Below are 57,671 nucleotides of genomic sequence, written 5' to 3'. Positions count from 1 at the left end.
ACAAGATCCGTGATCATGATGTTCTCGGTACGTTCTTTCGCACTGCTGTTCAGTTCCTCGCGGAGCTGCTCATCGGATGTTTTACTCTTTCCTCTCGGACGGGTGCCCTTCATGGGTTCGGAAGCGAGCAGTGTTCCTTTTTTTTCAAAATAAAGCTCAGGGCTTGCGCTGAACACATAACGGTCACCCGATTTTAAAAAGGTGGAATAGGGCGCTTCGGAAAGCGCATAGATTCTTGAAAACAGCACTGCTGGATCCACCTCCGCAGTGTCGGCCTCGAAACGTATGCAGAAATTGGTTTCATAAATGTCACCTCTGTGTATATGCTTTTGCAGGGAATGGAAGCAGCGGAAATAGTCTTCTTTGCTGTGGCTGCAACGGATACTGGGAGCTTTTCCGCGAAAGGGGAGGGTTGCCTCGTCCGGACGCAAGCGCTCTGTGAATTCCGGTGTGAAAAATTCGTACTCCGGCCAGCCGAAACGGTCGGGCGCACTGGTTTGTAGTTTTTCAATCTGGTTTTTATACTCATAACTCACATAACCGAAATGCCAGAGGCCCTTCTGCTCTGGCAGTTGGAGCCGGCGGCCCGGGCCGGCCAGAGAGGATCGCACTCCCATGAACAGCAGGGGGGCATCGTTTTTTACCCGGAAAGGAAAAATGCCGGCAAAGTGCTCCCGGCTTCTTGCTGAAATAAATTCGCTGAAACTTAGCATATTATCTGTTTCAAAGATAGAATTTTGAGCATCAACCTTGTCCGAATTCTGTTGAAAATCAGACAACTTTCCGAATGGAAAATACGTTAAATTAGTGGGAGGTTTTTTTAGTATGAAACATCTGTTCTTAGTTGCGGTTTCGCTCTTTTTTCTGTTTCCCGTTCACGCGCAGGAGGTGGTAACACACCTGCCGGGAAAGGCAATGAACTACAGCTCCTTTAGTGCCAACCGGACCTATTCTCCCGGCCTGATCACACAGCAAGGCGGGAAAGTGATGCAGCATCCGGAATTGGGTGTGTTACCTTTCAACGCCGCTTGCCAGGATTGTTATGAACAACTGGATATGCGTACCGCAGATGAGCGGCATTACAAGGATATACATAATCCTTCCATTTTTTATATCGAAAAATCAGCTCGCCCCAGCTCCTTTCTGAAAGATGGTTTCCTGATCAGCATTGATCCCCGGATGAAACCCGGGAACATCATTGGTCTTTTTAGTGCACCCGCTCAGCCCTTCCCGGTTACCGCGGATGTGAATAACGGATTCACAACAATCAAAAACGGTCAGATGGATCTGCAGTTCAACAGACTGACCCTCCGGAAAATTTACTCCAATGGTTCATTCACAGACGAGCCAATGAACTGGCTGCAGTACACCGCCGGAGACAACGGATTTTATATCACCAACGCTTTCCATGGAGTGGATGTTATTTTACGCTTCGTGGAGGCGGGCGTGAAAAGTGAATTTATCCTGCATTCACCTTTTCCCGGTGTGAAGGAAATCAGGATCATGGATGCCTTATCGGCCAATCAGGTTTTTCAGCTGGTGCCTGCTGACGGTTCTTCTTTTCCTTCTGAAAGTCCGGTGGAAGTCAGAAATGAAAGTAATCAGGCAGTCTATACATATGAAAAAGTTACGGTCTGGGATCAGTCAGGCCTCCGGGAACATTTCTGGACAGGTAAAATGAATACCGGCATCAATGGTAAGCTGGAAATGATCATTGATTCTGTTATTCTTTCAAACCCTTCGCTCGTTTATCCGCTCACAATTGATCCCCTGGTGAATGCGGGTCCTTTTGCGTTCGCAGGCACTTTACAGGGTTCATTGCTCACCCCGGCTTTCTGTTCTACCTCCATGACCATTTCCTTTCCCGGCGGATCACAGCCCTGGGATTTTTCATCAAGCTGGGATACGCGTCAGAATGCCTGTTGTTCGGGACCATCCTGCTGGAATGGAGATGCCCGGGTTAATATTTCTTCATCCTGCGGTGGTCGCACCCCGGTAGCACCTTCCTGGTGGGCCTGCCCTGCCTGTAACACCCCCGGCAACTGGATCCCTACCATACCGTTCAGTTCATCGGGCTGCCAGAGTGTGGCGCAATGTTATCCGGCTTCCTGCCTTGCACAGAACATGACATTTACGTTTAATCACCTGCGTGTTTATTGTGCTGATGCCGGTGGATGTAACTGCACATGGGCTACCAATAATTGCAGCCGGCTGCAGAGCTGGTCCGTTACCGTTCAGGGAAGAACGCTGGAGCAAAGCGCCGCTCCTTCTTCAAGTAACGGCACTACTATTTGCCTGGGTACCGGTACCCAGTTAACGGCCAGCGGAAGTTATGGTGTACCCGGTTATACTTATCTCTGGGCTCCGGGCGGACAAACCACACAATCCATCTGGGTTTCACCATTGGTTACAACTACCTATACCTGCACCATTACGGATGCTTGTGGTGTTACGGCCTCTAACCAGGTAACCATTACCGTGAATACAGCAAACACACTTCCAATTCCCAACATTTATTCTTTCATGAATCCGCCCAGCGGAAATCCCTGCCCGGTGGTGGTTACCTTCTGCAGTAATGAAGCCACGGGATATAACTACGGCGGAGGTGCGGAAACCTGGCAGTGGTCGTTTCCGGGAGGTATCCAGTTAACGGGGGGAGCCACCAGCGGAAGTTCAAACGGTCCGCAATACGGAGGAGCAGGTGCGGATGCTACCTGCGTGGCAAATGCCAGCGGTGTGGGCAGTGCCTATACTGTTCAATACAATACTGCCGGAAGTTACTGGGCCTCCTTCACCATTTTCAAAGGAGGAAGCTGCGCGGTGCGCAACATCCCTATCGTTATCTGTGGAACTACACCTGTAGAGTTATTGTACTTTAATGCCTTTTACCGGAACGGAGTGGTGGAGCTGCAGTGGGAAACAGCTTCTGAAACGGAGAATGACTATTTTACAGTAGAGCGTTCGGTGGACGGCGAAACATATTTCATGATCGGCATTCTGGATGGCGCAGGTACCAGCAGTCAGCCGCATTATTACAGCATGGTAGACGATGCACCTCCTTCGGGTGTGGTGTATTATCGGCTCAGGCAAACGGACTTTGATAAAACGGAATCCTATTCCGAAGTGCGGTCGGTACTCGTGAAAGATGCAGCCCCGCAGGAGTTAACACTTATCCCCAACCCGGCATCGGGGCAGGTGCAGGTATGGTTTTATTCTGACAAGGAGGCCCTGTTCGGACTTCGTATCCTGGATGTAAGCGGAAGAGAGGTTTATTCTTCTTCCATGGAAGTAAGGGAGGGAGGAAATAATGCCCTGATCTCTCTTGAACAGCTGATGCCCGGACCCTACATGGTGGAAGTTTCGTGCAACGGGAAATCCTGGAGAAAAATTCTGATCGTTCGCTGATCACCGGAATATTTCCAGCCGGTGCGAATCCAGTTTTATAAAAATAAAGAGTAAAATGGTGAATCCCCAAAGGGAGGAGCCCCCGTAGCTCATAAAGGGCAGCGGAATCCCGATTACGGGAGCAAGCCCCACCGTCATTCCCACGTTCACCAGTATATGTATAAAGAAGATGCAGGCCACACCATATCCGTAAATACGCGAAAAGGTGGAGCGCTGCCTTTCGGCAACAAGAATGATTCGCAGAATGAGTGCCAGGTATACGGAAAGTAAGAAGAGGGAACCCAGAAATCCCCATTCCTCTCCAACGGTGCAAAAAATAAAATCTGTGCTCTGTTCCGGCACGTAGTTGTATTTTGTCTGTGTTCCTTCGAGGTATCCTTTACCCGTGAATCCGCCGGAACCAATGGCTACCAGGCTCTGATATACGTTATAATATTCATCCTTTTTGCTTTTGGAATCACGCTCTTTTCCGAGAAAAACATTGATGCGTTTTTTCTGGTAGTCGTGAAGTTTTGAGAATCCGTAATCCACGCCGAAGATTACGGTAGAACAGGCGGCCAGTGCCACGCATGTAAGAATGAGATTCCGTTTTGTTTTTTTCAGAATCAGGTAGAGCACTACGCAAATGGAAAAAATAATCCAGAAGAGTATGAATTTGCTGAACAGCAGTGAAAGAATGGCGAGAAGAGCAAAGAGGAAGCCTCCCAGCAGGAAATTGCCCGAAAGTCCTTCCCGGTACAGCACAAAAATAAACGACATATAAACCAGCGCTGTTCCGGTCTCGTTCTGAAGCAGGATAATAGCGGTGGGCACAAGAATGATGGCGGCGGAGATGAGTTTGGTCCGGAGATCGTTCATTCGGATATTCATTCCGCTCAGGTACTTCGCCAGGGCCAGTGCGGTGGCGAATTTGGCAAATTCGGCGGGCTGAAAACCGAAGTCGCCGAACCGGAACCACGAACGGCTTCCTTTAATTTCCGTGCCGAGAAAATACACGGAAATGAGAAAGAGAAGCAACACACCGAAAATAAAAAAAGCAAACCTGGAAAAGAAGTCCGGTTCCACAATCATGATCGCCAGGGCCAGCGCAAGACCCGTGAAGATGAAGATCATCTGTTTCCCGTATTCTTTGGAAACATTGGTAATGCCGGGAGAGCTTTCGTCGAACACGGCCGCATAAATGTTCAGCCAGCCGATCATCACCAGAAAAAGATACATGCCAACAAGGATCCAGTCTGTACCCTGGAGCAGATTTTTCCTCTCCCTCATTTCACTACTTTCTTAGGAAGCACAATGCCTTCTATCATGCGCTTTTCCATATCAGGCCGTGTGATCTTTCCGGTAAGGTATTTTTCAATGAGCAGGCTGGTGATAGGTACAGCCCACTCGGCGCCGAATCCGCCATTCTCAATATATACAGCGATGGCGATTTTCGGATTGTCCTTCGGGGCAAAGGCAATGTAAATGGAGTGGTCATCACCGTGCGGGTTCTGGGCGGTTCCTGTTTTCCCGCAATAGAGGATTCCGGGAATTTTTCCGCCGCGTCCGGTTCCCGATTCCACCACCAGGTGCATGGCATCTACCACTACCTGAAAATGTTTCGGGTCAATGGTGGTGTACACTTTTTCTTTGAACCGCGGAGGCATGCTGTATCCCTCAATTTTTTTGGCGATATGCGGGATATAATAATAGCCCCTGTTGGCGATAATGGCGCAGTAGTTGGCCATCTGCATGGGTGTAATGCCTACCTCGCCCTGACCAATGCCAAGGGAATAAACAGAGGCGGCTTTCCAGCGGCCCTTTCCGTGATAACGGTCGTAGTATTCTACAGAGGGAATATTCCCCCGTAGTTCGTGCGGCAGATCTGTTTTCAGTTTCATTCCGAAACCAAAGCTGTTCACGTGCTTTTTCCAGTTCAGGTAGCCTTCTACCGTTGTGGGATATTTGTTCACGATATTGATGAACAACCGGCAGTAAAAAGGATTGCAGGAATACTGAATCGACTGGCTCAGATCGGCCGGGGAGGGGTGAGGGTGGCAATGAATAGATTTGGACCCTACGGAAAAACTGCAGGGATACCGTGTTTCGGGTGTGATTACGTGTTCCTGCTGTCCGATCAGCGCCCCTACAATTTTAAAGGTGGATCCGGGCGGATAAGAGGCCATCAGCGCCCGGTTGTAAAGGGGTTTAAGGGAATCTTTTTCGAGAACCGGGAAGTTGGCTGCCCTGGAAATTCCAACGAGCAGGTTGGGATCGTAGGACGGGGAGGAGGCAAGTACCAGTATTTCTCCTGTAGACGGTTCAATGGCAACCACACTTCCTATTTTATTTCTCAGGAGGTCTTCGGCATATTGCTGTAAATCCAGATCAAGTGTGGTGTACATATCCTTTCCGGCAATTGCCGCAGTGTCCAGCGCACCGTTCATGTAACGGCCTTTTTCACGGTTGTGAACATCCACCATCACAATGCGGGTGCCACGCACTCCCCGGAGCTGCTGCTCGTATGATTTTTCGATACCGCTGATGCCCAGGTAGTCACCCATCCGGTAGTAGGCACTGGTATCACATACTTCCCGCGGAGCTTCCCCTACATAGCCCAGAAGATGCGCGGCCACGCTGAGCGGATATTTACGAAGTGTACGCTGCTGAAAGAAAAAGCCGGGAAACATGTAAAGTTTTTCCTGAATGCTCGAAGACTGTTCCACCGACATTTCTTTTTCAAAGATGGATGCCCTGCGTTTGCCTTCCTTATACGCTTTTTTCATTTTAGCGCGAAAATCTTCCGGCGTGATATTCAGTACACGGCACAGTTCCAGTGTATCCAGGTTCTTCACCTGATTAGGAATCACCATCAGGTCAAACGCACTTTGGTTATAAACCAACCGCTTACCGCTGCGGTCGAAAATATTCCCCCGGGCAGGATAGTCCGTCATGTACCGGAAGGCCTGGTTGGATGCGGTGATCTTGTACTCGTCGTTGATGATCTGAATGTAAAACAGCCTTCCGATAAAAATGAGAAAAACGGCAATGATGATACCGCCTACTACCAGCCTCCGGTCGGAAAAAGGATTGTTCAGACTCATCGTTCGCGCGATCGGGTGGATAAAAACTGTGTGAACAGGATCAGGGCCACCGTAAAGACAGAGCTGAGCAGGGCACGGAAAAGTGTGAGAAAGAAACTGCTCAGCCGGAAACTTTCAGCGTAAAACAGGAAAATATGATGAGTCAGTGTGAACACGAGTGCAAAAACGGTGAACCAGCGCACACCCATGGTCTTCAGGTCTGCGGTAAACACATTGGAATACCCGTCGCGTGGTTCCATGTACTTCAACAGGAATTTGCGGGTGAATGCGGCAAATACACAAGCGGCGGTGTGCATGCCGGGGGTGTGCCCGAAAAGATCAATCGTGAGCCCGAGTACAAATCCCAGGATCAGTACCAGCCACCCGGCAGTTTCTACAGGTAGCAGGATCAGGAAAAGTATATAGAGGTACGGATTGATATATCCGGAGAGCTCGATATTATCCAGCAACAGCACCTGCAGGATAACGAGTGCTGCGAAGCGAAAAATAATTCCTGTGATTTCACTGATCATCCTGAGAGATTTTTTCCAGATGATCCTGTTCTTCCTTGAACAGGTAATTCACCACATAGACGTAGGTCAGCTTCCGGAAATCTACCGATAGTTTAACTTCTACTTCGTAAAATGTGTTGCCGCTGACTTCGGAAATGCCGGAGATCATTCCCACCATGGTGCCTTCTGCGAAAATGGAGGAACTGCTGGAAGTAGTGATCGTATCTCCGACCCGCAGGGAAAGGTGGCGGGGAATATTCGGAAGCAGGGCTTTTTCCGGATGGGTGCCTTCCCAGTGAAGAATGCCCGGCTCTCTGTATTTTTTTACCATGGAGGGAATGAGCACTTTGGTGTGAAGTACCATCATAACGGAGCTGAAATGATCCGAAACATCTTTCACGATGCCCACCACACCCTGTCCGCATACCACTCCCATTCCCTTTTTTACACCGTGCGCACTTCCCCGGTTGATAGTGAGGTAATTGTTCTGACGGTGCGTGGTAATGTTCACCACTTTTGCCGGTACATAGAGATAGCGCTGATGGTAAACTGTATCTTTCACGGTATCTCTCGGACCGGCAATACCGAAGTGGGAGGAGCGCAGTTCATTGCGCAGTACAGAATTTTCAAGTACCAGCTTGTCATTGATGTCTTTCAGACGGAAATATTCCGTGATATCCGAAAATTTCCGGTATACATTTCCCGACATGCTGTTGGTGGAATTGATAAAGCTGCTGCGATGAAAACTGTTTCCCTGAATGAGCAGGATAAAGGCGATGAGTTCAAGCAGAATGAACAGAAAGAAGTAGTGATACTTCGAAATAAAAAGCAGAAGGTTGCGCATGCCCGGATACCGCTATGAAATTAGGGCGTTCGCCCCGTTACTTACCGGATGAGGAAGGGGAACTTGTCAACATTCTTGAGTGCAATACCCGTTCCCCTGGCCACCGCCCGCAGCGGGTCCTCGGCAACATGTACAGGAAGCTTGGTTTTAAGGGAGATGCGCTTGTCGAGTCCGCGCAGCAATGAACCTCCGCCCGCCAGGTAAATGCCGGTTCTGTAAATATCTGCGGAAAGTTCCGGAGGAGTCATTTCCAGTGCGTTGAGTATTGCTTCCTCAATCTTGGAGATGGACTTATCAAGGGCGTGTGCGATCTCCTGATAGGAAACATAGATCTCCTTGGGAATGCCGGTCATCAGATCGCGCCCGTGAACAGGGTAGTCGGGTGGAGGATTTTCAATCTCGGTAAGCGCAGCTCCTACCTCGATCTTTATTTTTTCTGCCGTTCGTTCTCCGATCAGAATATTGTGCTGGCGCCGCATGTATTCTTCAATACTTCCCGTGAATTCATCGCCGGCAATCCGGATGGATTTATCACAGACAATACCTCCCAGCGCAATTACCGCAATCTCGGAAGTTCCTCCTCCAATGTCAATAATCATATTGCCCATGGGCTCTTCCACGTCAATGCCAATACCTATGGCCGCCGCCATGGGTTCGTGAATAAGATATACCTCCTTCGCCCCCGCATGCTCCGCCGAGTCGCGTACCGCTCTTTTTTCTACCTCCGTGATTCCGGAAGGGATACAGATTACCATACGCAGCGAGGGCTGGAAAAGCCGGCGGCCGGGATTGATCATCTTGATCATCATCCGGATCATGTGCTCCGCAGCGTCGAAGTCGGCAATCACACCGTCCTTCAGCGGACGAATGGTTTTTATGTTCTCGTGTGTTTTTCCGTGCATCTGCTGTGCCTGCTTACCCACCGCAATAACTTTGCCTGTCATCCGGTCAACCGCCACAATGGAAGGCTCATCTACCACCACTTTGTCATTGTGGATGATGATGGTGTTCGCCGTTCCCAGGTCAATGGCGATCTCTTGAGTAAGAAAATTAAAAAGTCCCATGCAGTGCGAAATTTTAATGTTTGAAGTGGCGGATTCCCGTCATAACCATGGCCATACCGTTACGGTCGCAGTATTCCACTGAATCTTTGTCTTTAATGCTTCCCCCCGGCTGAACTACCGCCGTGATACCTGCTTTATGTGCGATCTCCACACAATCCGGAAAAGGAAAAAAGGCATCGGAGGCCATTACGGCTCCCTCCAGCGGAAATCCGAAACTGCCCGCCTTCACAATGGCCTGCCGCAGCGCGTCTACTCTTGAAGTCTGACCGGTGCCGCTGGCTAACAAGGTCTTATCCCGCACCAGCACAATGGTGTTCGACTTGGTATGCTTCACCACCTTGTTGGCAAATACAAGATCTTCCGATTCCCGCTGACCGGGTTTTTTTTGAGTTGCCGGTTTCATGTCTGAAGCCATTTCCACTGAAAGATCTTTGTCCTGCTCTACCACGCCGTTCAGCAAGGTGCGGAAAGAACGCACGGGAAGTGCTACAGGTTTTTGTACGAGAACGATGCGGTTTGGTTTCTGTTTTAACAGATTCAGTGCCTCTGCATCATAGGAAGGGGCAATTATTACTTCAAAGAATAAGGAATGTATGGAGGCGGCCGTGGCAGCGTCTACCGGGGTATTGGTGATAAGAATTCCGCCGAAAGCTGAGACAGGATCGGCGGCCAGCGCGGCATCCCAGGCATCCTTCAGCCTCGGGCGGGATGCAATCCCGCAGGCATTGTTGTGTTTGAGAATGGCAAAGGTGGGTTCACTGAAATCGGCCATCAGGTGCACCGCAGCGTCTATATCAAGCAGATTGTTATACGATAATTCCTTGCCGCCGAGCTTGTCGAAAATCGCTTCAAGATCTCCGAAGAAGGTTCCTCGCTGATGCGGATTTTCACCGTAGCGCAACGTATGGGCTTTGCGTATACTCTGCTTGAAGGCCGGAGCATTATCTCCGCCAAACCAGTTGAAGATCGCCGAATCGTAATGCGATGTGGTGTTGAATGCTTCCACCGCGAATCGCCTGCGGTCTTCGAGAGATGACATGCCCTTGCCGTTCTCCAGAAGTTCCGCCAGTGCGGGATATTGTTCCCTGGATGAAACGATGATCACGTCGCGGAAATTTTTTGCGCCCGCACGAATCAGTGAAATTCCTCCAATGTCAATCTTCTCTATGATGTCCTGTTCTCCTGCACCGGATGCTACCGTGGCTTCGAAGGGGTAAAGATCAACGATGACCAGATCAATTTCCGGTATCTCATACTGATCCAGCTGCATCACGTCGGATTCCAGCTCCCTCCGGCTAAGAATTCCGCCAAAAACTTTCGGATGAAGGGTTTTTACTCTTCCTCCAAGAATGGAAGGATAAGAGGTTAGCGATTCTACCGCCGTCACGGGCAGGTTCATCTTCTCAATGAATTCCTGCGTTCCTCCGGTGCTGAAGAGCTGCACGCCCAGTGAATGAAGTTTTTTTACTATCACATCCAGCCCGTCCTTGTAGTAAACGGAAACCAATGCATTTTTTATCTTTCTCGGCACGTTCATGGAAAACTTAAGCGATAAAATTACGCACATATCTTGCTTGAAATGAGGCTGTTAATAAATTGTTCATTAAGTAAGCCCGACCCTTCCCATTCATCACATTTCACTCCTGCTCCCGTGTGGTTTTGGTAATTTTATCGCGATGCTATGGCTGAATATTTTCAGGGAGAGTCTGCTCTTCGCCATCACGGCGCTGCGGGTGAATAAGCTTCGAACCATGCTTTCCCTGCTGGGAATCACCATCGGCATTTTTGCCATCATTTCTGTGTTTACGGTTGTGGATTCACTCGAAAAAAACCTGCGGGATGGGATCAAGTCGCTGGGTGACAACGTAGTATTCGTGGAAAAATGGCCCTGGGCCTTCGGACCAAATTATCCGTGGTGGAAATACCTGAACCGCCCCGTTCCCAATGTTACCGACATGGAAAACCTTATGGAACGTTCCAGAAAGGCGGAGGCGGTGGCTTTTACCCTTTATGCCCGCACCAATGTAAAGGCCGGCAGCAGCACCATTGAGAACGCGGATATTGTGATTGTCTCCCACGATTATTACCGGGTACAGGCACTCGATATCGGGCAGGGCCGGTATTTTGCGGAGTCTGAGTCCGAGTCGGGCCGGCCGGTATGTATTATCGGTGATAATGTAGCCAGGGCCCTTTTCCCGAATAAGGATCCGCTTGCTGAAACGGTTCGCGTAAGAGGTTCCAGGCTGAAGATCATCGGGGTATTCGAACGAAAGGGAGAGAGCCTGTTGGGGAATAATGTGGACAATCAGGTGCTGGTTCCTATCAATTTTGCCCGTAACCTGGTGGACCTGCGCAGCGATAATTTTGATCCGCGCATCATGGTCAAAGCCCTGCCCGGAATTTCCAATGATGAACTTAAGGATGAGCTTACGGGTATTATGCGCTCGCTCCACAAACTGAAACCCCTCGCGGAAGATGATTTCGCACTGAACGAAACCAGTTTGATCTCTAATCAGTTCGATGAGATATTTGATGTGGTGGGAACGGCCGGATGGATCATCGGTGCATTCGCCATCCTGGTAGGCGGTTTCGGAATCGCCAATATCATGTTCGTGTCCGTAAAAGAACGTACCAACCAGATCGGGGTACAGAAATCCCTGGGCGCAAGAAATTCTTTTATTCTCTCTCAGTTCCTTTTTGAATCCGTATTGTTATGCCTGCTCGGCGGACTCGTAGGGTTGTTCTTTGTGTTTCTGATTACCGGGGCGGTGTCTTCTCTCATGGAAATGGACATATCCCTGTCGCGGGCGAATGTTATTCTTGGACTTACCATTTCCGTGATTATCGGTATTGTTTCCGGATTTGTTCCTGCGTATTCGGCTTCTCAGCTGGATCCGGTAGAAGCCATTCGTTCCAACTGATATGAAAACTATTATCCGCCGCCCAGTGATCCTTTCGATACTGTGTATCGTGGGATACATCTGGGTGGTGCTGACCATTCCGGCACTTTTTTCTCCGGATACGAAACGGCTCGGGGAATGGTATCCTGCGCTCTTTGGTGCGGTGGTAGCCTTTCAGTTCATTGCATTCATCGGCATCTGGCACATGAAACGCTGGGGGGTGGAGTTGTTCCTTGTTAATTTCTTTTTCAAAACCATTCTGCATTTTCTCACCGGCATGGCGGGTGACGGCGGAGTAATGGCCGGCATAGTACTCACTGTATTTTTTACGCTGCCGCTGCTGAAATTCTACCCTCGAATGGATCGTAACCTGTGACTATCTTCCCAGCTGCTCCATCGCAGTGATGGCCTCCTCCACGTTGCGTATGGGATCAAAGATCAGCATGAGCTTTCCCTGCCCTTCTTTCATCCGTACTCCTTTCGGATGAATTTTCATATGTTCGAGTATCTTCCGGAATGTTTCGGAAGAATAAAACGGAGATTCCTGTTTGCTGATGAAGTAGCCGGTCATCCGCTTGTTTTTCAGAAACAGCTTTTCAAATCCCGACTCCTGTGCGAGTCTCCGCAGCTTCACCGCGCGGATGAGCTCCGCTGTTTGAACGGGTAGTGTACCGAAACGGTCCTTGAGTCCACGGCTGAAATGCTCCAGCTCTTCGTCGGTTTTACAGTTGTCCAGTTCTTTATACAGGTAAATCCTTTCACTGATGTGATCTACATATGCATCCGGAATCAACAGCTCCAGATCTGTATCCAGCTGACAGTCTTTCACGAAAGAAACCGGAGCAGATGACGGTAATGGCGCAGCGGCGGAAGTACCTTCAGATTTTAATTCTTCCATGGCCTCCTCCAGAATCTTCATGTACGTTTCATATCCGATATCCGTGATGAAACCGCTTTGTTCTGCTCCCAGCAGGTCTCCTGCACCACGGATATCCAGATCACGCATGGCAATGTTAAAACCGCTGCCGAGATCCGAGAATTGTTCGATTGCTTTCAGTCGCTTCCGGGCTTCGTCGGTTAGCGTGGAGAAGGGCGGAGTAAGCAGGTAGCAAAAGGCTTTTTTGTTGCTGCGTCCCACCCGGCCCCGCATCTGGTGTAAATCGCTCAGCCCGAACAGGTGGGCATCATTGATAATGATGGTGTTCGCGTTAGGAATATCCAGCCCGCTCTCAATAATTGTTGTACTGAGAAGCACATCGTATTGCCCTTCTATGAAATTTACCATCACTTCTTCCAGTTCTTTGCCGTCCATCTGTCCGTGCCCAATGGCGATTTTAAGGGAGGGAAGAAGTTTATGAAGCATGCCCGCCAGCTCCCTGAGATTTCCCACTCTGTTGTGAACAAAGAAGACCTGTCCGCCTCGTTCCACCTCGTAACGGATGGCATCGCGGATAATTTCTTCGTTATAAAGCTGGACCTCGGTTTGGATGGGATACCGGTTGGGAGGGGGAGTGTGAATGATGCTGAGGTCGCGGGCACCCAGCATAGAGAACTGCAAGGTGCGCGGAATGGGAGTGGCTGTGAGTGTGAGCGTATCCACATTGTGACGCAACGTTTTGAGTTTATCCTTTGCGGCTACGCCGAATTTCTGCTCTTCATCAATCACCAGTAATCCCAGGTCTTTAAATTTTACTTCCTTTCCGATCAGTTTATGTGTTCCGATGAGAATATCCGTTTTCTTTTCAGCAAGGTCGCGGAGTACCTGTTTCTGTTCTCCTGCACTGCGGAAGCGGCTTAGGTAATCTACCTTTACAGGAAAAGCGGCCAGCCTTTCGCTGAACGTTTTGAAATGCTGAAGGGCCAGAATGGTGGTGGGAACAAGAATGGCCACCTGCTTTCCGTCGTTCACCGCCTTGAAGGCGGCCCGCACGGCTATCTCTGTTTTACCGAATCCTACGTCACCGCATACCAGCCGGTCCATAGGCCATTCTGCTTCCATGTCCTTCTTTACATCCCGGGTGGCCTTGTACTGGTCAGGCGTGTCTTCATAGATGAAAGAGGCCTCCAGTTCATTTTGCAGGTAATTGTCAGGGGCGAAAGCAAAGCCTTTTTCCGCTTTACGCCGTGCATAGAGTTTGATTAGGTCGAAGGCAATCTCTTTTACTTTTTTCTTCGTTTTATTCTTGAGGTTGCTCCACGCCTGAGATCCCAGTTTATCGAGCCGGGGAACCGCTCCGTCTTTACCTGCATATTTGGAAATGCGATGCAGGGCATGGATGCTGATGTTGAGCACATCATGATCCTTGTATACAATGCGTATGGTTTCCTGCTCTTTCCCGTTTACCATCACTTTTTCCAGACCGCCGAACCGGCCAATGCCGTGATCAATGTGCACAATGTAGTCGCCCGGGTTAAGTCCCTTCAGTTCTTTCAGCGTAAGGGCTTCATTTTTTTTATAGGAGTTGTTCCGGATGCGGAAGCGGTGGTAACGATCGAATAGCTGGTGATCAGTATAGACTGCTCTGCGGAGATCTTCATCAATAAATCCTTCGTGAACTGAAAGCAACACCGGTGTAAAAAGATGGGAGGAGAGCTGGCCGAGCTGATCTTTCCCGGGTGCGCTTATTTTTTTCTTTTTGGCCAGGAGATCATCGAAAATGGCGTAAAGCCGTTCTACCTGGCGGGCTGCATCCGCGCAGATGATATTCTGAAAACCTCCGCGGAGATTTTTTTCCAGATTCTCCTGGAGCAAATCGAAGTTTTTTGCGAACGATGGCTGGGGCCGCTGAACGAAGGAAATAGTATGAGTCGGTTTTTCGCCCGTTATCCCTGTCCGGAATCCGGCAAGGGCTTCCCATTCTTTGCGGATGGTGTCCGGATCGCAGTACAGATCTTCCGGCTTGAATTTCTTCAGCAGAGGTCCTGCTTCGGGATAACATGCCATCGCCTGCTCGAATTGCTTCTTGATCAGGTCCAGGCAAAGTGTTTGGTCTTTAACATAGAAAAGGGCGCCGGTGCCAAGAAATTCGCGGAACGATTGCCGTGTCTCCCGGCCTTCAACGGCGGAAATATTCGGAATAATGGACGCTTCCTGCAGCTCTTTCCGGCTGAGCTGATCTACCGGATCAAAATATCGGAGCGATTCTGCTTCATCGCCGAAGAATTCTACCCGGAGCGGTAGATCTGAGCTGAAGGACCAGATGTCGGTGATGCCTCCCCGCAGGGAGTAGGTGCCCGGTTCTGTGACATAATCCACCCGCTGAAAGCCGTATTCATTCAGCGCCTGTGATACAAATTCTACACTAAGCTTTTCTCCTTTCTTAATCGTAAGTGTGTTTCTGGAAAGTTCCTGCCGGCGAATCACCTTTTCTGCGAGGCCTTCCGGAGTGGTTACCACCAGAACGGGCTGCGCTGAATGGCTGATCTTTTCGAGTACTTCTGCGCGGTGGATTACGTTGGCATTCGCAGTTTCTTCAATTTCGTAGGGCTTCCGGAATGAAGGTGGAAACCAGAAAACCGTGCTTCCAAGGTTCGCAAGATCATTCATAAAATAAGCGGCTTCTTCTCGGTCGGGAATCACCACTATCAGGGTTCTCCGGAGGTGGGGAAAAAGACTGTGCACCAGAAAGGCAGGGGAGGAGCCGGTAAGTCCTTTTAGCCCGATTTTGAAAAAAGAATCCCCTGCTGCCTTAAGGATTTCGGCAGTTTTCGGATGGGATCCGAACAATTCCTTCACCGCGGAAAGGTCCATCAGCACATGGCAAAAATACAAAACCCCGGCATACTGCCGGGGTCTAAATGGAATGAACCTGCATTCAGAATTTGAACCCGATCGTTAGCAGGTAATTGCTGCTCCGGGAAGTGTTGGTTACGGGCTTTACCAGCTTCGGATCATAGAAATAATAATCCTCACTCATCTCACTCAGCACGTAGGCAAAATCAAGGAAGGTGTTCTTTTCGCGGATACCGAATCCAAAAGAATAGGAGGTGCGTACCCCGTCATTTACGCCTTCGCGGTAAGGACTTTCGCTCATAATGTATCCTGCACGCAGGCTCAGGGGAGCCAGCTTGAATTCTGCACCAACCCGTAGCTGTCCGGCTTCTTTGTACTTATTGCTGATGGCATTGTTCGCAGCGGTGAATTCGTAACCCGGAGCCGACAAACGGGCAGTGGAATAATCGGCATATTCGTAATCTACATTCAGCGCGGCAAATTTCTTAATAACTATTCCCACACTCGCCACCATACGCGCCGGGGTTACAAGATGGTAGTCGAAAGCACCCTGCGGCGATTCGGAATTGAATGAACCGGTGGTGAACTGTGAGGTTATTTCTGTGGTATAATCATCCGACAGCTCTATCAGGCTGGGTGTATGAAAGGAGCCGCCAATGCGGAGAAAATCGGTGGGTTTGAAAATCAGTCCCAGCTTGAAGTTAAAACCCTGTCCTTCGCTGTGCAGGTACTGCGAAACGGTGTACGATTTCAGGTTAAAGGTGGTGTCGTTGGTAACCGACTCGGTGAACTCTGAGTGTTCAGTATAGCTTACGAACGGGAGATTCAGAGAAGCACCGATATACAGCTTATTAGCGTAATTACCCGCCAGGGCGAAGGTCATCTCGCCCTGATGGCCACGGGTGGTTATCTGTTTGGTCTGTTTCTGACCATAGGTGGGAATCACAGAGTAATAATTTCCGGCATTGAGCGTATCCAGCAACCAGGTGTTCCAGGCGAGCTGTGCCCCGAAAGGATCAAGGGTATTGGCATCGGAAAAGCCCTGCGCGGAATTCAGGTATACATCCAGCAGCGAAGAAGAGTCAGAAACCCCGCTCATCGTCATCCGGCTGTGAAAGTTGTTAAGACGGGTATAACCGAAAGCAAATCCTACCCCCTTCCATTCTTGTTCGTCGCCTGATTCGGCATGGGCAAACACAATCCCGAAATTGGAAAAGTTAAAATTGCTTTTGAAATCCGATGACTCCGTGGAATTATAAGTGCTGGTGGTGGTATTGGAGAAGAAAGAAGGAGTAAATGTCAGTTCCGGCTTTCTGTAAATGCCTAAACCGGCAGGGTTTACTACCACGGCGGAAAAGTCACCGCCTAAACCGCCAAAAGAACTTCCCATCCCGGCAAACCGGGCCGTTCCGCCCATGTAGTTGAGTTGAGAATAGCGCAGCGCGTCTATTTCGTTCTGTGCCACCATCGCGCAGGGAAGGGAGGCAATGAATATTGCGAGAATTTTTTTCATGGCTTTTGTGTCAGGATGAGTAATTATCTTCTTCCGCCTTTGGAACTACCGCCGGAGGAACGCCCGCCACCGGAATTTCCGCCGCCTTTGGAATGTCCGCCGCCGGAGCTGCCGCCATTATAAGAATGACCTCCGCCGTTGCCCTTGCTCTTGGGAGCAGAGTTTCCTCCACCGTTATTCTTTGGAGCTGAATTCTTCGGCGGATCATATGATTTCGGGGGATTACTCTTGGGAGAGTCATTGCCCTTGGGAGGCCCGTAACTCTTGGGTGGCTGGTTGGGCTGCGGCGCATTGTTCTTCGGCGGATCGTAACTCTTCGGCGGGTTGGTGGTTGGCTGTTCACCCGTAGGAGCCGGAGAGGTATTCGCCGGAGGATTGTACGATTTTGGAGGAGGATTGTTCACTCCTTTATCTTTCGGAGCAGGCAGATTGTTGCCGTTGGGATTGTAACTCGGATCCGAAGGAACATTTCCGTTATGATTTAACGACTGAGCTTTCGGCTTTGTGGTGGTATTGTCGGGCGTGGTCGGATTCTTGCCCACCGTGGTCTTGGGGGAAGGATTAACCTGATCGCTTACACCGTCGCCTTTGGTGTGACCATTGTTGTTTGGTCCGCCCTGATTCACGGCATATTGGTACTTCTGTCCCAAAGAAGCGTAGGGCGATCCGTTGGAAGATGGCGTGTTTCTTGGCCCATAATAGAAGTTCCCGTCATCCTGGCTGTTATAATAGTTCCCGTTATAATATCCGTCCCAGTAGCCATCCCAGTAACCATTATTGTAACCGTTCCAGTAGCCTCCACCCCAATAACCACAATGGTGATGATGATGATACCATGGGTCGTACCATCCCCAGTAATAGGACGGATAATAAGAATAGTAATAGTAGGACGGCCCCCACCAGGGATAACCCAGGTAGATACTCATGCCCCAGTGATAGGGATTGCTACTGTACCAGTATGAATTCGTGTAATACGAATCGTAATAAGCATAACCATAATATGGGTCATAATACCGGCGGAAATGGCTGGAATAATAATAATCGTACTGATCGTCTTCGTAATAGTAATCAGTTTTCTCCCCGTTATTATTTTCCGGATCTACCACCTTCTGTTCCGGCTGAGGAGCAGGTGCGTCTCCATCAGGAGGCGGAGGAGGTGTTTCCGGTGCCGGTGGCGGAGGTACGGGATCCTTTGTGGAATAGTAAATGTCGTCGGAAGCAGAGGAGGTGCCAAACTTGCCGGAGGTGCAGGAGGTGCCCATGATGGCCGCCACTGCAATGAAATAAAATACTTTTTTCATGACCTGGTTTTAGGTTGAGTCAGAAAGAACTTTTATTGATAACTTCGTTGGACTCCGGGCAGTGGATTCCGGAAATAAAGGTACAAATACCATACCAAAGAGAAAAGTATGAGCAAGGAAGTAACAAGCAGGGAGTCAGACTATTCCGCATGGTATAACGATTTAGTGGTTAAGGCGGATCTGGCAGAACATAGTGCGGTAAGGGGCTGCATGGTGATCAAACCCTATGGTTATGCCATCTGGGAACGCATGCAGGCGGAACTGGATAAAATGTTCAAGGCCACAGGCCATGTGAATGCCTATTTCCCGCTTTTTATCCCCAAATCCTTTTTCTCTAAGGAGGCGTCGCATGTGGAGGGATTCGCCAAAGAGTGTGCAGTAGTGACGCATTATCGCTTAAAGAACGAGAATGGGGAAATTGTAGTGGATAAAGATGCAAAGCTGGAGGAGGAACTGATTGTACGGCCTACCTCTGAAACCATTATATGGAATACCTACCGCGGCTGGATCCAAAGTTACAGGGATCTCCCGATACTGGTAAACCAATGGGCTAACGTGGTTCGCTGGGAAATGAGAACGCGCTTGTTTCTTCGGACGGCCGAGTTCCTGTGGCAGGAGGGGCATACGGCGCATGCTACACAGGAGGAAGCGATCGTTGAGACCGAACGAATGCTCGATGTGTATGCGGATTTTGCTGAGAACTTTATGGCCATGCCGGTGATTAAGGGATTGAAAACTCCCAACGAGCGTTTTGCCGGCGCCCTTGAAACCTATTGCATTGAGGCATTGATGCAGGACGGAAAGGCTTTGCAGGCAGGAACTTCTCATTTTCTGGGACAGAATTTTGCGAAGGCCTTTGATGTGAAGTTTACAAGCAAAGAAGGAAAACTTGATTTCGTCTGGTCCACCTCCTGGGGCGTGAGCACCCGGCTAATGGGAGCCCTGATTATGGCGCATTCGGACGACCAGGGCCTGGTACTTCCTCCCAAACTGGCCCCGCACCAGGTGGTGATTGTGCCGATTTATAAAACGGAGGAGGATTTGGGAAAGATCAGCGCAAGGGTGAAAGAGATCAAAGCATCATTGGAAGCCAGGGGCCTTCGTGTGATTTATGACGACCGCGACACGCAGCGCCCCGGCTGGAAATTCGCTCAGTACGAATTGAAAGGCGTACCGATTCGCCTGGCCATGGGCATGCGCGACCTGGAGAATCAAAAAATTGAACTGGCGCGCAGAGATACGAAGGAGAAACAGGTGGTAGATCAGGCCGGGTTGGATGACCGTATAGTGCAATTGCTTGAGGAGATACAGCACGGCATTTTTAACAAAGCAAAAGTTTACAGAGATTCTCACCTCAGCAGTGCCGATACCTGGGATGAGTTTGTAAAGCTCCTGGAAGAAAAGGGCGGATTTGTGAGTGCGCACTGGGATGGTACACCGGAAACGGCGGACCAGATCAAGGACAAAACCAAGGCAACAATCCGCTGCATACCACTGGAAGCAAAGCCGGAGAACGGGAAGTGTATTCTTACAGGCAAACCCAGCGGAAAACGGGTGCTGTTCGCAAAAGCGTATTGAAATGACCAAAAAATCCCATTCTGACCGCATCCTCAAACTCCTGGAAGAGAAGGCTTCGCTGAAGCAAACGATTTATCACAACACCATTGAGGTTTTTGATCATTTCAAAATGGCAATCAAAGCCATGGCGGAAGAGTACTCAAAAATCATGGTTCTGAAAGATGAGCGTGTAATAGTAGAGTACAAAGACCGTGGTGCGCATCATTGTGAGATGAGGGTGGGAGGTGATTTGCTCATTTTTATCATGCATACCAATGTATTCGAATTCGACAGAAGCCATCCCATATGGAAATCGTCCTATATCAAGAAGGATGAGAACCGCAGTTTCTGCGGAATGATCATGGTGTATAATTTTCTCAGCGATTCATTCAAGTACAACCGCTCAAACGACGTTGGATACCTCATCGGACGGGTATTCATTAATAAGGACAAGCATTATTTTGTAGACGGTAAGAAGCAATTGGGATTCATGCACAACGAATTTTTCTCCGCCCCCATCGCGGATGCGGAAATCCGTTCCATCATTGAGAGTGCCGTTCTCTACTGCCTGGAGTTCGATCTGTATACGCCCCCCTTTGAGACCTTCCGCGAAATTACGGTGAATGAAATGCTGGAAGCTTCCAATATGATGCAAATCAAAACGGGGAAAAGGCTGGGGTTTAAATTCCAGAGCGAAGACCTGGGCGAGTAGTGTTTTTGCCAGTCTCCTGGTGGGTGAAACACTACCACTTAACGCATCGGGGCCGCGACTTTTTCTTCAGCTTCCCTGCTTTTTTTGAGCGATCAAAATTGCCTTCGTTTATTGTCTTCAGCTGCCGTTTACTCATACCGCAGGACCTGCGCAGGGAACAGGCTGGAAAAGTGACAGCCAGGCAGAGAAGAAGCAGGAGTGTAAGACGAACCATTTGGCGTAAATGAGTACAGGTGTACGCAGCACGCCGGAAAAGGTTGCTAAAAAAATACGGGTATATAAAAAGAACGGGCGCGCAGACTTTGTCCGGCGCCCGTAAATAGTATCGGCTACGTTGGCTTTACTTGATCCCCAGCTTTTTCTTCACAAGAGGCATCAGGTCATCCGAAGGCTGAGAGTAAAGAATATTCCCGACCGTACTGTCGAGAACGAGAGTGTATTTGTTTTCCTTTGCCACATCATCAATCGCTTTCCGGGCCGCTTTTTCCAGCGGCGTAAGCAATTCCGCATTCTTCTTGGCCATCTCGTTCTGGGCATTCTGCGGAAAGTCGCGCAGGGTCTGCTCCAGCTGAATGATATCCTTCTTTTTCATTTCCTTGATGAAGTCGGTCCAGTTTTTCTCCTGTTCGGTATACTCCTTCACCTTCTTGTCGTAGTCGGCGTACATCGACTGGTATTCAATGTCGAGTTTTTTGCCGTATTCCTCCGAAACTTTCTTTACCGAATCGTATTTCGGCATAAGACGGATAAGGGAATCAAGATCAATATGACCTACTCTGGACTGAGCCACCAGTGACCCGGCGCTCAGAAAGAGTGCCAGTAAAGTCAGACGAAAAAGATTATTCATAGTGTTGATTTTGAAAATAATGGGGGCAAATATAGTCTTTTATTTGGTGTCACCCGCTTTCACCATTTCGATTACTGCATCACTCCGGTCGTATTTGGGATTAGAGTATACAATATTCATGTCTGCAGCTTTGTTGAACATGATCATGATCTGTTCTTTTTCACATAGCTTTTTAATCGCATTGTACACTTTGTCCTGGATAGGCTTGACCATTTCCTGACGCTTTTTGAAAAGGTCACCGTCTACACCGAAACGCTGTTTCTGGAGGTCCTTTATTTCCTTCTCCTTCTGCATGATCTCGTTCATGCGCTTTTTCTTCATTTCCTCCGTAAGAAGCACTTCCTCCTCCTTAAACGCCTTAAACATTTTATCTACCTCGGCTATTTTCGACTCAATCTCCTTTTGCCAGGTTACGGAAATCTTGTCCAGTTCCGATTGGGCGTTGTTATACTCAGGCAGCTTACTCAGGATGTAATCAATGTCTACGTAGGCTGTTTTTTGGGCAATAAGGGGGGTGAAAGCAGTGACGGCCATTACCATCAAAAGGGGGAACAAGTGTTTGATTTTCATTGTATTGTGTTTTTTCAGATGTATTTATATCTATAGTTCTCCAAGATTCATACCAATTGTGAAGTGGAGTTGCCCCCGTTGCATAAAAGGGGAGCGGTCGATATCATCAAAACGCCAGCCGTAATCGAGTCCCAGCAGCCCGAACATGGGAAGAAATACCCTTACCCCAATGCCGGCGGATCTTTTCACACTGAAGGGATTGAACTCACGGAAAGTAGCCCATGAATTACCCCCTTCGGCAAACCCAAGTCCGTAGACCATGGCGGAGGGATTAAGAGAAATGGGATAGCGGAGTTCCAGCGTATACTTAACGATAGAGGCGGCGCCGGTTGGAGGAGAAACGCTCTGGTCATCGTACCCGCGCAGTGCAATGATTTCCCGCCCGTCCAGTGAAAATCCGGTCAAACCGCTTCCGCCCAGATAAAAGCGCTCGAAGGGCGAGAGGCCGTAATTCTTGTCGAAATATCCCAGCAATCCGAATCCGATCCGTGTGTTGAGAACCAGGGCGTTCTTACGTTCCCTTCCAAGGAGTTTGGTGAAGAAACTGGAAGTGAATTTGAATTTGTAGTACTCCAGGAATTTGTATTTCTCCTGGTCAGTGATGTCTGTCAGATCCAGCTTGCCGATCACACTTCGCAGATAGGGCGTGAACTGGGTGGTTAACGAAATATTAGATCCGCTGGTGGGATAGTCATAGGCAGGGAAATCCATACTGTTTCTGCTGAGCACAATCCGCACGCTGGGATCCTGGGAATAACCGTCATTGAAGGAGAAAAATGCGCGGTAATTATTCAGGTTATAATACTTGTAACTCCCTTCCAGATAGATCTGGAAAAAATCGTCGGGCCATGCCAGTCGCTTTCCCAGCCCAACGCTTACGCCGGTAATCGTAAGTGCCTGACGAAGCGGATTGAGAACATCCGGATTTCGCGAGGAATATTTCTTTTGCCCGTTTGTCTGCACAGAATGATAAACAGTCACGCTGAGTGAATTCGGTTTTTTACCTCCCAGCCAGGGTTCGGTAAAGCTGAGATTATAGCTTTGATAACCCACGCCATACGACTGTGCGCGGATGCTGAGCCGCTGCCCATCGCCCGCAGGAACGGGGGTCCAGGCTCCCTTTTTGAAAAGACTTCTTCCGGAAAAATTATTAAAGGAAACCCCCAGGGTTCCAACCACCCGTCCGGCCCCGAATCCTCCGCTGAGCTCCAGCTGATCATTCGGTTTCTCTTCCACAATATATTCTATGTCTACTGTTCCGTCTGCAGGATTAGGTTTCGGGTTCACCTGCATTTTTTCCGCATCGAAATATCCCAGGGCGGCCAGTTCGCGTTGGGTCCTGATGATGTCGCTTCTGCGAAAAAGCTGACCGGGGCGGGTGCGCACTTCCCTCATCACCACCTTGTCATTTGTTTTCGTGTTCCCGGATATTGTAACCTGATCAATGATGGCCTGCTTTCCTTCATATACCCGCAGTTCAATGTCAATGCTGTCGCCTTCTACCAGTATCTCTACGGGTGTGATCTGGAAAAAGAGATACCCGTCGTCCATGTACAGCGATGAAATATCTGTACTGCTGGCATTCATGAACAGGCGTGATTCCAGCAGCCCCTGATTGTATACATCGCCCTTTTTAATGTTCAGCACACGCTGCAGGTCCTTGGTGCTGTATTTTGAATTTCCCACCCAGCTGATATTACGGAAATAGTACTTCTTTCCTTCGTCTATCGAAATTTCAAGCAGGATACGCTTCGGGGATATGCGGTACATGGTATCCTTTACAATCTTGGCGTCGCGCATTCCTTTGTCTTTATACTCGAGAAGCAATGCGTCCAGATCCTTTTCATACTCGCCTTCATAGAATTTTGCGGAATTAAAACTGTACCAGCGTCGGCGCTTGGTCTCTTTCATTTTTCTCCGCAGCTTTCCGGCCTTTACTTGTGTGTTCCCGTGAAAAACAATGTCTTTAATCCGGATCTTCGGTCCGCGTTCATGATGGATGATAAGAATAACATGGTTGGGTTTGGAAGTGTCCGGCTGTTGTTCAATCCGCACCTTGGCGTCAAGATATCCCTTTTCAATCAGGAAATCTTTCACGATTTGTTCTGAGGTTTTGATCAGCTCATCCGTAATCATCATGCCGTGCTGCATATGCATCATCTCACTCAGATCTTCGGCCTCCGACTTGGAAATGTCTTTCCGGTTGGCATATTTGTAGAAATTGAGACGGCTTCTTTCCACCACGCTGATATTCAAAAATATCTTGTCACCGCTCACACGCGTGGCATGAATGTGCACGTCACGGAACAAACCGGTTTTCCAGAGGTTCTTGATCGCAGCTCCTACATCGTCTCCGGGGATTCTGATTCTGTCTCCCTTCACCAGTCCGGATAGGGCAATGAGCAGGTTTTTATCAAAGGCATCCGGAGCCTGAACGGTAATGTCCGCAATGATATATTCTTTGGGATTGGTGTAATCTATTTTCAGGGTGTCGCTTCCCCCGCCAATGATCAGGGGTTGTTGCGCCTGAACGCCAGGCAGAATAAAGATTCCAAATACGATCAACAGGACTATTCTCATCTCAAGGGGTCAATTGTTCACTGATCTTTCCAAATCGCCGCTCTCTTCCCTGGTAGTCCAAAATGGCTTTATAGAGATCTTCTTTTCTGAAGTCTGGCCACAGCGTTTCTGTAAAATATAATTCGGCATATGCAATCTGCCAGAGCAGGTAATTACTGATCCGGCTTTCTCCGCTGGTGCGGATAAGCAACTCAGGATCCGGTATTCCGTGTGTATTGAGCTCGTTCTCGAAGTCCGCTTCCGTAATTTTTCCGGGAGTGAGTACCCCGCTCTTCACCTTTTCTGCGATCTTGTTCACCGCATGAATGATCTCCCACCGTGAACTGTAACTCAGCGCCAGGGTCAGCATCATGCGGTCGTTCGTTGCGGTTTCGGCCATTGCCTGCTGCAGTTCTTTGTAACAATCTCCGGGTAACGCCGAGAGATTTCCAATCGCATTCAGACGAATCTTGTTTTTATTCAGCGTGGGTGTCTCCTGGTGAATGGTATGAACCAGTAAGGACATCAGTGCGGTTACCTCTTCCGACGGACGATTCCAGTTCTCGGTTGAAAAGGCATACAGCGTCAGGTATTTCACGCCTAACTCAGCGGCGGCTTCTGCTGTTTCCCGTACGGATTCAACGCCGTTCTGATGACCAAATACTCTCTCCTGACCCTGCATACGTGCCCACCGGCCGTTGCCGTCCATGATCACCGCAATGTGTACAGGTAATTTACTCGTGTTTATCTTTTCCTTCGATGACATCCGATATGCCTTCCGGGTTACCGGTAGCTGCTGCAGGTGGTTACTTTATTCTTGAGTTTGAAGGAGAGGGTGATGAGAGCGAATGAATACCAATCTTTATCGGTGGCATCCCCCCGCTGTTTTCCAACGTTTGAGATATTATCCGGAGTAAGACTCGTATCTGAAAAATAGGACGCAACAGGGCCATTTTCCACCGCCAGCACCGTGGGATCAACATACGTTTTGCTCACATCGTCAATGTAGTCTGTGAATGTTTTTCTCCAACCCCACTCCACCGTAATACCGATGCGGGAGGATATCCAGGCCTTCACTCCTAAACCAAAGGGAAGTGCGGGCTGAATCAGTGCATATTTTTTATCTCCGTTCAGGGAGCTACCCTGTCCTTCGGTACCCAGTGGCTGCAACGCCACCCAGTTATTTCCCAACTGTGCTTTCGGATTGAACCGGAAAAGTCCGATACCCCCGAAAACAAAGGGAGTGAAATAGGTCTTATGATTGCCGATCACATAATTCAGAAAATTAAATTCTATCTCCGCGGCCAGTTCTGTGACCGGTGATTTAAAGTGTGCGTTTCGCTGAACAGAAGACGGCACGCCGGTTCGTGAGTCGTCTCCCTGCAGTGTGCCAAACACCAGATTGCCCTTGAACGAAAAGCGCGGATTGATGTTATACCTGTAGATGAGTCCGGCGGCAGGCCTGGTCACATAACTAAAATGCCCCTTGCGGTTTAACTCTCCCAGATAATATCCGGCACCTAATCCCAGCCCGAATTCTGAACCACGGTAATTGATGTTCTGCGCTGCCGGCAAAAGGGGTAGCAATAAAGCGAGAAGTATGACTATCTTTTTGAGCATTAGTAAGTTACAAATTTAACCTTTTTAACTGAACGGAAAGGGAAGGGAAATATTGTCTTACGCCCTGGTTTTCAGCCTCTTTTATCAATACCCCATAAAAGCTTGTTCCGAAGGGAAGTGAAGAAATCCCTGCCGGGTAAACGAACCAGGTTCATTCGCCAGGCGGCTTTCCGGATGGTTAATTCATCCTGGTTGTTAAGTGAGGAGGAACGGGAATCAAGGGCCAGCATGTATTGCTTGTTACTTCCTTCTACTTTCAGCCTCAGTGTGCCGTGATCGGGAATAACAACCGGACGAACATTCAGGTTATGCGGCGCCATCGGGGTGAGCGTAAAAACATCTGCCCCCGGCGCAACAATAGGACCTCCGCAACTCAGCGAATAGGCCGTAGATCCGGTTTGCGTGGAAATAATCAGTCCGTCGCACCAGTACGTGTTGAGCAATACATCGTCAAGGTACGCGTGAATCGTAACCATGGAGGAAGTATCGTTTTTCATAATGGTAATTTCATTCAATGCATAGGGCAGATCACTGAATAAACCAGGGGTATCCAGAAACAGGACTTCCTTTTTTTCTATTTCGTATTTTTTCTCCCTCAGGGCGGCTATTACCAGAGCGGATTCTTCCTTGCCAATGCTGGAAAGAAAACCAAGTTTTCCGGTATTGATCCCAACCACCGGCAGGCCGGAGTCACGCACAAGGGATAAGGTTTCAAGCAGTGTGCCGTCGCCGCCCAGGCTGAAGAGGAAATCTGCTCTGTTACGAAGGTCGTCATGCGACAGAAATGTCTGAAGCTGATCAGGTAATCTCAACCGGTCCTTAATGAAATTCATGAAGGGCTCGTGTATCAGCACTTCAACTTTTTCTTTTCCCAGCAGATCAAATAATTCCTGAACCGGCGTGGTCCGGTTGTTATCAATCATTCGTCCGTAAACTGCAATTTTCATATCAGAAGGGGGCAAAGAAGTTCAGAAAGATACCACCTTCCTGCATTCTGTTCACAGAAAATTCAAGACGGAATGTCAGGTCATAGTACGTTACGTAATGGATTCCGGCTCCGTAACTGTACTGCCAGCTGTTATTCAGATTGTTCGAGGCCCCGCTGTCGGGGTCATCAACATAGCCGGCTTCCCCGTAGGCTTCGAGGTATACGGCATAATGAAATTTGTTGAATTTGTCGGCCGGGATGAATTTCAGTTTTTTAACCTTTGGTTTTACCAGACAGAATTTTACGGAGGTTTTGCCAAGCGCAAAGGACGTTCCGTCCATTACATAATATTCATACCCACGGATCAGGTCGCGGTATCCCAGGGCGCGCCGGAGGAAGTACGGCACATCTTTTCCTGTGGATGCTTTGCCTTTCACCATGGCTGCCGTGAACCAGCGGGGTGCTAGTTGCAGGTACCTGCGCACCGATGCGAAAGCATAGGTCTGGTTCACCTCTTCGCTTTGAAGAACCCCAAACCCATTTTGTCCGATTTCCAGATCAAGATACCTTCCGCGAAGAGGATACGCTTTGTTATCCCGCTTGTCGTGACGGAATCCCACGGAAGCGTTCAGATACTGCATCGTGCTCAGATCACCGGAGAAATAATCGTTCTCCAGCAGAGGAATCGTATCTTCAACGGATCCGGCGTAAAATTTTGCCTCCGCGAAAAGCGTGTTGTAAATCCCGGGCCGGTAGGTGACCCCCCAGCGTGCCACGAATTCTCTCCGTACAAAGTGTTCGGGATCTTTGTAAAACAACTGATGATTGTCTGCCGATGCGTAATTCACTTCACGGTTAGCACTCCAGCTGACCATAAAGTTCATGCCGGTTTTTTGTCTTCTGTCCAGATAGGGTACACTATAGGCAATTCCGAACTGTCGGGTGTAGCCGTTTTTTATCAAAAAAGTCACGCGCTCCTTCCGGCCCCTGAAATTATCGCGGTATAAAAAGAAACCGTAATTCACCCGCTCGGGATCACGGGTTTGCAGCCAGGTGTTGAAATTCCGGTCAGCCATTTCAAAGATCGGGCCCGGCCATGTATACCAGCGTTCCTCCACCGTTACTTCAATAATGTTTCTTTCCATCTCGTCTTTCACATGCCTCACCGTTACAAAATGAAATAAGGAAGTATTCAGCAAATTCAGACGGATCGTGCGCATGCGCTGCTCGAGCTCAAAATGGCAGAGCGAATCGCCCGGTCCGATCGTAACTTCCCGAAGAATGATGTTCTTTCGCGTCACTTTGTTGCCGGTGATACGGATAGCGTGAATCACGATCTCTTTCTTCAGCATGTTTTCGTCCGGTGCCGGAACGGTCACCTCATTCAATTCGTGGCCGCTGAAGGGCAGAAAAAGTACTTGCTGAAGGAAGATCATCCCGAACCAACCGCTCCAAAGCATTGGTCAGACGTTAAGATAGTTCATGAAAGCGTCAAAACGACGTCTCATGTCCTCATCATGTTCACTCTGGTGGAAAGAGGCTTTTACCGTATAGTTGTATCTGTGGAAAGTCTGCAGGATCCCGGAAAGATCTTCCTTGTTCACTTTCAGGGTAACTTCAATCTTACCTTCACTGTAGCGTGCCGTAATATAGGCGCTGAGGATCTTGGCATCGTTACCCTCTATGATCTGGGCGATATGTGCCATGGAATAATCGTGATCATTCATTTCCAGCATAAGAATGGCACCGGGTTCGTTCACAAAAGGCATATCGGCAATGATCTGCATGAGTCGCCTGGCCGTGATCACTCCCTTGAACTGCCGGTGTTCGTCCAGCACGGGTATAACGGTAAGATGAAGGGCTGAAATGATCTTGAGTACTTCGAATACGTGCTGGTGCTCAAACACATGCGCCTGGGAAAGATTGACCTTCAGGTTGGCAAGCGTTTGCTTGGCAGAATGCAGGTCCAGAAGATCCGTGTCTGAAATGATACCGAGAAACTCCTTCCCCCGGATCACCGGGAGGTGATGTACTCTGAATTCTTCCATCCATTTCAGCGCGCGGGTACCTGTGTCCGTGGTCTTTAGCGGCGGCACTTCGTCACTGATCAGTTCTCTGGCAATCATATACCTTCAAAGTTACGAATTTTACCGAATTTTGTCTCTTCCCGTGATCCGGTTAAGTGTTAATATCAACAAGTTTGCCACGCTGCGAAATTCCCGGGGTGGTGCTATTCCTGATGTGGTGAAAGCTGCACAGGACGCTGAGCGTTTTGGGGCGCAGGGTGTAACCGTGCACCCGCGTCCGGATGAACGTCACATACGTTATTCGGATGTGCGGGCGATACGCCCGCTGATAAAAACAGAATTCAATATTGAAGGCAACCCGGGTGAACAGAAATTTGTTGATCTGGTTCTCGGCGTGAAACCACAGCAGGTAACCCTGGTTCCTGATGAACAAGGGCAGCTTACCTCTGACCACGGTTGGGATACACTTCGCTACCGTGATTACCTGAGAAATATTATTTCTGTTTTTCGTAAGGAGGGTATCCGTACCTCCATTTTTGTGAACGCGGATCCGGTTATGATAACAGGTGCCGCGGAAACGGGAACGGACAGAATCGAACTTTATACGGAATCCTACGCCCGCGAATTCGCACAGGATCCCGCAAAAGCGGTGGACCCGTTTGTCAGCGCGGCCCGAAAAGCCCTGGAGCTCGGACTGGGAATAAACGCGGGGCACGACCTGGATATGAATAATCTTTCGTTTTTTTGCCGCCATGTTCCCGGCTTGCTGGAGGTATCCATAGGGCATGCCCTTGTATCCGATGCCCTCTATCTGGGATTCGAAAATACCATTCAACTTTACCTGGCACAACTACGATGAAATTATACTTCCGCAAATACGGGGAAGGCCCGGCTGTGATTATCCTGCATGGACTGTTCGGACAGAGTGATAACTGGAACTCTATAGCCAGGCGAATAGGAGAGAGCGGCTTCACGGCATTGCCCGCAGACCTCAGGAACCACGGTCTCTCTCCGCAGAGTGAGGAATGGGATTACCGGATGATGGCGGAAGATGTAGCACAGCTGATTATAGACAATGACCTTGAAAGCGTGCATCTCATCGGCCATTCAATGGGAGGAAAAGCGGCCATGCAGCTGTGTCTCCTTCATCCGGGATTGGTAGAGAAAATGATTATCTGTGATATCGCTCCTAAAGCGTACCCCCGGCAGCATGATGATGTTCTGAATGTATTGCTGAATGCACCGCTGAGCTCCTTTGATTCCAGGAAAGAAGCGGAAACGTATATGTTGGGCGCTGTTCCGGACGCCGGGGTGGCTCAGTTCCTGCTTAAAAATATCTACCGGAGTGAAGCCGGAGTTTTCGCCTGGCGATTCAACCTTCCGGTGATCGCCCGGCACTACGCAGCGGTTACAGTGGCCATTGCCGGACCGCCGGTAAATAATCGGGTTCTTTTCCTGAGAGGAGACCGTAGTTCTTATGTTCGTGACGAGGATTTCCGGGATGCACTCCGGCTGTTCCCGAACGCCCGCCTGGAAACAATTAGTAATTCAGGGCACTGGATCCATGCTGAACAGCCGGAAGCGTTCTTCCATAGTGCGATGCGTTTTTTAAATGAACCGGTACACTGACATATGCCACTTTCCGACACCAACAATAACTTTCGCTCAGGATTTGTTAATCTGCTTGGAAATCCGAATGCAGGAAAGTCTACGCTTATGAATGCGTTGATCGGGGAAAAACTTTCTATTATTACCTATAAGGCTCAGACTACCAGGCACCGGATCATGGGAATTATGAGCGGGAAGGACTTCCAGGTTGTGTACTCCGACACTCCCGGATTTGTGGATCCGGCATACAAGCTTCATGAGTCCATGAATGAAACGATCCGGGAGGCGATCAACGACGCGGATATCTTTGTCCTGGTTGTGGATGTGAAGGATGATCGCATAGTGCCGGATGCTGTGCTTGAACGAATCTCAGCGGCAAATGTACCGCTGATTATCGCCTTGAATAAGTCGGACCTTATCAGAACTGAGCAGTTACTCACCCTCGCATCCCAATGGCAAAAAAAGTTTCCGCAGGCAGAAGTTGTTCCGGTATCTGCACTGAAATCCAGGAATGTGGAGAAGGTGTTTGATCTGGTAATGAAGTATCTCCCGGTGCATCCGCCTTATTATGATACCGATACGCTGACTACCCGGACTACCCGTTTTTTTGTGGCCGAGATGATCCGGGAAAAAATCTTCCTATACACAGAAAAGGAGATTCCCTATGCAAGTGAAGTGGTGATCGATTCCTACAAAGAGGAAGGCAGGCTGGACCGCATTCATGCCACCATTTTTGTAGAGCGAGATACCCAGCGGTCTATTCTCATCGGCAAGAACGGCAGTATGCTGAAGAAAATAGGCACGGAGGCGCGCCTGGATATGGAAGAATTCCTCGGCAAAAAAGTTTTTCTTGAACTTTTTGTAAAGGTGGATAAAGACTGGAGGAACCAGCCGGGAAAATTGAAGCGGTATGGCTATTAACTATTTGTACATTCGTCCTCAGAGAGAAACAGATGAGTAACATTATTGCAATTGTGGGAAGACCTAATGTTGGCAAGAGCACGCTCTTTAACCGGCTGGTAGGTCAGCGAAAGGCCATTGTTGATTCGGTGGCAGGCGTTACCCGCGACCGGCACTATGGGAAGGGCGACTGGAACGGTTTTGAATACTCAGTAATAGATACCGGAGGATATGTTCACGGATCGGAAGATATCTTTGAAGCGGAAATCCGGAAACAGGTAAAACTGGGAGTGGATGAGGCACGGTTGATTTTATTTGTTGTAGATGCGGAGGAAGGTATCACACCCTTGGATGAGGAAATTGCCGAGTTGCTGCGCCGAAGCGGAAAAAAAGTGCTGCTAACGGCCAATAAAACAGACAACACCAAGCGAATTAACGAATCGGCAGAGTTCTATGCGCTCGGATTGGGGGAGGTTTATCCCATTGCTGCCGTGAGCGGCACCGGCACCGGTGAACTCATGGATGAAGTGGTGAAGTACCTCGAGAAGGATGTACCAGACCCTGAAGCCGGTTTGCCTCGGTTCGCCATCGTGGGAAGACCCAATGTGGGAAAATCAAGCTTACTCAATGCGCTGATCGGTCAGGAGCGTACCATTGTTACCCCTATCGCAGGTACTACACGTGATTCCATTAACACGCGGTATAATTTTTACGGACATGATTTTATGCTTGTAGATACGGCCGGCATCCGCAGAAAAGCGAAAGTGAAAGAAGATCTTGAATTCTATTCAGTCATGCGCTCTATACGTGCCATTGAAGATGCAGATGTCTGCTTGCTGCTGATTGATGCTTCGCAGGGACTGGAAGCCCAGGATCTCGCGATATTTCACCTCATCGAGGAAAACAGGAAAGGGGTGGTGATTGTGGTGAACAAATGGGATCTCGTGGAAAAGGATACAAATACCCCGAAGAAGGTAGAGGAGGAAATACGAAAAAAACTGGCTCCCTTCAAGGATGTTCCGGTGGTGTTTACTTCTGCACTAACCCGGCAAAGAATTTTAAAAGCCCTGGAAATGGCAGGTCATGTCTATCAGAACAAAACACGCAGGATTTCTACGCGTGAACTGAATGATGTGATGCTCCCTATTATTGAAAATACAAGTCCGCCGGGCATCAAAGGAAAGGAAATACGTATCAAATTCGTTACGCAGCTGCCCGGTAAGAATCCGAATTTCGCTTTCTATGCGAACCTGCCCCAGTATGTTCCTGAATCTTACCGGCGCTTTCTGGAAAACCAGCTGCGTGAAAAATTTGATTACTGCGGTGTACCCATCGAAGTGGTGATGAAGAAAAAGTAAGCGGTTCTTATGGACCTACGCGGCGGAGGCTCCCCACATTGCCCTGTTTAAAATGTAACTTTTCCCTTGTAGGTTCGTATGATTTTTTCGGTAATTTTGCCGCAATGCGCCTTTTCTTAAAATATTGGTTCTTAGCTATTTCAGTCCTGTTTTCAGGCTTCATCACTGCACAGCCGGCAGAGTATAAGCTCACAGCGGATGAGTATGTAGAGAAGTATAAAGAGGATGCCGTAAAGGAAATGCTCCTCCACGGCGTACCCGCCAGTATCACGCTAGCACAGGGTATGCTGGAAAGCGGGAATGGGAATTCTGCCCTTGCCGTATATGCCAATAACCATTTCGGGATCAAATGCCATGCGGAATGGACCGGCGCAACGTTCATTCAGGACGATGATGCAACCAATGAATGTTTCCGGAAGTACAATTCTGTACTCGAATCCTATGGCGATCACTCACTCTTTCTGAAAACCAGGCCCCGGTATTCATTTTTGTTTGATCTGCAGATTACTGATTACAAGGGTTGGGCGAACGGATTGAAATCGGCCGGGTATGCCACCGATCCCAACTATGCCTACCGCCTCATTGAGATTATCGAGAAACACAATCTGAATGATTTGGATAAAATGACCATGGTTCCTGTGGAGAAAAAAGACAATGGGAAGAAGGTGAAGAATGTTCCCAGGGTTACATCGAAGACGCATCTTACAGTGAAGTTGAATAACGGCCGGAAGTATGTGATCGCCAGAGAAGGAGATACGTATTCAAAAATCGCCGGTGAGTTTGATTTGGGAACTAACCTGATCTACAAATATAACGACCGGGGTCTCGACGATGCGCTGAAAAAGGGAGAGATAGTGTACATTCAGCCCAAGAAGAAAAAGTCAGAGAAGCAAAAGGTTCATATTGTGAAAAGCGGGGAAACATTGCACGGTATTTCTCAGAAATACGGCATCAAATTGAAATACCTTTACAAATGGAACGGGTTTGATGCCAATTCATCTGTCAAACCCGGTGACAGCGTCAAGTTACGTAAGTAAACCTATTCGACGACCAGTTTTCCGGTAGAGGAAAAACCTTCCCCCGAAACTTTCACAAAATAAATACCGGCTGACAATTGCTTCGTGTCAATCTCCAGTGTGTTGCCTCCGGCCGTGAAATGGTGCTGAATATGGAGCAAGGTCTTTCCATAAAGATCTGTAACACATACAACCGCATCGGCATCTTTCTTTAAAGAAACGGAAAGCGTTGTCTTATGTCTGGCGGGATTCGGATAGAGTGAAGGATGACTTGCCATCACTTCCGATTCCTCATCCGTTACCAGTGCACCGTTGGCATCCAGAACAAATAAGCCGTTCTGCATGTCTGAAGCAATAACAATCCCGCTCGGAAGATCTACATAGGCGCCCCAGCAACCGGAGTAGTTGGGGTTCGGACACGACGGGCAATTGGTGGGATTGGTGTCATAATAACCTGTGCGCACCGGATTGGAGGGATTCGAAATGTCAAAAATCTGTACTCCGTCCTGGTAATAAGCGATGACCACACGGTTATTATTTACCACAAATGGATTATGCGGAGTGGCAGTACTTGTGGTGGTAGACCTGAATGTGGTGAGTACGCTGATGTTTGTCAAATTGGTTACATCCACGCTTTTACACGGCAATCCGGTGGGAACTTCATCCAGCATGATGAGGGTCTTGCCGTCAGGTGTCAGTGAGGTGCTGTGATTATATCCCTGGCTGGGATAGGTAGTCAGTGAGTTTATCTGCTGAAAATTGGTTCCTGTCCACTTATAAATAAACAGACCGCTGTAACTCATACTGGCATACACCGTATCGTTTCTCACAAACATATCATGAGACTGATCCGCTCCAGGATGATCCTGCTCAATTTTTCGCAGAAGAACAGGAGTGCCGGGGTTGGCAAGAGAAAATACGGCAAGCTTGGATGATCCTCCTACAGAGGGTCCTTTCGGAATGCCGCAATAGAGTTTATTGCCGTCAACCCAGATCGTGTGCGAACGCTCAATGATGGTGTTATCGTCGCGGATGATGGTGACACTGTCTGGAAGTGAACTCATGTCAACGATCTGAAGGCTGTTGGGTGCCGCATCGTCACTGACCATATAACAGTAATTCTGATATGTTTTGATTTCCCTCCAGATACAGTTATTTCTGCGGCCCGGTACATAATCCCTGACTACCGGAGCAGTAGGAACAGACACATCAATAAAATATACTCCTTCACTTGAACCAATAATCGCGTATTCTTTGTTATCCTGAGGATCCGCCCAACCCCATATACCATTGTATTTAATATGATAGGTTGGTTCTGCAGGAGTGCTCGGGTTGAACCAGTTAGACAGCAACGTAACGTTCTGTGAAACCTGTGCCGGACTCATAACACACAGTAAGAGTAGGGATGAAAGGAGTAGGGTTTTTCTCATGGTCAAGGTTCTTGAAGGAGCTTATTATTTCAAAGATAAGAAGAAACAATTCATTTATCAAATTTACGCCCTTAGGACATTCGCCCGTTCCTGCTTTCGCCCGTTCATTCGGAACTAATCAGCTCTTTCAGGATGAGTGTCATTTTCGGTTCGGCTTTTTCGGCCACTGCCTGGATCTCTTCATGTGTAACCTTTACAATCTTTCCCGGAACGCCGAGGTCAGTAATAATGGAGATTGCAAAAGTTGGAATGTCCATGTGACGCGCCGCGATGACCTCCGGCACTGTACTCATCCCTACTGTGTCTGCACCGATCTTGCGCATCCAGGCATATTCCGCCGGTGTTTCAAGTGTGGGTCCGGGTAATCCCGCATAGACTCCTGATTGTACCCTGATCTTATTCTTTTTTGCAATGTTCTTCGCCGCATGGATAAGGTCCTTATCATAGGGCTCACTCATGTCAGGGAAACGCGGACCCAGCTCCGGATAATTTTTACCGCGTAACGGGTTTTCCGGAAACAGATTCAGGTGATCGGTAATAATCATCAGATCACCGATTCTGAATTTCGGATTTACGCCTCCGCTTGCATTGGAAACATAAAGCTGCTTGATTCCGAGCATCTTCATCACCCGTACCGGAAAAACAACCTGCTCCATCGAATACCCCTCGTAATAATGAAACCGACCCTGCATTGCCACCACCCTGCATCCTTCAACAGTTCCGAAAATCAGCTTACCGCTGTGTCCTTCTACCGTGCTTAACGGGAAGTCGGGAATGGAAGAATAGGGTATAACATGTTCAGCCTGGATTTCCCGGGCGAGCCCACCCAGTCCCGTTCCCAGAATGATACCCGCCTCTGGCCTGAACTTTGTTCTCTCGTTCAGAAATTTCGCAGTGTTTCGGATCTTATTCAGCATGGTTTTGGTTTAAACGATTGGACATAGTTCCGGATAATCTGGTGGAAATCGCCCTCCCTGCCCAGAAGACTTATTTCCATTGGAAGGTAATACACCGGCAATGCACTGAAACCGGCCGCCGACATGCGCATGGCGTCCTTCTCTGTTGTGATGATCACCTTTCCTGCACCCGGTAAACGGTGAAAAGCGGCCTTGATCTTCTCAACGTCACCTTCTCCAAAATCATGATGATCGCCGAATTCCAGGTGTTCCACTTGCCTGAAATTCTTTTTAAGATAAGCGTAGAGTGAATCCGGATTCGCAATGCCTGTCACCAGCAGTACCGACAGATCCGGACTGAATTTTAATTCCCGGCCGCTGTTCAGTCCCAGTAACGCCGATGATTTCATGTAAGTAAAAAACACCTGCTGGTGTGCCGCCGGACGGATGCGGGCGACAATATTCTTTTTTTCTTCTTCGCTGATATTCCGCGGACATTTAGTTACCAGAATCATCTGCGCACGCTTCTTTCCCCTTCTGCCCTCTCTCAGATAACCAACGGGGAAAAGAAAATCTCGGTAAAAAGGCCGGGAATAATCGGTAAGCAGAATATTCAGCCCGGCCCGCAAGCGGCGGTGCTGAAACGCATCATCCAGCAAGATCACACGGGTGTTCGGATGTTTCTCCAGCAGCTTCCGTATTCCGCTCACCCGGTTTCCGTTCACTGCAACCGGAAGATCCGGAAATTTTTTCTTGAACTGCAAGGGCTCGTCTCCCACCTCTTCTGCCTTGCTGGTTACCTCCGCAATGCGGAACCCTTTACTCTTACGCCCGTAACCACGGCTTAATGTCGCCAGAGGGTGGTCCTTCTTAAGCAAACGGATAAGGTATTCAATGTGCGGACTTTTCCCGGTTCCGCCCATACTCAGATTTCCCACAACAATCAGCGGCATTTCAAAGGAGGTGCCGGGATAAATTCCCAAATCGTAAAACAGATTGCGGAAAAAAAGGGCAATGCCGTACAGCAATGCGAACGGGAATAGCAGGAAACGAAGAATCTGCATAAGACAAATATAACCAAGTGAAGGTCTGGCATGCCGCCGATAATTGCTAAATTGCCCACTCTTTTTTCATGAAAAAACTATACATCCCATATGTTGCCGGAGAGTTCGTTGCTTCTGGTAAACGCCTGGCTGTCAGGTCGCCATACAGCGGGGAAGCCGTTTTCGAAACGTTCTCCTGCGACCACCTTACCCTGGAAAAAGCCCTGGCCTCTGCCTTCGCGGCACGGGGGGAAATGCAGATGCTCCCCTCCTGGAAAAAAGAGGAAATCCTGCTCCACCTGGCCTCCAGAATCGGAGAATTGGAGGAATTCTTTACGCAGGTAATCATTCTGGAATCAGGGAAACCTTACCGGTATGCCAAAGCAGAGGTAGAAAGAGCAATCCAGACATTTAAAGTGGCGGCGGAAGAGTGTAAGCGTTTGCCCAAAGATTATTTTTCACTCGACTGGACCAAAGCAGGAGAGGGTCGGGAAGGACTCGTGAAATACTTCCCCTCCGGAGTGGTAGCAGGTATTTCACCTTTTAATTTTCCCCTCAACCTTGCAGTTCATAAGATCGCACCTGCAATTGCGGCGGGTTGTCCCATCATTCTAAAGCCGGCCTCAGCTACTCCCATCAGCACACTGGCTTTGGCTGAGCTGGTTTCTGAAACGGCACTTCCTAAAGGAGGGTTTCACGTGCTGCCCATGGACCGGAATACCGGAGTTCAGCTGGTGGAAGATCCACGAGTGGCAGTTTTATCTTTCACAGGTTCTCCCGATGTGGGTTGGAATCTGAAAAGCAGAGCAGGAAAGAAGAAAGTAGTGCTGGAACTGGGTGGAAACGCGGGCGTCATCGTTTCAGCCACGGCAGATGTGGATCTGGCAGTCAAAAGATCGCTTACCGGTGCATTCGGTTATTCCGGACAGGTTTGTATCCACGCGCAACGCTTTTTTATTCATGAATCGTGCTGGGAAAAATTCACGGGCGATCTGATGGCGTCTACATTGTTATTGAAGGAGGGAAATCCGATGTCGCCGGAAACAGCAGTCTCACACCTGATCGATTCCGAGGCAGCAGAGAGAGTGGAACAGTGGATCAGAGAGGCCGAGCAGGAAGGAGCAAAAATCTTGTGTGGTGGCCAACGGCAGGGAAATTTTGTGGAGCCCACCATTCTTACGAATGTGAACCCCGAAATGAAGGTCTGCCGGGAGGAGGTATTTGGTCCGGTCATTACTATGGAGAAATTTTCTTCATTTCCGGATGCGGTGGAGCGCTTAAACAAGGGCCGGTTTGGTTTGCAGGCCGGTGTATTCACACAACTTGTCCACGAACTGGACATGGCATTTCACCAGCTGGAAGTGGGTGGCGTAATACATAATGATGTACCTACATTTCGCATGGATCATATGCCGTACGGAGGGGTGAAAGATTCAGGATTAGGCAGGGAAGGAGTACCTTATGCTATTCGTGAGTTTATGGAAGCCCGTATTCTGGTAAAGTAAGATTCTGAGTTATCTAATGTTGTTCAACCTGAACGGAGTCGAAGGACTATCGCGTCATCACCACATAATCCTTTAGTACCGTTTTAAGAAAAACGATTTTATTCTTTGGAACAGCATCCAGTTTCAGGAGCCCTGCAATACGGGTGGCGGCAAGGCTTACCGCCTGTCCGTGGGCAGGATTTGGAAATTTTTGCTGTCGCTCCAGAACATTTTTGATCACAAGCATATCATCCTCGTGTATGTTGCGGGCATCAGGATAAAGTGGTGTATAATCGGCAATGCTTTGAATCTTCAGCACATCGCTCAGTGCCATACTCATCCGGGGTTGCAGCCGGATCACCGTGGTGTTTCCCATCAGATCTCCCAGCCTTTGTCCCTTCTCTGTTGAACTCACCAGCATGGCGGCTACACTGCCTGCACAAAAATAAATGTCCAGCATTCGAAACATCCAGCGGGTAAGTATATCAGTGCTGGTTAGTTCACCTCCGTCCAGGCGAACCACTTTGATTTTAAACGCCATTTTTCCAAGCGATTGCCCGTTATTGAATAATTCCATAGCCGGCGTGTAGAAGAAAAAGATCAGGATCAGCAAAATTATCAACGAATACAACCCTACTTCGGAACCGGTTTGCCCCAGGGTTGGTATTGCAAGCGTAAATAAAATAGTTAGCAACCACAGGGTACCCATCAGGGTAATCATGTCAATCAGATAGGCCAGTAAACGGTCTCGTAGCCCGCCCAGTTCGTAAACAATGGGTACGTTTTGAGCGGTATTGATCTCTATCGTCTGCATTCCCCTAAAAGTATGAAATCCCGCCGGAGTTTTAACGCTGCCGGCTTGAATTTATTGAACCAAAATCCCAAAACGATTCGCTAACTTAGCGAGGTTACCGCTCTATGAAGGAAACGGGATTCATTACGCAAAATAAAGAGAAGTGGGTCAACTTTGAGAAGCATATGCTCAAAGGAAAGAAAGACCCGGATAAACTGAGTTCGGAATTTATCCAGCTGACCGACGATCTTTCTTATTCCCGTACTTTCTATCCGAACCGGTCTGTGCGGGTGTACCTGAATAATGTGGCACAAAAGGTTTTTCACTCCATCTACCGGGGCAAAGCCAGGCGCTTTCAGAAGTTCAGGGAATTCTGGAAGGAAGAACTGCCCCGGTTGGTTTATGATTCCCGGAAAAGCCTGACCACCGCACTGATCATCTTCATTCTTTCATTTGCCATCGGATGGTTGTCGAGCGCGTTTAACCCGGAATTCCCAAGGCAGATCCTGGGTGATGCCTACATCGAAATGACAAAAGCAAACATTGAGACCGGGGATCCGATGAAAGTCTATAAGGAATCCAGAGAGATTGATATGCTCATTGGCATCACGCTGAATAACCTGATGGTGGCTGCTCTGGCCTTTGTTATGGGTGTGCTCTTTTCTATTGGTTCGGTGGGTGTAATCATGTTCAACGGAATAATGGTGGGATGCTTTCAGTATTTCTTCTATGAACGCGGATTGTTTATGGAATCGTTCCTCACTATCTGGCTGCACGGTACACTGGAAATATCCGCTATTGTTATTGCAGGGGGAGCCGGCCTTACGCTTGGAAGCGGAATCGTATTTCCCGGAACGTATACCCGCGGTCAGGCTTTTCGAATTGGTGCGATGAGAGGAATGAAGATCATGATCGGAATAATGCCTATCATTTGCTTTGCTGCGATCATTGAGAGTTTCATCACGCGTTATACCGATGTTCCGGATCCGGTTAAAGCTTTGCTCATTCTGGTTTCAGCTGTCTTCGTCGTAGGATATTTTATCCTGCTTCCTTATTGGAAAGCCCGAAGGGGATTCCGGAAGGAACTGACGGAAGTAAAGCTGCCGCCCACACCGGATGATGAAATCCCTACCAATCGTGTACGGGACACCGGTGAGCTCTTTAAAGATTCTTTTTCCCTGTTCCGCCGAATGGCCGGGAAGATCGCCCCTGCGGCCATCATCCTTTCACTGATCTATGCGGTAACTTATTCCTTACTGAGGGCGGATACCACCGGTTACAGCTTTTCCCTGCAGGCATCGGATGTGCGACTGATCGATAATGCATTCAATTATTTTTCCGATATCAGCGGTTACTTCGAATATGAACGTCACCCGTGGATGTGGCCGGGCAATCTGCTCTTTTTTTCAATCATTTCATTCCTTACGTATTTTTATTACCGGCGCATCGTAGGCGAACCGGACCTTCGAATGAGTTTTAGTTATTTCTTCCTTCATTTCTGGAAATCGCTGTTCATCGGAGGAATGATCACCGGCCTTTTCTTCCTCCCAATGGAAGGTGCCGGATGGCTCGTTGTGCTCTTCATGCCCCTTTTCCTGGCATGGCTTACCATCCTGCACAAGGAAGACGCAAACCCCTTCACTTCTCTCGCAAAAACCTTTGATTATGTTTTTGCGTCATTCGGAAGAACGTACGGACTGTTCCTGATCCTGATGCTGGTTACGTTTTTGAGTATGGCGGTCATCTCGGCGCCGCAGATCGTCTGGTTTGTCTTTGAAGTGTTATACTGGTTTATAGATATCGAAGGAGAAGTGTATTGGCATGTTTTTGTAGCATTTTTTACGCTGGTTACTTTCGTCGCACTGGCTATCGTTATGCCGCTTTTCCTCTCAGCCTTCGGGGTTCTCTTTTTCACATTGAGGGAAATCCGGCAGGCGGATGCGCTTCTTAATCGGGTAGAATCTATCGGCAGGCCCAAGCCCAAAAAGCCGGTCATGCACGCAACCATTATCCTTTGCCTGGTTTCTCTTCTGACTACTGCGAATCCGGCGAGTACGCAAAACAATGCTGAAGCGATGCAGAATGCCATCGACTCGGCTATGGCTGCAGCGGAAAGTGAAGTTCCTGAGGAGTCGGCATACTATAATGAATATTACCAGGACGAGAATTATTACGAACAACTCAGGAAAAAAAGGGAACAGCATGAGCGGTACTCCAAACAAAAACTGGATAAGCAAACGTTGAGCGAAGAGGAATGGAAGAAAGCAACATCCGGAATGGACTATTCCGAAGAAAAACAAAAGAAGAAAGCCAGAGAGTTGGAAGAGGATGATCCTTTTACCATCAGCCAGTCGGATGGTTTGTTTGCAACAGGAATTGCACGAACGTTGCTGTTTGTTCTCGGAGCGTTAATCATTGGCCTGGTATTCTACCTTATCATTCGCAATACCCTCTGGCGGCGAAATACAGGAGTTGGAAAAAAGCAGGTAACAACATTGGAAGAGGCCGCGGAAAATATACATGAATCCGACCTGGAGCGATTCCTGCGTGAATCGCTGGAAACGATGGACTACCGTACCGCTGTGCGTGTGTATTACCTGATTCTGATACGGGAATTGAGTGACAGGGACATGATCCGGTGGAAAAAGGATAAAACAAACCGGGAATACCTGGTGGAAATGCGCCGGCAACCTCATTACGAACCCTTTGCCAGCCTTACCAGAGTGTTTGAATATGTCTGGTATGGCGATGCTATGCTGGAGAATGAAGATTTCCGGAAAATTCAACCCTCTTTCACAGGATTTATAGAAACGATCCGGAAAATACAGGCGGCATGAAAAGCAAGGGAGGAATAATTGCCGGAATAACCGGACTGGTACTGTTACTCACACTGCTCTTTGCGTGGTTGATGAACGATGATAAAAGTGAGTTTAACTGGACGGAACGATATGAGATAACTCAAAAGCAGCCCTTTGACCTCTCTGTGACCTATGATCTGCTGAAGAACAGGTGTAAAGAATCGGAGTTCAGCGTGATCTCGCGTCCTATGGGAGAGGAGCTGCCAAAACTCTCCTGGAAGGACACCGCGAACTATGTTCTGATCGGCGGAAGCCTGTACCTCGATTCGTTAGCACTCGAAAATCTGCTTTCATTCGTTGATCAGGGAAATAACGCATTTCTGATTTCCAGGTATTTTCCTGAAAACCTCATGTACCGGATCTATGATTATTCATGTAACCCGGTATGGGAGCCCTATTCCGCCGTGCTTGACTCCGTTATGGAATTCAATTTTTATCACCCGGACATTTTCAATGCAAAAGGAAATTATAGAGTCAAGTTCCACAGCTGGAAGAAAACGTCCGTGTATGAATGGAATATTATTGACTATAGTTATTTTTGCGGGGAACAGGATTCGGCTTCCCAGTTTATCTCACTGGGGTATCTTACCCGTAACGACTCCAACTACGTGAATTATTTCAAGGTGCCATACGGAAAGGGAGCCTTCTATTTCCATTCCAACCCGATTCTTTTTACGAATTATTTTATGGTAAAACAAGACGGATTTGATTATGCCGGAAGAGTGTTCTCGCACATGAGCCGGGGTAATACCTACTGGGATGAGCGTAGTAAAGAGTATTATTTCCCGAAAAATGCCGGCTTCAATCAGTACGGACAGCACGATATCATGGCATCTCCTCTGCGCTACCTGCTGTCGCAGACGGCCTTGCGCTGGGCGCTCTATACGGCCCTGGCCCTGGTTATCCTCTACATATTTCTCAGAGCCCGCCGGAGACAACGTCCCATACCGCTCATGGAACCAAATACCAATTCCTCCCTGGAGTTTGTTACTTCTATCGGACGACTCTATTATCTTCAGCGCAACCATCGCTCACTCTGCCTTCTGAAAGAACGGCAATTCCTCGCATTTTTACGCAATCGGTACGGTTTGCACGCCGATATGAGTACGGAGCAGGACCGGAGAAAGGTGTCGGAAAAGTCCGGCGTTTCAATCTCTCAGCTTTCCGAGTTGCATAAGCAATTTCAAATGTTCAATGCAACATCCACTGATCCGGATGATGCGGAGTTGATCCGTTTTCATCAGTTGCTGGATGAATTCTACAAAACCTGTAAATAAATAACTATGGAAGAAAATCAAACTTATTCAGCCGGCCGAAATGCGGACATGCTGACCACTCTGTCTCAGTCAGTATCAAAAGTACGTGCCGAGATCGCCAAGGTGATCGTGGGACAGGAAGAAATGGTGGATCTTATGCTCGCGGGACTTTTTACCGGCGGGCATGTTTTGGTGGAAGGTGTTCCTGGAATTGCTAAGACACTTACGGCAAAGCTACTGGCCAGGTCGCTGTCCGTAGATTTTTCGAGGGTTCAGTTCACACCCGATCTCATGCCGGCGGATGTTACGGGAACTTCCGTTTTCAGTATGAAGGACAGCCAGTTTCACTTTAAGAGAGGCCCTATTTTTTCCAATATCGTGCTGATTGATGAGATCAATCGCGCCCCTGCGAAAACACAGGCATCTCTGTTCGAAGTAATGGAGGAGAAGCAGGTAACGATCGACGGAGAGACGCACAAAATGGAATATCCCTTCTTTGTTGTAGCAACACAAAATCCAGTGGAGCAGGAAGGCACCTATAAATTACCGGAAGCGCAGCTGGATCGTTTCGTATTTCGGATTAAGATTAGTTATCCTACGCTGGAGCAGGAGCAGAAAATACTCAGGAAATTCAGGGACGATTTCAGCATGAGAGCTGCCGAGGATGTAAAACCGGTACTTGGCGCAGCGGAAATCCGGGAATGCTCTAAAATCATTGAGAAAATTCATGTGAAGGATGAATTACTGGATTACATCTCTAACATTGTTGGGAACACACGCAATAATGGAGATCTTTTCCTTGGAGCTTCTCCCCGTGCTTCATTGAGCATGATGCGGACAGCTAAGGCGATCGCTGCAATGAGCGGACGGGATTTTGTGACGCCCGACGATATTCAGTATGTGGCCTACCCGGTTCTTAATCACCGAATCATCCTCACTCCTGAACGCGAAATGGAAGGGGTGCGTACAGAGGATGTGATCAAAGGTATTATTCAGAACATAGAAGTACCGCGGTGAAGAGCTTTTTCTTAAATATCTATCTTTCGAACCGTTTTTTCATTGTCTTCGGAGCCATTGCCGTGCTGTTTGCTTTCGCCTTTGTATGGTCGATGCTTTTTCCGGTGGCACAGGCATTGGCCGTAGTTGGATTAGCGATAACCATCGCTGATGTTTTCTTGCTTTTTAATCCCTCTCTCCGGATGGAATGCAGGAGAGATATTCCCAGGGTTTTTTCTATGGGCGACGAGAATCCGGTACGGATAACCCTGAGAAACAATTACGGACTTACCCTGGGCGTTAACCTCGTGGATGAGTTACCGAAGCAGTATCAGGAGCGAAACTTTTCTCTGAAATTCAAACTGAGTCCCGCAGAAGAAAAAGTTACCTCTTATCTGCTGCGCCCGCTCACAAGGGGAGAGTACCTTTTCGGGAAGGTCAATGTTTTTCTTACCACATTTATCGGAATGGTGGAACGGAGAATCCCGTTTAAGCTGGAGGTCAAGTCGGCGGTTTATCCCAGTATCGTTCAAATGAAACAGTTTGAGTTGCGTACGCTGGCGAGGATCTCAAATTTTCATGGAATTAAAAAACTTCGACGCATCGGACATAGTTACGAATTTGAACAGATTAAAAATTATGTGCGCGGCGATGATTTCCGAAGTATAAACTGGAAAGCAACGGGCAGAAGGGGAGAACTGATGCTCAATCAGTACGAGGATGAAAAGGCTCAGCAGGTGTATTGCCTGGTTGATAATTCCCGAAGTATGCGCATGCCCTTCAACGGACTCAGTTTGCTGGACCATGCCATCAACACCTCGCTGGTGATCTCAAATACTGCATTGCAGAAGCATGACAAGGCAGGGCTGATTACGTTTAGTGATAAGATTGGCACCATTATCAAAGCAGACAGAGGTTCCAACCAGCTGAATCAGATCCTTGAAGGACTTTACGCAGAGGAACCTAAGTCGCTCGAGGCCAATTATGAGCTATTGTACCTGACGGTGCGCAATATGATCCGTAACCGGAGTCTGCTGTTTCTGTACACTAATTTCGAAAGTATCTTCAACCTTGAACGCCAGTTGCCCATTATCCGGCGCATCAATAAGAGTCACCTGATGGTTGTGATTTTTTTTGAGAATACAGAAGTAAGTAATTACTCCAGGAGAGAAGTGGAAAACCTGGAAGAGATCTATCTGCAAACCATCGCTCAGAAATTTATTTTGGAAAAAAATCAGATTGTTCAGCGCCTGCGGCAGTTCGGTATCCAGAGCATCTTTACACGGCCGGAGGACCTTAGCGTTAACACTATTAATAAATACCTGGAGCTCAAAGCAAGGGGAATGATCTGAGGGGAAACGCCTTATTGATGCAGAGACCGGTACCGGGTGTAATAGGAAACATACCACAACGGATGGAGGAGGGCGAGGTCGGTTTAAGGATTTAAAATTAATAGTACGTTCGCGATAACTCTTTATCTTCATTCACTTAACAAGCATCCTCCTTCCTGCATGAAACTCATTCCACCCGGTGAAGCGTTGCAAAAAGCACGTAATTACTGCGCTTTTCAGGAACGCTGCCAGCAAGAGGTACGGGAAAAGTTGCTTCAATGGAAACAGGATAAAAATGTTGTGGAATCACACATTGCCCAGCTGATTTCCGAAGGATATATTGATGAAGAACGGTTTGCAAGGGCATTTGCCGGTGGTAAATTCCGTATGAAGCAATGGGGCCGGAAAAAAATCGAAATAGAATTGAAACAACGCGCATTGTCGCCCTATTGTGTCCGCTCCGGATTATCAGAGATTGCTCAGGGGGATTATCTGAATACACTGCAACGGCTGGCCGAAAAAGCATTAAAGAGAACAAAAGCGCCGAATGCGCGGGTTAGAGCGCTGAAGGTCCGTAAATATCTTCTGTCCCGGGGCTTCGAAAACGACCTGGTCTCCGATATTTTGCGTCAATTAATTTAATAACTTCGCCCCGGCAGTTTTAACCTCACTCACATACCGATTCCCTTTACTTTAAAAAAACCCTTCGTATGATCACATCGGACCAGCTGAAAGATCTCAGGGAGCGCACGGAAGCGCTGAGGAGGCATCTTTGACGTCGATCGTAAGCAACGTGAGATAGAGGAAGAGGAGGAGAGAACACTTGCTCCCGGATTCTGGGATGATCCCAAAAAGGCCGAGGCCACCCTCAAAAAGCTGAATTCAAAAAAATTCTGGACGGATTCCTATAAGTCACTGAGCAGTGCAGCAGATGACACAGCAACTATTTATGATTTTTTCAAAGCGGGAGAGGCAACAGAAGAGGAAGTAGATGTACAGTATGCCCAGGCCTTCCGGCTGCTGGAAGAGCTTGAATTTAAAAATATGCTGTCCGGAGCGGAGGATAAAATGTCCTGTGTGGTGGAAATCAATGCGGGTGCTGGAGGAACGGAAAGTAACGACTGGGCGGCAATGCTTATGCGCATGTATATCATGTGGGGAGAGAAAATGGGAATGAAGATCACGGAACAGGACATGAACTCCGGTGAGGTGGCGGGCGTGAAGTCTGTAACGCTGCAGTTCGAGGGAGATTTTGCCTATGGTTACCTCAAAGGGGAGAACGGTGTTCACCGCCTGGTCCGGATATCACCATTTGATTCCAATGCCAGAAGACATACTTCATTCGCTTCCGTATACGTATATCCTCTGGTAGACGATACCATTCAGATAGAGGTGAAGGAAGCTGATTGCGACTGGGAGACTTTTCGTTCAGGCGGTGCCGGCGGACAGAATGTGAACAAAGTGGAGACAGCGGTTCGTCTCTATCACCGGCCTTCGGGGATTATTATCAAGAACCAGGAATCACGCTCTCAGGGCACCAACAAAGAGAATGCAATCCGTATTCTGAAATCTATGCTCTTTGAGCTGGAAATGAAAAAACGGATGGCAACCACTGCCGCTATTGAAGCGGGAAAAATGAAAATAGAGTGGGGTTCCCAGATCCGGAACTATGTGTTGCATCCCTATAAACTGGTTAAAGACGTTCGTACCGGTTTTGAGACTTCCGATGCCCAGGGAATTCTTGATGGTAACCTGGATGGATTTATCAAAGCCTACCTGATGCAAAAGGGCGGAGAAAAATAATTCCGGCTCAATTTATTATTCCCTATTTATTCCTCCCTTTATACGCCCCGGAAAAATAAATATCAATACGGGCACCAATCCACAGGTGATAGGCATTATAATTAATTATACCGGTGAAACCGATTCCGATATCATACTTTAGTTTATAAATCGCCTGACCACCGGCATAAATACCAAATTCTTCATAAGGATTTCGAACATCGAAGCGCCCGCTGTCGAGTGGAAACCCGGTGGACCATGACCCACCCCCGAAGGCACTCAGGTTGTATTGTGTCGTTTCTTTTCTCTTCACAATTCCTCCATGAATCTGGGTGTTGTCATAATCGCCGAAATCGCGGCCGGAAAGGAAAAATCCCAGTTGGAAATACGTCCATTTGATGTGGAAATTATAATCAAGACCAAGCCAGAAAATATCACGGGTGTGGGTCACGTCCATGCCGTACCCGAAACCGCCGCTAAGCCAGTTGTTCCAGACCCGGTATTTGTTACCCTGATAAATAATCTCCTGCTTCGGATTATACAGCGAATCTTTTTTGCTCTGGGCATCCATCACCCCTGAGAAAAAGAGAACAAAGATCAGCAACCGGAATCTCAGTGGCATGGTGTGAATTGAACTGTTATAAAAAATCGCCGGCTTCTTCTTATTTCAAACTCCCTACCATATCCTCCGGTTTCACCCACTGATCAAACTGTTCGTTAGTGAGTAGCCCGAGTTCAATAGCAGCCTCACGCAGGGTCTTGTTCTCTTTGTGGGCCTTCTTTGCGATTTTTGCCGCATTTTCATAACCGATGTGCGGATTCAGTGCTGTAACAAGCATCAGCGAATTTTCCATGTGACGTTTTACCATATCCTTATTGGCGGCAATGCCGGTGGCACATTTTTCATTGAATGAAACGCATGCGTCGCCGATTAAACGGGCACTCTGCAGTACATTGGCAGCAATAAGTGGTTTGAAGACGTTAAGCTCAAAATGACCGTTGGAGCCTCCAATCGCTACTGCCATGTCGTTCCCCATTACCTGGGCACAGACCATTGTCAGGGCTTCCGGCTGTGTCGGATTAACCTTTCCGGGCATGATGGACGAGCCGGGTTCGTTATCGGGAATGATGATCTCTCCGATACCGCTGCGCGGTCCGGAACTGAGCATTCGAACGTCGTTCGCAATTTTCATCAGTGCTACGGCAGACCGTTTGAAAGCTCCGGAAAGCTCCACCATGGCATCGTGCGCAGCCAGGGCTTCAAACTTGTTGGGTGCAGTTACGAAGGGGAGTCCCGTGAACTCGGCGATTTTTTTTGCCACCAGTACGTCATAACCTTTGGGTGTATTCAGTCCGGTACCCACCGCTGTTCCTCCCAACGCCAGTTCGCGTACTACTTCGAGAGCATTTTTAATGCATCGTATGCTGTTATCGATTTGCTGAACATATCCGGAAAATTCCTGCCCCAGCGTAAGGGGAGTGGCATCCATGAAATGGGTCCGGCCGGTCTTAACAATACTTTGGAATTCCTTCGCCTTTTTATCGAGCGTATCGCGCAGGCTTTTCATGCCCGGAAGGGTACATTCTACCGTTAGCTTGTATGCTGCAATATGCATTGCGGTGGGATAGGTATCGTTCGAAGATTGTGATTTGTTCACATCGTCATTCGGATGAAGCACCTTCTTCTCGTCCGTTAGCTTTCCCCCGCTGATTACATGCGCGCGGTACGCAATCACTTCATTGGCGTTCATATTGCTCTGGGTGCCAGATCCCGTTTGCCAGATTACCAGCGGAAACTGGTCATCGAGCTTGCCGGCAAGGATTTCCTCGCATACCTTCGAAATCATTTCGGTTTTTTCCTTCGCTAGTACCTTGAGTTCTGTATTGGCATGGGCAGCCGCTTTTTTCAGATAGGCAAAGGCATAAATGATTTCTTTCGGCATACTGGCCTCCGGGCCGATCTTAAAATTGTTGCGGGAACGTTCCGTTTGCGCACCCCAATACTTTCCGGCAGGTACTTTTACCTCCCCCATGGTGTCTTTTTCAATGCGATATTCCATAGTGTTTATATTTAACTGTTATATTTTTTTGATCATTCGGTTTTCTGTTTGCAGCTGCTCACTTCGTCTCGTCTTCTTCCTTCCACCAGTATTCGGTTCCGTAAAAACTAATATATCCGATGAGTTCTCCGCCGGGATCATAAACGGAAAATAATCCTCCGCCTTCAATCCGTAATTCGCCCTCGTAAAGAGGCGCCACCACGGCGCCACCATCTTTATCCAGAATGCCCCATTTACCGCCCGTTTTAATCGCAATATAACCCTCTTTTGGTTTGCTCACCTGTTCGTATTGTACGGGTACTGTCACTGAACCGGAACGGTTGAGCAGCCCCCAGCGCTCCAGCGTGTCCTGAACTACAAACAAACCTTCTTCAAATGCGGTGATGGCTTTATAAGAAGGGAAAATGATATACTGCCCGTCCTGGTCAATAATGCCGGATCGCTTATTTAATGTTACCAATGCAAATTTACCTGAATCGAGCAGGAAAGGACCGGCGGTATGAAATTTGAATTCTGTTACTTCTTTTCCCTCATCGTTCAGATAACCCCAGAGACTGTCCTTCAGAATGGCTGCCATTCCGTAATACATGTCCCCGGCATCTTTATAAGGTGTGGGGGTGAGTTCTCTCTTTTCCATATGGTAAAATCCGAATACAGAGCTGTCTGCAGTGATCTTTTTTTCTGTCAGGAATACGGGACAGTTGCCCAGGCTAAGGCTGGAATACTCCGGGCTGAGGATCATTTTTCCTTTAAGATTATAGGCCCCCCATTTGTCCTTTTTTCTGATGAGGGCGAAACCCAGCAGAAAAGGTTTGCATTCCTCGTATTCGGCCGGCACCACTTCTTCATTCTTTTCATTCACAATGCCCCAGCCCTTACCGGTTTTAACAAGAAAGAGCTTTTTACTGAAGTCTGGCTCCCCGCCGGGAGTAACAATGCCGTGTTTAAGCTGATCATATTGAGGCTTAATGATTACTTCCTTCATGGTATTGGCCACACCGTATTTGTCATTCTTCATGATTACCTCATAGCCCATTTTTTTCCTGAGATTCAAAGAGAGCGGGGGGGAGGCCGGAAGCCCTTTGAGATCAATCCATTGTGGCTTTCCTTTAAATTCTACCCTGGCAATTCCGTCATTAAACGGTTCTGCACGGTCGAATACTGGATCAAGAATGATCTTGCGGTTGGGATCGGAGTAACCCCACTTTCCATTTTTTTTAAATGGAATGAGTTCCGGCAGATCCTGGGAGGGAATGATCAGGGGGAGAAAAAGTAAAAGACAAAACTGACAAAGAATCAACCGGCGGAAAAGCGTGAGCATGCAAAACATGGAAAATCAGATGAACTTTTCGCCTTTGGTAACCTTAACATCGTTGACAAAGTTGCGGATCTGCTGCTCGTCCTGCTTTTTACATATCAGAATGATGTTGTCGGATTCTACTACTATGTACTCTTCTAATCCCTCGATGACTACCAGTTTGTCCCTGGAAACGTTTACGATGCAGTTTTTCGAATCATACATCATCACATTTTTCCCGACAATCGCGTTTCCGGAGGCATCATGCCGGATATGATCATAGAGTGATCCCCAGGTGCCAAGATCACTCCAACCGATAATGGAGGAGCGTACATAGGTGTTTTCAGCTTTTTCAAGTATGGCATAATCCACTGAAATGCTTTTGCAGTTTTCGTATGCATCCCTGATGAATTCGGACTCTTTCTTTGTATACCAGAAAGAATCCCCTGCCGAAAATGTTTTGTCCATTTCAGGCATATGTTTTTTAAAAGCGGAACGGATACTTTTCACGCTCCATATAAAAATACCGGCATTCCATAGAAAATCTCCGCTCTTCATGAAAAACTTTGCCATTTCCAGATCCGGTTTCTCAGTAAAAGTCTTCACTTTTTTGATCCGGCTGTCCTTCTCCTGTTTCTTCAGTTCAATAAACTGTATGTAACCATATCCTGTATCGGGACGCGTAGGCTTTATGCCGAGCGTGATCAGACAGTCCTCTGATTTCGCCTTTGAAAAGCATGAACGGATGGCTTTTACAAAGGTGTCTTCTTTGAGAATCAAATGATCAGACGGAGCAACAACGGTCATGGCATCCGGATCCTTCTTAGAGATTTTGTAGCAGGCGTACGCAACGCAGGGTGCTGTATTTTTTCTTGCCGGTTCGCAAAGAATATTATCATCTGCAATTCCCGGCAGTTGTTCCTTTACAAGATTCCTGTAGGACTCATGTGTGATAACAAGAATATTTTCCACCGGGCAAATCCGTTTAAACCGGTCGTGTGTTTGCTGAAGCAACGTACGCCCTGTTCCAAGTACATCAAGGAATTGTTTGGGATAAGAACTCCGGCTCATAGGCCAAAACCGGCTTCCCACTCCGCCGGCCATAATCACACAATAGTTATGCCTGGACATTTCCGTTCAGGAAAGTTTTTTTAATGCCACCCGGATCGCCTCCATCACTGCAGGGATTTCTTCGGTTTTCGCGGTACCCACGGATAAGCGATACCAGTCTGAACTCTCAGATGTGCCAAATGCGTAAAAAGGCACTATTGCCACTTTCGCCTCATTCAGGATGTAACTGGTGATATCGCGTGTGTTATTCAGCGTTTTCCCTTCCGGTGTACGCATCCCCTTGAGGGCAAATTGCACCGTGAGGTAAATGGCACCCTGGGGGGCGATGGAGTTAACGCGGTAACCTTCTTTCCTCAATGTCTGAAATGCATTATGAAAAGCGGTGAGGCGATCAGTGATTTTCTTATGGATATCCTGCTGAAAACGCTCGTAAGCTTCCGTATTACGAAGGAACTTTGCTACCGCTACCTGCTCTGCGCGGGGAGCCCATGCTCCTACGTGTCCGATAATGGACTTCATGCGATCCATCACTTTTTTTGGACCCATGCTCCATCCTACGCGTACTCCGGTTGCCGCCAGCGATTTTGAAATCCCGTCAACAAAAACGGTATAATCTCTCATTTCCGGACGCAGGGAGACGGGATTATAATGCTGTGTTCCGCTGAAAGTAAGCGCCCAGTAGATCTGGTCATAAAGCACATAAAGCGGTTTCTTGCCGATGGCGCTCCGTTTCAGGTTCTCTTCAAGCACCAGATCACAGATGGCTTCTAACCCTTCTTTGGTAAAACATGTGCCGGTAGGATTCAATGGTGAACAAACGGATAGCAGATTAGCCTCCGCAATATGTGGCTTCAGTTCTTCGGCCGTTGGCATGAAGTTGTTTTCCGGCCTGGTTTCTACCATTACGGCCTTACTGTGAAGCAGGTAGGTGTAATGGTTGTTATTCCAGGATGGAATCGGAAAAAGCACCGTGTCGCCTTCGTCTACCAGCGTGCGGAAAATACCGTAGATAATCGGGCGGGCACCTCCGGCAATCAGGATCTGTTCCGGTTTATAATCCAGGCCACCTTTCGATTTCAAAAATTCACTTACCGCCTGACGTAATTCCGGAACACCGTCTGCAGGTGGATAGTTTGTCTCGTCGTTCTCGTAGGCTTTTAATATCTCCGCTTTGAGTTCGGCGGGAATGGGAAAAAGCTTTGAATTAAAGTCGCCAACAGTGAAATTGTGAATCTTCTCTCCGTTCTTAACCTTTTCATTGATCTCTCCGGCAAGTTTCAGAATTTCGGATCCGATAATGTTTTCCGCGGTCTTGGAAATGATCTGTTCCCTGCTCCCGGTCATGGTGGTACTCATGGGTTTAGAGTTTATGGGCCAAAAGTAAGGATTTGTGAGTGAAAACCACGGAATATTCCGTTAAGAAATCTACTGATTTTCACTCACCTCCTCCACGGGTGTGAGCGGACTGAACAGATAGGTTTTTCCCGATTTTTTCTCCCGGCATTCATAGCGCTTTCTGCGGCAGGCTCCTTTGGTAAACCGCCGGTTCCGGTAGATAAACTCTGCTCCTTCCGGCATTTCTTCCAGGTGCAGCGGGGGCACTTCCTTGTTATACCGATGTAAAACGCGCTGTAACTGGAGATCAGAACAGCTCGTGGCTGCAGGATTTTTCAGGTAATTCAGAACAGCCCGGTGAACGTCGTCAGGAAAGATCCCCATCGCAAAAAAGGGCTGCATCAGGATCCTGAACTCATGTTTCCACTCCCGCCCGTGCGGAGCAGAAGTGTAACCGTATTTTTCCGTGGCCGTAAGATGGGCGATCTCATGAACCAGCGTAAGTAGAAAACTATATCGGTTGAGGTCATTATTGACACTGATCTGGTGGTTCCGCCCGGGAAGCCGTGGACGGTAGTCTCCGTACTTCGTGGATCTTGAACGCTTTATCTTTAGCTTGAAATCGTACCGGTAGATCCAGCGTGCAATGAGGTCTGCTGCCTGTTCCGGAATGTACTTTTCCAGAATCATTCGGTTTCTCAGTAATTGCTCCGGAATCATGCTTGCAAATTAGTGTATGTGCGGTCGAAGGTCATTGGCCTCCTCCTACAAATGGATTAAGCCTTTTCTCGTGCCCAATGGTTGTTTCCGGACCGTGACCGGGGTATACTGTTACCTCCTCCGGTAAGGTGAAAAGTTTGGTCGTAATATTATTAAGAAGCCCGGAGTGATCTCCGCCGGGTAGATCGGTACGGCCAATACTTTCCCGGAATAATACGTCGCCCCCAATCAGAAATTTTTGCCCGGGATGGTAAAAGCATACACTGCCCGGGGAATGACCGGGTGTAAAAAGAACTTCCAGCCCCGATTGCCCGAATAATACCTTTACGCCTTCTTCCAGCCAGCCCCCTGGTTCGGGGGAAATTTCTGCATTTAAAGAGTAAAGCCGGGCCACTTCTGCCATGGCCTGTAAGGTCTTGAGATCCTCACGATGGATCTCCACAGGTATCTGCCATTTTTCGCAAACAAATTTGTTGCCGAAGACATGATCAATATGTCCATGGGTGTTCAGTAAGTGCACGGGTTTGAGCTGGTTATCTTCAATATAATCAGCCAGTTCCCGCCGGTCTCTGTCGTCATAACAGCCCGGATCAATGATTACGCATTCTCCGGTGTTGTCGGACAATACATAGGTGTTTTCGGCGAAGGGATTGAAGGTAAAACAGGCAATACGTATCATGGTTTTTTCGTTAAATTAGCAAGATAATAAACGGGCATGCTCCGGAGACTATTTTTATTCGTTTTTTCAGGGATTACTGGATTACTTCCCGCCCAATTCTATTACGGTTCTCACCAGGACTTCGGAAAGAACAGGGTGCAGCATAATCTGCCACACCACTGGACGTACTATAGTTACGATAAGTACAATGTCTATTTCTATCAGGGCGGACGCGAAATAGCGGAGTTCGTGGCCATCAATGCCAGCAAACACCTGGCCCAGATTGAAAAACTCTTCGATTTTCCGCTTGAATCCAAAGTGGAATTCATCATTTATAATTCGCAAAGTGAGTTTAAGGCCAGCAATATGGGACTGGTGTATAATGAGCAGGCCAACGTTGGGGGGGTAACCCGCATTGTGGGAAGTAAGGTGGCCGTCTATTTTGAAGGAGACCACAGGAAACTGGAAGAACAGATTCGGGGGGGAGTGGCGGAGGTGGTCGTAAACCAAATGATGTATGGAGGTAATGTGAAGGAGATGGTTAAGAACAGTACTTTTCTGGTATTGCCGGAATGGTTCACACAAGGACTTATTTCCTACGTTTCAAACAAATATGATCCGGAAACAGAGAACCGGGTGAAGGATGGGATTGTTTCTGGCAGATACGAGGATTTTAATCACCTCACCGGACAGGATGCTACGGCCTCAGGACATTCACTGTGGTCTTATATTGGAGAAACCTATGGAGAAAATGTAATCTCCAATATCCTTTATATGACCAAGCTGAGCCGGAATGTGGAGAATGCTTTCTTGTTCGTACTCGGAGTTTCGGTGAAGAATGTTACCTATGAATGGCTTGAATTCTATAAAGGACGATACGGAGATTCCGATAAATCCAGAAATCTGCCCTCCTCTCCCTCCGTCCTGAAAAAAATAAAAGCCTCCCGGGTGTTCAGCCAGGCAAAAGTGAGCCCCGACGGACAAAAACTGGCCTACGTAACCAATGAGATGGGTCAGTACAAAGTCTGGATCCGGGATCTGACCACCGGGAAAACAAAACGGATTATTAAACGGGAGAAAAAGATTGATCGCATCAATGATTATTCGTTCCCGCTGCTCACCTGGCATCCCACCGGTGAAATTCTGACCATTATTACAGAGTATAAGGGGGAATTGTTAATGACCTATTATACCCTGAGTAATGGCAAAAAGGACATTGTTAAGATGGTTAATTTCGAAAAGATCCTGGACCTCTCCTATGCCCCGGATGGAAAAAGAATCGCCATTTCCGGGGTGAACAAGGGACAATCTGATATTTATGTGTTCCATATCGCCGGCAGCAATGTTGAACAGATCACCAATGATATCTACGATGATTTCTACCCGCGTTTCCTGAGGAATGGGAAGATCATTTTCTCATCCAACCGGAGCAATGATACACTGGGATGGAAAAAGAAAGGAGCGCCCGAGCAGGTCGCTTATTATAAAGACCTGTTCATCTATAATTATCCCTCCCGTAGTCCTGTGCTGAAAAGAGTTACCTCCACCCCTTACGCAAACGAAATAATGGCTTTCCCTTATGATTCCTCCGCTATTTGCTACTTGTCGGATGAGAATGGCGTGAGGAACCGCTATGTGGCCACCTTTGATAGTGTGCTGGCTTTTGTAGATACCGCAGAGCACTACAGGTATCTGACCAAAACACTGGCAGTAACAAATTACTCAAGAAATATTCTGGAGCATGATCTTGGTTCTGTTTCAGGCAAAATTTCTCAGGTGATTTTTCATGACGGCCTTCATCATCTCTATGTGGAAGAGCGACCCGCCTATTCTGCATTGGTTCCGGTGGAATTGAAAAATACCTGGTTCGCAGATCAGCTGCAGCGCTATGAAAAGACCAATCAAAAGGGGAGCAACCCTGTGAACAGCGTGAACATCAAGGTGAAGAAGGATCCTGTTAAAAAGACATCTCCAAAGGACAGTACCCTGATTGATATTGATAATTATGTATTCGACATTGAAAAAGGGAAACAGAAAACCCCGGATGAAAAAAAGCCACTTCCTGATATCACGGTAGGGAAGAACGTTCAGGATTCTTTGCTGAACAAACCATTTGACTTCGGCCGGATGAGAAACTACAACCGCTTCTTTACATCAGAGCAGGTGGTAACCCAATTTGATAATTCTTACCTCAATCCTACCTACCAGCGCTTCACCGGGGGACCCTACGTGAATCCGGGTTTCTCCGCCCAGTTCAGAATTGAACTGGATGACCTCTTTGAAGATTACAAGATCGTTGGAGGAGCCCGTTTACCATGGGAGATCGGATCGAATGAGTTTTTCATTGGGTATGTGGACCGGGTGAAACTTTGGGACAAAGAATATACCTTCCATCTGCAAAGCCTGGAGGATATTGAGTCGGGGCTTTACCGCATAAAAATTGATGCTTACCAGTTGAAATATGTACTGAAATATCCCTTCAGTGAAGTGGCAGCGCTGAAGACTACCCTGAGCACCCGGTATGACCGGACCGTCTATATGGCCCGGGAAGATGTGAGCCTCGAAAAACCCGACCGGAATGAATTTTGGGGCGGACTGAAAGTAGAGTATATCTACGATAATACC

At 48.2% G+C, this 57,671-nt stretch carries 47 protein-coding genes (2 of these 47 only partly in view); 18 read left to right on the top strand and 29 right to left on the bottom strand.

Features of this window, described 5'->3' with window-relative positions:
• On the bottom strand, positions 1 to 713 hold the 5' portion of the coding sequence (locus IT233_06770; GenBank protein ID MCC7302326.1) for an anthranilate synthase component I family protein. 460 nt of this gene lie to the left of the window's left edge; the window shows 713 of its 1,173 coding nt (coding positions 1-713); it begins with the start codon at positions 711 to 713; its stop codon lies off the left edge, out of view.
• Positions 714 to 825: 112 nt separating this feature from the next.
• Between IT233_06770 and IT233_06765 the strand changes: the two genes are divergently transcribed.
• On the top strand, positions 826 to 3,405 hold the full coding sequence (locus tag IT233_06765; GenBank protein ID MCC7302325.1) for a T9SS type A sorting domain-containing protein: 2,580 nt from the start codon (positions 826 to 828) through the stop codon (positions 3,403 to 3,405).
• Here IT233_06765 and rodA read toward each other — a convergent pair whose 3' ends face one another.
• Genes rodA through purH form a run of 6 tightly spaced genes read right to left on the bottom strand, consistent with a single transcriptional unit; the run spans position 3,406 to position 10,424 of the window.
• Positions 3,406 to 4,674 (bottom strand): rod shape-determining protein RodA, encoded by a 1,269-nt coding sequence (gene rodA, locus IT233_06760; GenBank protein ID MCC7302324.1) that lies wholly within the window; start codon positions 4,672 to 4,674, stop codon positions 3,406 to 3,408.
• Positions 4,671 to 6,488: a penicillin-binding protein 2 gene (gene mrdA / locus IT233_06755; protein MCC7302323.1), complete on the bottom strand. Its 1,818-nt coding sequence runs from the start codon at positions 6,486 to 6,488 to the stop codon at positions 4,671 to 4,673. The genes rodA and mrdA overlap by 4 nt, the downstream gene beginning before the upstream one ends.
• Complete coding sequence (mreD, locus tag IT233_06750) at positions 6,485 to 7,000, bottom strand: rod shape-determining protein MreD (protein MCC7302322.1); 516 nt, start codon at positions 6,998 to 7,000, stop codon at positions 6,485 to 6,487. Before mreD ends, mrdA begins: the two co-directional genes overlap by 4 nt.
• Positions 6,990 to 7,823 (bottom strand): rod shape-determining protein MreC, encoded by an 834-nt coding sequence (gene mreC, locus IT233_06745; protein ID MCC7302321.1) that lies wholly within the window; start codon positions 7,821 to 7,823, stop codon positions 6,990 to 6,992. Before mreC ends, mreD begins: the two co-directional genes overlap by 11 nt.
• Positions 7,824 to 7,864: 41 nt before the next feature.
• Positions 7,865 to 8,887, bottom strand: a complete 1,023-nt coding sequence (locus IT233_06740) for a rod shape-determining protein (protein ID MCC7302320.1) — start codon at positions 8,885 to 8,887, stop codon at positions 7,865 to 7,867.
• A gap of 13 nt (positions 8,888 to 8,900) precedes the next feature.
• Positions 8,901 to 10,424 (bottom strand): bifunctional phosphoribosylaminoimidazolecarboxamide formyltransferase/IMP cyclohydrolase, encoded by a 1,524-nt coding sequence (gene purH / locus IT233_06735; GenBank protein ID MCC7302319.1) that lies wholly within the window; start codon positions 10,422 to 10,424, stop codon positions 8,901 to 8,903.
• Between the two features lie 139 nt (positions 10,425 to 10,563).
• Between purH and IT233_06730 the strand changes: the two genes are divergently transcribed.
• Both IT233_06730 and IT233_06725 read left to right on the top strand, forming a co-directional pair.
• Positions 10,564 to 11,808, top strand: coding sequence for an ABC transporter permease (locus IT233_06730; protein MCC7302318.1), 1,245 nt, complete (start codon positions 10,564 to 10,566; stop codon positions 11,806 to 11,808).
• Between the two features lies 1 nt (position 11,809).
• Positions 11,810 to 12,163, top strand: coding sequence for a hypothetical protein (locus IT233_06725; GenBank protein MCC7302317.1), 354 nt, complete (start codon positions 11,810 to 11,812; stop codon positions 12,161 to 12,163).
• Here IT233_06725 and mfd read toward each other — a convergent pair whose 3' ends face one another.
• From mfd to IT233_06710, 3 genes are all read right to left on the bottom strand, one after another.
• Positions 12,164 to 15,538, bottom strand: coding sequence for a transcription-repair coupling factor (gene mfd / locus IT233_06720; protein ID MCC7302316.1), 3,375 nt, complete (start codon positions 15,536 to 15,538; stop codon positions 12,164 to 12,166). It abuts the gene before it with no gap.
• A gap of 64 nt (positions 15,539 to 15,602) precedes the next feature.
• Positions 15,603 to 17,033: an outer membrane protein transport protein gene (locus IT233_06715; protein ID MCC7302315.1), complete on the bottom strand. Its 1,431-nt coding sequence runs from the start codon at positions 17,031 to 17,033 to the stop codon at positions 15,603 to 15,605.
• 23 nt (positions 17,034 to 17,056) lie between these two features.
• On the bottom strand, positions 17,057 to 18,334 hold the full coding sequence (locus IT233_06710) for a hypothetical protein (protein ID MCC7302314.1): 1,278 nt from the start codon (positions 18,332 to 18,334) through the stop codon (positions 17,057 to 17,059).
• 108 nt (positions 18,335 to 18,442) lie between these two features.
• On the opposite strand from IT233_06710, the gene IT233_06705 reads away from it, so the two are divergent.
• Both IT233_06705 and IT233_06700 read left to right on the top strand, forming a co-directional pair.
• Positions 18,443 to 19,912 carry a proline--tRNA ligase gene (locus IT233_06705; protein ID MCC7302313.1) on the top strand — a complete coding sequence of 490 codons (1,470 nt, stop codon included), beginning with the start codon at positions 18,443 to 18,445 and terminating at the stop codon, positions 19,910 to 19,912.
• Between the two features lies 1 nt (position 19,913).
• Positions 19,914 to 20,603: a hypothetical protein gene (locus tag IT233_06700; protein MCC7302312.1), complete on the top strand. Its 690-nt coding sequence runs from the start codon at positions 19,914 to 19,916 to the stop codon at positions 20,601 to 20,603.
• Between the two features lie 340 nt (positions 20,604 to 20,943).
• On the opposite strand, the gene IT233_06695 is transcribed toward IT233_06700, so the two are convergent.
• From IT233_06695 to IT233_06660, 8 genes are all read right to left on the bottom strand, one after another.
• Positions 20,944 to 21,450, bottom strand: coding sequence for an OmpH family outer membrane protein (locus tag IT233_06695; protein ID MCC7302311.1), 507 nt, complete (start codon positions 21,448 to 21,450; stop codon positions 20,944 to 20,946).
• A gap of 39 nt (positions 21,451 to 21,489) precedes the next feature.
• The gene (locus IT233_06690) at positions 21,490 to 21,990 is read right to left on the bottom strand and encodes an OmpH family outer membrane protein (protein ID MCC7302310.1); all 501 of its coding nucleotides are present in this window, start codon (positions 21,988 to 21,990) and stop codon (positions 21,490 to 21,492) included.
• Positions 21,991 to 22,050: 60 nt separating this feature from the next.
• Positions 22,051 to 24,600, bottom strand: coding sequence for a BamA/TamA family outer membrane protein (locus IT233_06685; protein ID MCC7302309.1), 2,550 nt, complete (start codon positions 24,598 to 24,600; stop codon positions 22,051 to 22,053).
• Position 24,601: 1 nt separating this feature from the next.
• Positions 24,602 to 25,345, bottom strand: a complete 744-nt coding sequence (locus IT233_06680; GenBank protein MCC7302308.1) for an isoprenyl transferase — start codon at positions 25,343 to 25,345, stop codon at positions 24,602 to 24,604.
• Between the two features lie 17 nt (positions 25,346 to 25,362).
• Positions 25,363 to 26,199: a hypothetical protein gene (locus tag IT233_06675; GenBank protein MCC7302307.1), complete on the bottom strand. Its 837-nt coding sequence runs from the start codon at positions 26,197 to 26,199 to the stop codon at positions 25,363 to 25,365.
• Positions 26,200 to 26,270: 71 nt separating this feature from the next.
• Positions 26,271 to 27,146, bottom strand: a complete 876-nt coding sequence (locus IT233_06670) for an NAD kinase (GenBank protein ID MCC7302306.1) — start codon at positions 27,144 to 27,146, stop codon at positions 26,271 to 26,273.
• Position 27,147: 1 nt separating this feature from the next.
• On the bottom strand, positions 27,148 to 28,587 hold the full coding sequence (locus IT233_06665; protein ID MCC7302305.1) for a BamA/TamA family outer membrane protein: 1,440 nt from the start codon (positions 28,585 to 28,587) through the stop codon (positions 27,148 to 27,150).
• Between the two features lie 3 nt (positions 28,588 to 28,590).
• Positions 28,591 to 29,253 carry a CBS domain-containing protein gene (locus IT233_06660; protein ID MCC7302304.1) on the bottom strand — a complete coding sequence of 221 codons (663 nt, stop codon included), beginning with the start codon at positions 29,251 to 29,253 and terminating at the stop codon, positions 28,591 to 28,593.
• A gap of 43 nt (positions 29,254 to 29,296) precedes the next feature.
• Between IT233_06660 and IT233_06655 the strand changes: the two genes are divergently transcribed.
• The 5 genes from IT233_06655 (at position 29,297) to IT233_06635 (ending at position 34,057) form a co-directional block, all read left to right on the top strand.
• Positions 29,297 to 30,013, top strand: a complete 717-nt coding sequence (locus IT233_06655; protein MCC7302303.1) for a pyridoxine 5'-phosphate synthase — start codon at positions 29,297 to 29,299, stop codon at positions 30,011 to 30,013.
• A complete protein-coding gene (locus IT233_06650) occupies positions 30,010 to 30,783 on the top strand; it encodes an alpha/beta fold hydrolase (protein ID MCC7302302.1) in 774 nt (257 codons plus the stop codon). Before IT233_06655 ends, IT233_06650 begins: the two co-directional genes overlap by 4 nt.
• Before the next feature lie 3 nt (positions 30,784 to 30,786).
• The gene (era, locus tag IT233_06645) at positions 30,787 to 31,683 is read left to right on the top strand and encodes a GTPase Era (GenBank protein MCC7302301.1); all 897 of its coding nucleotides are present in this window, start codon (positions 30,787 to 30,789) and stop codon (positions 31,681 to 31,683) included.
• Positions 31,684 to 31,715: 32 nt separating this feature from the next.
• Positions 31,716 to 33,020 (top strand): ribosome biogenesis GTPase Der, encoded by a 1,305-nt coding sequence (gene der, locus IT233_06640; GenBank protein MCC7302300.1) that lies wholly within the window; start codon positions 31,716 to 31,718, stop codon positions 33,018 to 33,020.
• 104 nt (positions 33,021 to 33,124) lie between these two features.
• Positions 33,125 to 34,057: a glucosaminidase domain-containing protein gene (locus tag IT233_06635; protein MCC7302299.1), complete on the top strand. Its 933-nt coding sequence runs from the start codon at positions 33,125 to 33,127 to the stop codon at positions 34,055 to 34,057.
• A 2-nt stretch (positions 34,058 to 34,059) separates the two neighbouring features.
• On the opposite strand, the gene IT233_06630 is transcribed toward IT233_06635, so the two are convergent.
• The 3 genes from IT233_06630 to lpxK all read right to left on the bottom strand — a co-directional run bounded on the left by IT233_06630 (position 34,060) and on the right by lpxK (position 37,426).
• Positions 34,060 to 35,466 carry a choice-of-anchor B family protein gene (locus IT233_06630; GenBank protein ID MCC7302298.1) on the bottom strand — a complete coding sequence of 469 codons (1,407 nt, stop codon included), beginning with the start codon at positions 35,464 to 35,466 and terminating at the stop codon, positions 34,060 to 34,062.
• A gap of 104 nt (positions 35,467 to 35,570) precedes the next feature.
• Positions 35,571 to 36,383 (bottom strand): purine-nucleoside phosphorylase, encoded by an 813-nt coding sequence (locus tag IT233_06625; protein ID MCC7302297.1) that lies wholly within the window; start codon positions 36,381 to 36,383, stop codon positions 35,571 to 35,573.
• Positions 36,377 to 37,426: a tetraacyldisaccharide 4'-kinase gene (gene lpxK, locus IT233_06620; protein ID MCC7302296.1), complete on the bottom strand. Its 1,050-nt coding sequence runs from the start codon at positions 37,424 to 37,426 to the stop codon at positions 36,377 to 36,379. Before lpxK ends, IT233_06625 begins: the two co-directional genes overlap by 7 nt.
• Positions 37,427 to 37,494: 68 nt before the next feature.
• Here lpxK and IT233_06615 point away from each other — a divergent pair, with 68 nt between their 5' ends.
• Complete coding sequence (locus tag IT233_06615) at positions 37,495 to 38,910, top strand: aldehyde dehydrogenase family protein (GenBank protein ID MCC7302295.1); 1,416 nt, start codon at positions 37,495 to 37,497, stop codon at positions 38,908 to 38,910.
• Positions 38,911 to 38,956: 46 nt separating this feature from the next.
• On the opposite strand, the gene IT233_06610 is transcribed toward IT233_06615, so the two are convergent.
• Positions 38,957 to 39,703 (bottom strand): RDD family protein, encoded by a 747-nt coding sequence (locus IT233_06610; GenBank protein ID MCC7302294.1) that lies wholly within the window; start codon positions 39,701 to 39,703, stop codon positions 38,957 to 38,959.
• A gap of 104 nt (positions 39,704 to 39,807) precedes the next feature.
• On the opposite strand from IT233_06610, the gene IT233_06605 reads away from it, so the two are divergent.
• From IT233_06605 to prfB, 6 genes are all read left to right on the top strand, one after another.
• On the top strand, positions 39,808 to 42,519 hold the full coding sequence (locus IT233_06605; protein MCC7302293.1) for a stage II sporulation protein M: 2,712 nt from the start codon (positions 39,808 to 39,810) through the stop codon (positions 42,517 to 42,519).
• Entirely contained in the window at positions 42,516 to 43,817 is a 1,302-nt protein-coding gene (locus tag IT233_06600; GenBank protein ID MCC7302292.1) for a hypothetical protein, read from the top strand. The genes IT233_06605 and IT233_06600 overlap by 4 nt, the downstream gene beginning before the upstream one ends.
• 6 nt (positions 43,818 to 43,823) lie before the next feature.
• The gene (locus tag IT233_06595) at positions 43,824 to 44,813 is read left to right on the top strand and encodes a MoxR family ATPase (GenBank protein MCC7302291.1); all 990 of its coding nucleotides are present in this window, start codon (positions 43,824 to 43,826) and stop codon (positions 44,811 to 44,813) included.
• Positions 44,810 to 46,144, top strand: a complete 1,335-nt coding sequence (locus IT233_06590) for a DUF58 domain-containing protein (GenBank protein ID MCC7302290.1) — start codon at positions 44,810 to 44,812, stop codon at positions 46,142 to 46,144. The genes IT233_06595 and IT233_06590 overlap by 4 nt, the downstream gene beginning before the upstream one ends.
• A 159-nt stretch (positions 46,145 to 46,303) precedes the next feature.
• Positions 46,304 to 46,765, top strand: a complete 462-nt coding sequence (locus tag IT233_06585; protein MCC7302289.1) for a RecX family transcriptional regulator — start codon at positions 46,304 to 46,306, stop codon at positions 46,763 to 46,765.
• Between the two features lie 68 nt (positions 46,766 to 46,833).
• Positions 46,834 to 47,926 (top strand): peptide chain release factor 2 gene (gene prfB, locus IT233_06580; GenBank protein MCC7302288.1). Its coding sequence is split into 2 segments (ribosomal slippage): positions 46,834 to 46,887 and positions 46,889 to 47,926, totalling 1,092 coding nucleotides; the frame shifts between segments, so codons are not numbered across the junction.
• Between the two features lie 22 nt (positions 47,927 to 47,948).
• On the opposite strand, the gene IT233_06575 is transcribed toward prfB, so the two are convergent.
• The 7 genes from IT233_06575 to IT233_06545 form a co-directional block, all read right to left on the bottom strand.
• Complete coding sequence (locus tag IT233_06575) at positions 47,949 to 48,527, bottom strand: hypothetical protein (GenBank protein ID MCC7302287.1); 579 nt, start codon at positions 48,525 to 48,527, stop codon at positions 47,949 to 47,951.
• Positions 48,528 to 48,567: 40 nt separating this feature from the next.
• Complete coding sequence (fumC, locus tag IT233_06570) at positions 48,568 to 49,965, bottom strand: class II fumarate hydratase (GenBank protein MCC7302286.1); 1,398 nt, start codon at positions 49,963 to 49,965, stop codon at positions 48,568 to 48,570.
• A gap of 58 nt (positions 49,966 to 50,023) precedes the next feature.
• Positions 50,024 to 51,286 carry a WG repeat-containing protein gene (locus tag IT233_06565; protein ID MCC7302285.1) on the bottom strand — a complete coding sequence of 421 codons (1,263 nt, stop codon included), beginning with the start codon at positions 51,284 to 51,286 and terminating at the stop codon, positions 50,024 to 50,026.
• A 15-nt stretch (positions 51,287 to 51,301) separates the two neighbouring features.
• Positions 51,302 to 52,393, bottom strand: a complete 1,092-nt coding sequence (locus IT233_06560; protein ID MCC7302284.1) for a mannose-1-phosphate guanylyltransferase — start codon at positions 52,391 to 52,393, stop codon at positions 51,302 to 51,304.
• Positions 52,394 to 52,399: 6 nt separating this feature from the next.
• Entirely contained in the window at positions 52,400 to 53,677 is a 1,278-nt protein-coding gene (locus IT233_06555; protein ID MCC7302283.1) for an aminotransferase class I/II-fold pyridoxal phosphate-dependent enzyme, read from the bottom strand.
• 81 nt (positions 53,678 to 53,758) lie between these two features.
• Positions 53,759 to 54,358 carry a SprT-like domain-containing protein gene (locus tag IT233_06550; protein ID MCC7302282.1) on the bottom strand — a complete coding sequence of 200 codons (600 nt, stop codon included), beginning with the start codon at positions 54,356 to 54,358 and terminating at the stop codon, positions 53,759 to 53,761.
• 61 nt (positions 54,359 to 54,419) lie between these two features.
• Entirely contained in the window at positions 54,420 to 55,067 is a 648-nt protein-coding gene (locus tag IT233_06545) for an MBL fold metallo-hydrolase (GenBank protein ID MCC7302281.1), read from the bottom strand.
• Between the two features lie 36 nt (positions 55,068 to 55,103).
• Between IT233_06545 and IT233_06540 the strand changes: the two genes are divergently transcribed.
• Positions 55,104 to 57,671: the 5' portion of a PD40 domain-containing protein gene (locus IT233_06540; protein ID MCC7302280.1), read on the top strand. 690 nt of this gene lie beyond the right edge of the window; only the first 2,568 of its 3,258 coding nucleotides appear in the window; it begins with the start codon at positions 55,104 to 55,106; its stop codon lies off the right edge, out of view.

This window comes from Bacteroidia bacterium, from assembly GCA_020852255.1.
Classification (GTDB): Bacteria; Bacteroidota; Bacteroidia; order JADZBD01; family JADZBD01; genus JADZBD01.
The sequence above is the reverse complement of the archived record's forward strand: the minus strand, read 5'-3'. Positions and strand labels throughout refer to the sequence as shown.

Coding starts and splice junctions, on each gene's coding strand:
- IT233_06765 (MCC7302325.1), top strand. CDS start 826: ATGAAACATCTGTTCTTAGTTGCGGTTTCGCTCTTTTTTCTGTTTCCC.
- rodA (MCC7302324.1), bottom strand. CDS start 4,674: ATGAGGGAGAGGAAAAATCTGCTCCAGGGTACAGACTGGATCCTTGTT.
- mrdA (MCC7302323.1), bottom strand. CDS start 6,488: ATGAGTCTGAACAATCCTTTTTCCGACCGGAGGCTGGTAGTAGGCGGT.
- mreD (MCC7302322.1), bottom strand. CDS start 7,000: ATGATCAGTGAAATCACAGGAATTATTTTTCGCTTCGCAGCACTCGTT.
- mreC (MCC7302321.1), bottom strand. CDS start 7,823: ATGCGCAACCTTCTGCTTTTTATTTCGAAGTATCACTACTTCTTTCTG.
- IT233_06740 (MCC7302320.1), bottom strand. CDS start 8,887: ATGGGACTTTTTAATTTTCTTACTCAAGAGATCGCCATTGACCTGGGA.
- purH (MCC7302319.1), bottom strand. CDS start 10,424: ATGAACGTGCCGAGAAAGATAAAAAATGCATTGGTTTCCGTTTACTAC.
- IT233_06730 (MCC7302318.1), top strand. CDS start 10,564: ATGCTATGGCTGAATATTTTCAGGGAGAGTCTGCTCTTCGCCATCACG.
- IT233_06725 (MCC7302317.1), top strand. CDS start 11,810: ATGAAAACTATTATCCGCCGCCCAGTGATCCTTTCGATACTGTGTATC.
- mfd (MCC7302316.1), bottom strand. CDS start 15,538: ATGGACCTTTCCGCGGTGAAGGAATTGTTCGGATCCCATCCGAAAACT.
- IT233_06715 (MCC7302315.1), bottom strand. CDS start 17,033: ATGAAAAAAATTCTCGCAATATTCATTGCCTCCCTTCCCTGCGCGATG.
- IT233_06710 (MCC7302314.1), bottom strand. CDS start 18,334: ATGAAAAAAGTATTTTATTTCATTGCAGTGGCGGCCATCATGGGCACC.
- IT233_06705 (MCC7302313.1), top strand. CDS start 18,443: ATGAGCAAGGAAGTAACAAGCAGGGAGTCAGACTATTCCGCATGGTAT.
- IT233_06700 (MCC7302312.1), top strand. CDS start 19,914: ATGACCAAAAAATCCCATTCTGACCGCATCCTCAAACTCCTGGAAGAG.
- IT233_06695 (MCC7302311.1), bottom strand. CDS start 21,450: ATGAATAATCTTTTTCGTCTGACTTTACTGGCACTCTTTCTGAGCGCC.
- IT233_06690 (MCC7302310.1), bottom strand. CDS start 21,990: ATGGTAATGGCCGTCACTGCTTTCACCCCCCTTATTGCCCAAAAAACA.
- IT233_06685 (MCC7302309.1), bottom strand. CDS start 24,600: ATGAGAATAGTCCTGTTGATCGTATTTGGAATCTTTATTCTGCCTGGC.
- IT233_06680 (MCC7302308.1), bottom strand. CDS start 25,345: ATGTCATCGAAGGAAAAGATAAACACGAGTAAATTACCTGTACACATT.
- IT233_06675 (MCC7302307.1), bottom strand. CDS start 26,199: ATGCTCAAAAAGATAGTCATACTTCTCGCTTTATTGCTACCCCTTTTG.
- IT233_06670 (MCC7302306.1), bottom strand. CDS start 27,146: ATGAAAATTGCAGTTTACGGACGAATGATTGATAACAACCGGACCACG.
- IT233_06665 (MCC7302305.1), bottom strand. CDS start 28,587: ATGCTTTGGAGCGGTTGGTTCGGGATGATCTTCCTTCAGCAAGTACTT.
- IT233_06660 (MCC7302304.1), bottom strand. CDS start 29,253: ATGATTGCCAGAGAACTGATCAGTGACGAAGTGCCGCCGCTAAAGACC.
- IT233_06650 (MCC7302302.1), top strand. CDS start 30,010: ATGAAATTATACTTCCGCAAATACGGGGAAGGCCCGGCTGTGATTATC.
- era (MCC7302301.1), top strand. CDS start 30,787: ATGCCACTTTCCGACACCAACAATAACTTTCGCTCAGGATTTGTTAAT.
- der (MCC7302300.1), top strand. CDS start 31,716: ATGAGTAACATTATTGCAATTGTGGGAAGACCTAATGTTGGCAAGAGC.
- IT233_06635 (MCC7302299.1), top strand. CDS start 33,125: ATGCGCCTTTTCTTAAAATATTGGTTCTTAGCTATTTCAGTCCTGTTT.
- IT233_06630 (MCC7302298.1), bottom strand. CDS start 35,466: ATGAGAAAAACCCTACTCCTTTCATCCCTACTCTTACTGTGTGTTATG.
- IT233_06625 (MCC7302297.1), bottom strand. CDS start 36,383: ATGCTGAATAAGATCCGAAACACTGCGAAATTTCTGAACGAGAGAACA.
- lpxK (MCC7302296.1), bottom strand. CDS start 37,426: ATGCAGATTCTTCGTTTCCTGCTATTCCCGTTCGCATTGCTGTACGGC.
- IT233_06615 (MCC7302295.1), top strand. CDS start 37,495: ATGAAAAAACTATACATCCCATATGTTGCCGGAGAGTTCGTTGCTTCT.
- IT233_06610 (MCC7302294.1), bottom strand. CDS start 39,703: ATGCAGACGATAGAGATCAATACCGCTCAAAACGTACCCATTGTTTAC.
- IT233_06605 (MCC7302293.1), top strand. CDS start 39,808: ATGAAGGAAACGGGATTCATTACGCAAAATAAAGAGAAGTGGGTCAAC.
- IT233_06600 (MCC7302292.1), top strand. CDS start 42,516: ATGAAAAGCAAGGGAGGAATAATTGCCGGAATAACCGGACTGGTACTG.
- IT233_06595 (MCC7302291.1), top strand. CDS start 43,824: ATGGAAGAAAATCAAACTTATTCAGCCGGCCGAAATGCGGACATGCTG.
- IT233_06585 (MCC7302289.1), top strand. CDS start 46,304: ATGAAACTCATTCCACCCGGTGAAGCGTTGCAAAAAGCACGTAATTAC.
- IT233_06575 (MCC7302287.1), bottom strand. CDS start 48,527: ATGCCACTGAGATTCCGGTTGCTGATCTTTGTTCTCTTTTTCTCAGGG.
- fumC (MCC7302286.1), bottom strand. CDS start 49,965: ATGGAATATCGCATTGAAAAAGACACCATGGGGGAGGTAAAAGTACCT.
- IT233_06565 (MCC7302285.1), bottom strand. CDS start 51,286: ATGCTCACGCTTTTCCGCCGGTTGATTCTTTGTCAGTTTTGTCTTTTA.
- IT233_06560 (MCC7302284.1), bottom strand. CDS start 52,393: ATGTCCAGGCATAACTATTGTGTGATTATGGCCGGCGGAGTGGGAAGC.
- IT233_06555 (MCC7302283.1), bottom strand. CDS start 53,677: ATGACCGGGAGCAGGGAACAGATCATTTCCAAGACCGCGGAAAACATT.
- IT233_06550 (MCC7302282.1), bottom strand. CDS start 54,358: ATGATTCTGGAAAAGTACATTCCGGAACAGGCAGCAGACCTCATTGCA.
- IT233_06545 (MCC7302281.1), bottom strand. CDS start 55,067: ATGATACGTATTGCCTGTTTTACCTTCAATCCCTTCGCCGAAAACACC.